This window comes from Salinispora pacifica DSM 45544, from assembly GCF_000378845.1.
GTDB classification, from domain to species: domain Bacteria; phylum Actinomycetota; class Actinomycetes; order Mycobacteriales; family Micromonosporaceae; genus Micromonospora; species Micromonospora pacifica.
Genome location: NZ_KB905359.1, coordinates 4479209 through 4535955, shown reverse-complemented (window position 1 = coordinate 4535955; position 56747 = coordinate 4479209). Strand labels below are relative to the sequence as shown.

Below are 56747 nucleotides of genomic sequence, written 5' to 3'. Positions count from 1 at the left end.
TGCCGGGTCAGCTCGGCGAGGGTCATCGGCTCGGGTAGCTCGCCGATGCGACCGATCCCCCGGCCGGCCCCGTGTGCGGGTGCGCCGACGGCGGGGGGCGCCAGCGGCCGGAGCCCGGTCAACCCGAATCGGGCGGCCAGTGCGTCGGAAACGCCCGGTTCGGCGATGTCCGCGTTGGTGTGCGCCACGTACAGCGCGACATCGGCCTTGATCAGCTGGTGAACGATCCGCCCCTTGTAGGTGGTCGGGGCGACCGACGACACCCCCCGTAGGAGCAGCGGATGATGCGCCACGATCAGGTCGGCCCGGGCGTCGATCGCCTCGGCGACCGTCTCCGGCACCACGTCCACCACACAGAGCACCCGGCGGACCGGCGCGTCCGGGTCGCCGAGGACCAAACCGACGCGGTCCCACTCCTGCGCCCACGCCGGTGGGTAGCGCCGCTCCAACTCGGTCACCACGTCGGCGACGGTCGGCGGGAATTCGGGTGTCCTCACGGCGGGCCAGCTTACCCGGCGAGCACGGGGACGGAATGCGTCGCCACCCGGGGCTGCCGGTCAGGCGACCGTGGTCGCCACGGTTGGTTCTGGCAATGCGGCCACCACCGCCTCCCAGGGGAAGGTGGGCAGGTGACGCTCACCGGACCCGGGCGGATGTAGCGGGACGACATGGTCGCCGAAGAGCACGGTGACGCCCCATTCGGAGAGCCGGCCGAGGGCCGCCTGGAAAGCTGGGTGGGCGGCCATCGCCGCATTGGTGAACGGGACCGCGACCAGCGGCACCCCGCGGCCCTGCGCCTCCACGAGCAGGCCGAGGGGAAGGGTGTCGGCTATCCCCGCCGCCCATTTGGTGATCGTGTTCACCGTGGCCGGGCAGACGACCATCGCGTCCGCCGGCGGCAGGACATCCGGATCGCCCGGGTCCTTGTAGTGGCTACGGACTGGGTAGCCGGTCTGCCGGACCAGCGCCGGCCGGTCAGTGAACTTGGCCCCGTCGGGGGTGGTGACGACACAAACCTCCCACCCGGCCTGCTGGGCCAGGTCGACGAGCCGGCCGACGCGGCGGGCGAGCGGCGAACCACAGGCGAGCACGTAGAGCACCCGGCGCGCAGCGCTTGGCGACCGCGACGTGGCCAGCGACGCATCCAGACTCATATTCCGACTCCCATGTGTTCAGCCAACTCCGCGATCGAGACGGACGGGGTGCCCCGGGTGCGACGCAGGATGTCGGACATCACCTCGTGGGCGATCGGTCGACAACGGATCTCGGACGGAGCGAGCCGGTCGCCCTGCAGCAGCATCTCGCCGGCGTTCACCACATCACCAACCTGTGCGTAGCCCCGGGCGATGTCGAGCAGGTGGTGGGCGCGGCGCTCGGGTAGCAGGGCATTGAACTCCGGCCCGATCCGCTGGTGGACCTCGACCGCCCGGCCGCCGTCGCCGAGTTCCACGGCGGCCGCGGCGCGGTGCAGCTTGACGTTGGTGGGCCCGAAAGAGGTCCAGTAGTGGTTCTGGTCGCCGCCGAGCAGGGTCGCCGCCTCGTCGGCGCCACCCAACAGGTCGTCCACTGTGGCGGTGTCACCGATCCGGGAGGCGGCCATCGCGCCCTGAAGCAACAGCATGCCGTAGACCGACAGCCGACCCGGGGTGGCGTCGTTGTTACCGCCCGGGGCCAACCGGTTCGCGATTGCGACGTTCACCTCCAGAGCTGGGAAGGGGCGCCCCATCGCCACCAGGGCGTTACCGACCCGGGTGGTGGCGATACCGGCCAACAGTGGATCGTCGGCCCGCTGGGCGACCGCCATCGCCCGATCGGCGGCGAGCCATGCCAGATCGCACTCCCCCAGCTTGCGCAGGACCGACGAGGCGATCTGGTAGACCTGCCCGAGCAGGTGTGCCGCCTCGCGGTTGTCGTCGCCACCGAAGCCGGCGTCGGCCGCCTGGGCGTCCCGCAGCAGTTTGGGGAGCGAGCGGGTCAGCATCCCGTATCGACCGTACTGATAGGTCAGCCAGGCGTGGCTGACGGCCTTGCGCATGTCGGGCAGGGGCGGCGGGTACGGCGCCGCGTCGAAGTAGGCGCTCATCGCGTCGTACCGCTCCAGCGCTGCCCGAATCTCCTGCACCTCGGTCTGGTCGATGCAGTTCAGCGCGTCAGAACGCCGTTCCGGGTCCTTGCCGAGCAGTAGCTGCACGTCAACCCGGAGGGTGTCGGCGATCTCATAGATGACGGAGAACTTGTCCAGCCGACGTACCCCGCGTTCGACCTTGTCCACCCAGCTCTTCGACTTACCCAGCCGGTCGGCGAAGACCTGCTGGGACATCTTGCGTCGCCCCCGCCAGTAGGCCACCCGACGCCCGATGGGTAGCTCGTCCATGTCCCATCCCTTTCCTACGCGTCCATTCCAGCCGATTAGCCAGGTTTGTCGCGGGCACGGCGCTTTGTTTAGGTTTTTCCGATCGCACAGCATGTACGTCAGCTGATCAGTTGACGCTCCTAGCGTTCATGCAAGTTGCATCAGCCGTTCGTCAACTCAACGATCGCGGGTCGAGGCAGTGACGGTGCTCGACAGATACCACCGGCACCACCAGATCCGGCGAGGGGAGATGGCACATATGTGGGGGAATATCGGACCACGGGTCGCTCAGCTGTCGCCCTTGGAGCGGGTACGGCTGCGCCGCGTCGCCGTACGCTACGCGCTGCACGGCTGGGAGGTGACCCCCGGCGCGTGCCTGGCCCGCAGCCGCTTCGTCTGCGGGCGGGCGGGCTGCCCCACCGTCGGCTGCCATCCCGCGCTGGTGGATTGGGAGTACTCCGCCAGTGCCGACCCGGCCCGGATCGCGACGTGGTGGCGCACCCGCCCGCACGGCGTGCTGCTACCCACCGGGCGGGCCTTCGATGTCCTGGAGGTGCCGGCCCACATCGGACGAGACGTGCTCCTCGCGGTCCAGAACCATCCGGCCGGCCCGGGAGTACGCGGGCCGGTGCTGTCCACCCCCACCGGCCGGTGGATGTTCCTGGTCCGACCCGGCGACCCGCTTCGACCCGAACTTGAACACTGCTTCCACGTGGTGCGGCACGGCCCGGGATCGTGGATCCCCGCCCCGCCGACGCGGCTACCCGAAGGGGCGGTGCGCTGGGTGGTCGCCCCGGAGCAGGCCCGCTGGCAGCTCCCCGACTCGTACCTGGTGCAGAACAGCCTGATCTCGGGGTTACGGGCGAGCGGAGTGCCACTGGCAGTGGAGCAGCTGGTCCCCGGCCACCTGCCGCTTCCTCGGCAGGGATTCTGACCGGCAGGGCCACCGACGGACCAGTCGCACTGCCATCTGGACCGGTCGCACTGCCCATCCCGCCTCCGCATATACGGTATCTAATAGGTTGAAATCTACCTTTAGTGGGTATACCAACCCTAGCGCTCTAAGCCGCCACTAAGGGCATTGCGCCGCCCCTGAGGACATCGAGCCGGGCCAAAAGCCCCAGCTAGCTGGCTGCCGGCCCCGAGCCACCCCCCGAGGCGCCAGCCCAGGGCATGCCGCCCGTACGTCGGAAAGTGTCAGCAGCAGGAGCGTGAGCTGCTACCGCAGCGGGTATGCCCCGCGAGCCGCTGAACACGTGAGGGGATGGCACATGCTCAGCAAAGAGGATCAGCGCAGGTTCGAGCAGATCACCCGCAACCTCCGGGAGAGCGACCCGGCATTCTTCGCCCGGCTGGACCATCGGGCGAAAGGCCACCGCGGCCGGTGGTTGATGCTGTTGACCATCGTGCTCTGGGCGGCGCTCCCGGCGACAACTGTGCTTGCCGGCCCGACGGCTGGTGCGGTCTGCGCGGTGGTCCTGGTAGCCAACGCCGTGGTCATGTGGCGCTTCCGGCGCCGCTGGCTATGAATCACCCGGCCTTCCGCCACGGACGGTCAGCCGCTGCCCTGCTCGCCGAGCCGCCGATAAGCCCGGCGTAGTCGCTCCACCAGCCCGGGGCCACCGATGGCTGGGGCGGGCGCACCGAGCTGCCGCAACAGCAGCTCAGTCCCCGTCGCCAAGGTCGGCGGTCGGTCGGGGAGCGGAACCGGCGCGGACCAGAACCGATCGACGGCGTCGGCTAGCGACGCCGCCGGCAGGCCCGCCACCGACCGCGCCGCACCACTCACCGGCACCGACCGCGCCGCACCGGTCACCGGCGCCGATGACAGTTCGTCCGAATCGGATCGTTCGGCTACGGCGGCGGCACCACCCCGGCGCACCCGCAGCCGGTCCAGCAACTCGTCTCGACCACGGCCGCGCCAGTGCAGCAGCGCGAACGGGTCGGCGTCGAACGCCTCGGCCAGAAGGTAGAAGGTCGCGGCGAGATGTTTGCACGGCACCGCGCCGTCGGGGCAGCTGCACCACTGGCCCAGCTCGCCCAGGCCGGCGGGGAACAGCGGAGCGCCCGCCACGACAAATAGCTCCTCCAGCTCAGCGGGAAGATCACCGGCGAGTAGCCGCGCGCTGAAGAAGGCCTGCGCGGCCAACTCCTCCTCCACCCGGGACCAGAGCGTCGCCGAGAAGGGCGCCAGTGTGATCCGCACCTCGTACGGCCGAGATCGCGAGCCCTGCACCGTGGCCGTCACCTCGCCCGGCGTCACCTCCAGCCGCAGCACCTGCCCCGCCCGGGCGTACGAGCGACCACGGGTGAGACGGGTGCCCAGCGCGAAGGACTCCAGCACCTCCAGGAACCGGCGGGACCACCAGGAGGCGCCGATCGCGCCACGGGTACTGCGGGCTCGCAACCCACCGGTGACCCGGCGCGGTGGACCGTAGTCGGCGAACCGGTCGGCCCGGCGGCCCGGCTTGTCGCTGCGAGCGGCCCGCGGGCTCATTCGGCCACCGCCCCGGCCTCCAACTGGAACAGCTCCCGCAGCTGCGCCGTGGACAGCTCGGTCACCCACTGCTCACCGGCGCCCACCACGGTCGAGGCGAGCCGGCGCTTGTCGGCGATGAGGGCGGCGACCTTCTCCTCCACGGTGCCGGCGCAGACGAACTTACGGACCTGAACGCGTCGCCGCTGCCCGATGCGGAACGCCCGGTCCGTGGCCTGGTCCTCCACCGCCGGATTCCACCAACGGTCAACGTGCACGACGTGGTTGGCCGCGGTCAGGGTGAGACCGGTGCCACCGGCCTTGAGCGAGAGCACGAAGAGCGCGGGGCCGTCCGGGGCCTGGAACCGGGTCACCATCGCGTCCCGGTCGGCCTTACCGACGCCGCCGTGCAGGAACAACGTCTCCTGTCCGAACCGCGCCGACAGGTGGCCGCGCAGCATCCCGCCGAACTCGGCGTACTGGGTGAACAGCAGGGCCTTCTCCCCGGCGGCGAGCACCTCGTCGAGGATCTCCTCCAGCCGGGCGAGCTTGCCGGAGCGGCCGGTCAGCACCGAACTGTCCCGCAGCAGGTGCGCCGGATGGTTACAGACCTGCTTGAGCCGGGTCATGGCGGCCAGCACCAGCCCTCGCCGCTCGATCCCCTCGCTGGACTCGATCCGGGCCAGCATGTCGTCCACCACCGCGCGGTAGAGGCCCGCCTGCTCTGCGGTCAGACTGCACACCACCTCCATCTCCAGCTTCTCCGGCAGGTCGGAGATGATCGAGGAGTCGGTCTTGAGTCGACGCAGCACGAACGGGCCGGTGATCCGGCGCAGCCGCTCGGCCGCCTCCGCGTCGCCGTGCCGCTCGATCGGTTCGGCGTACCGCTTCTTGAACTCGGCGGCCGGGCCGAGCAGGCCGGGATTGGCGAACTGCATGATCGACCAGAGGTCGGCGAGCCGATTCTCCACCGGGGTGCCGGTGACCGCGATCCGATGCCGGGCGGGCAACGCGCGAACCGCCTCGGCTTGCCGGGTGGAGGCGTTCTTGATGGCCTGCGCCTCGTCCACCACCACCCGATGCCAGTCGACCCCCGCCAACTCCCCCGCATCGCGGGCAGCCACCGTGTACGTGGTGAGGACCAAATCCGCCCCCGCCACCGCGGCGGTGAGCGCCGCCCCCCGGGCCCGCTCGGTGCCGTGGTGCACGTGGACCCGTACGCCCGGGGTGAAGGTCGCCGCCTCCCGCTGCCAGTTACCGACCAGCGACATCGGAGCGACCAACAGAGTCGGGCCGACGCCAGGGGGATCACCGGCGAGCAACGCGAGTAGCTGCACCGTCTTACCGAGACCCATGTCGTCGGCGAGCACCCCGCCCAGACCGAGGGACTGGAGGAAGACCAGCCAGGCCAGCCCCCGCCGCTGGTAGGGGCGGAGCACGCCGCGGAACGACGGGGCCGGGTCCACCGGGGTGAGCTGCCGCTCCACGGCTCCGGCGAGCAGGTCACCCAACGCGCCGTCGGCCGCCACCTCAAGCACCGGCAGCGCGTCGCCGGCGGGGTCGGCGAGGCCCTGCCGCAGCAGGTCGCCGACGGTCAGCTCGCCGGTGGAACGGAGCAGCCGCAGGCCGGCGGCGAGGCGCTTCGGGTCCAGCTCCACCCAGCGCCCGTGCAGCTGGACCAACGGGGATTTCAGCGCGGCCAGCGATTCCAACTCCTCGGCGGTCAGCGGCTGGTCACCGAGGGACACCTCCCAGCGGTAGTCAACCAGGGCATCCAGCCCCACCCCACCGCCCGCCCCGGCCACGGTGCCCGGAGCGGTGCGACTCTGGGCCTGTAGTCGGGCGCCGAGCCGGGACGAGGGACGCCGCCACCACGAGGGCAACAGCACCGCGAACCCGGCCGCGTGCAGCACCGGCGCGCCGTCGCGGAGAAAGCGGTGCGCGCCCTCGGCGTCCAGCTCCAGCGCCTCCGGGGTGGCGGTGCGCAGGGCCGAGTTCAGCTCCGGCCAGAGCCGGCTGGCCCGCCCCAACTCGGCCAGCAGGGCTTCCTGCGGAGCGGCCGGACCGGGCAGAGGCACCGACTCATGCCAGATCCGCGCGGCGTCAACGTGCAGGCCGGGCTGGTCAGCGGGCTGCAGGCCGAACTCGACCCGCCACGGCCCCTCGGCCGCGACCGGCCCACCGGCCGCCGCCTCGACGAACCCGTCCGTCGGCGGCTCCACCAGCCGGAAGCTGGCCCGGACCGAGCCTCCCACCGCATCGCGCTGCCAGGCGTCCAACTCACCGCGCAGGGTGTCGAGCTCCACCGCATCGGCGGCAAAGTCACGACGCGGGCCGGTGAGCGCCGCCAGCCACGCCGTGACCGCACCCCGCGGACGAGCTCCCCGGGTGAGGGAGGTCTCCGCGAGGGCGGCCCGCACGGCCGCGTCGGTGAGCGCGTCGAGCGCCTCGGCCACCAGTTCCCCGGGTTCCCCGACGGCCGCCGTCGGTCGCCTCGCCCCCCGAGCCCGCGACGGCACACCACCCTTGGCCGGCGCTTCCGCTCCGCCGGTCACCGGCGTCTGCGGTGCGCCGGTCACGGCGAGCGGATCCAGATCGACCTCGACGGCGGCGCGGGCCGCGGGCGGCAGGGCGAGGGCGAGGGCGCGAGCCCAGCCGGCGTCCGCGCCGGTGAGCAGCGGCCGCCACACCGCCCACGCGGTGGCGCTGGCGCGCTCCTGGGATGTCGGCGTCACCCGGGCCGGGGCGGCTCGACCGGCACGGGTGGCACCCGTACGCTGCCGCCGGGTCCGCGGCGCCGGTCGCGGGTCATGCCCGGGCTCCGGCTGGATGCCGGGCAGGACCCGACCGCGGGCGGCGAGGTCCACGGCGAAGGCCGCCAGCTCCGCGAGGTGACGCAGGCTGGCGCCGGGTACGGCGTCCGGTAGCGCGCTGGCCGCGGTGATCCGCGACAGCAGCGACAGGGCGGTGTCCGGGGTGTACACCAGGGCCGGCACCCGCCACCCGGCCAGCGTGACCGGCCCGCGGAGCGGCTCGACCGGCGCGGAGCGGACCAGCTCCGGCGAGTCCAGCGGCGAACCAGCTCGGGTGGGCAGGGTGAGCAGCGCCGCGCCGGGCGCGGTCGGCTCGGCGACCTCGGCCAGGGCTGCGGCGAGCACGGGGTGACCGGCGGCGAACGGGTGTGGTCGCTCGCGGGGCGCCCGCCCGGCCCGCCGAGGTGCCCGGGGCGGCGACGTGCTGTCCTCGGCCCAGATGGCGAGCCCGCTGCCGAGGCGCCACGACCCGTGGACAACCAGCACGCGATCCCCCCTCATTGGCACCCCGGCCCAGGATAGGCGGGGCGGCGGCGTGGCTCGGCACCGCTCTAGCAGACCCGATCCTGGCCCGTACCTGTTTTCCGGGGCCGACGCTTCCGCTCCGCCGGCACGCCGGTCGGGGCAGGATGGGCGCATGGCGCCAACCGTGGAGATTCCGCTGGCCGGTGGTTCGTCCGACGGGCAGACCGTCACCGTCGAACTGGACCCGAACGGTCGCCCACCGCTGACCCACCACCACCTCGGCGACGGCGGACTCGCCGACGCCGAGATCTACGAGCTGGAGACGGTGGGGGGAGACGCCAGGAGGTGGCGCTACTGCTGGCGGGGTCCGGCGGTCTGACCGGCTCACCCGTCCACGGAGACCATCGACTGGGTCCGGAGACTCTCCAACACCACACGGGTCACCTTCGAGGTGCCCCGGGCCTCCTCACACACCTCGGCGACCCGCCGGGCGGTGGCCTCGGCGCGCTGTTCCCGCTCGTCCCACAGTCGGTCAACCTCGGCCAGCAGCGGGCCCTCGACCTCCCGCTCCACCCCACGCAGGGCGGGGACGCCGAGGCGCTGGGCCAGGTCGAAGACCTTGCCGGCGTACGGCAGGGGAAGAAACGGGGTGTTCACCATCGCGGCGAAGATCAGAAAGTGCAGCCGCATGCCGACCGCCAGGTCGAAGTGGCGCATCAGGCCGAGCACCTGCTGGGGTGAGTAGCTGCCGTGCAGGATGCGCCCCCGTTCGGCGGCGACCATGTGTGACAGCACGCCGTGGGAGTGCCGGATGTCGTCCCGCTCCATCGGAACGAAGAGGACATCGGCATCGATCCGGTGCACCAAGAAGTCACCGATCTGGGCCAAGAGCCGGTGGTAGCCGTCGACATCGAGCCGCTCGGCGGCCCGCCCCGGTTCCCGCACACTCATCCCGACCAGGTGCCGACCCGCCGGCACTCCCTCCTCCCGAAGCAGGTGCACGGGAAAGTCCTCGGGCTCCAGGAGAAACGCCGGATCCGCGGTGACCGTGATCGGGTTGAGCAGCCCAGCCTCCTCCAGGAGCATCCGGGACTCCTGGTCCCGCACCGTGACCTGGGTCGCCCCGGCCAGCGTCTCGCGGACCATCCCGGTGTCCACCATCTCGCTGAGCGGGCCGACCCCCACCGCGTAGGTGAGCAGCGGCAGGCCGCGCTCCTGGGCGACCCGGACAACCCGCAGGTAGCGGCGGGCCTCCTGGTCGTAGAGGATGCCGCCGCCCCCGAGGATGAGCAGATCGAGCTGAGCGAGCAGCGGGGACGAGTCGGTGCGGCTCACCCCCTCCCACGGCACCGCCTCCACCGCCGGGTGAGCGGCCCGGGTGTGATCGGGGTTGCGGGAGAAGACAATGATCCGGGCGTTCGGCTCCTGCTTTCGCAGGTCAGCCAGGAGACCGGTGAGGATCGCCTCGTCACCGAGGTTACGACCGCCGTACGAGCCGAGCACACCGATGGTCAGGCCGGTGCCAGCTGTCATCCGTCGCTCCTCCCGGGGTGCGTCCACGCGGATTCCCGGTACGCCGGGGAACAGTCCTGCCCCGGGCGACGGGTGGAGCCCGACGGCGGTGGGGCCGGCGGGTGAACCGTCGCCGGGCCGGGACCGGCGTCAGCCGGGGGGACCGGTGGGGTGGGTGAGGAAGGGCAGCACCGCCGCCGGCAGGGCCGGGGACGAGAGGATGTCGTAGTGGGTGAGGCCGGGCAGCACCGCCAACCGGGCGGCCGACCGACCGGTGCCGTCCCAGCCGGCGTCCCGGTGCCCACCGCCGAGCAGCCCGAAGAACTCCACCATGTGCGCGGTGGTCACCGAGTCCGCGTCGGCGAAGACCAGCAGCGTGGGCAGGACGAGGGCGGCCACCTCCGCCGACCAGTCGTACTCGCGCCGCAGCAGCTCCCCCGACTTCGCCCACAGCCGGGGCCACTGGGCTGGCTGGGGCGCGATCCGGAGGTAGCGCTGGTGCGCTGGAGTGCCCCACATCCGCTCCCCAACCGCCTCGTCCTGCTGGGCCATCTCGGCGCGGGTCGCCCGATACCAGCCCTGCTGGCGGCAGGGCGCGGAGACCACCACCAGCCGGCCGACCAGGTCCGGATGCTGGATCGCGGTACGCAACCCCACCCCGCCGCCCAGCGAGTAGCCGAGCACGTCAACCTCAGCCAAACCGAGCTTCGTGATCAACGCGGCCACATCGTCGGCCAGTGACTCGTACCGGAGCGGACGATCCACGTCGGCGGTGCGGCCATGCCCCTGAAGATCCACCGCGAGCACGCTGCGCCGCTCCGTCAGGGCGGGCAGGAGCGGGGCGAACAGCTCAGTCGACCCGAAGCCGCCGTGCAGCAACACCAGCGGGCGCCCGGTGCCGTGCCACTCGTACCACATTCGAAGCCCGTTGACATCGGCGTAGCTCACGGCTCCCCACCCGGCCTCCGGTGGACCGCAGCACCGTGCATACCGGCGATCCTATTGCCCGGATGTCGCTGTCGGTGCTGACTGTTCCAGGTCTGTCGCGGAATCGGACAACGCGTTCCGGCTACCTGCCGACGTTCGGGTGGCTCTGGTGATGGAACCGCTGGTGGGCGCCGGCTCGCCCGGGGCTGCTCGGCGCACCGGCCGCGAGCGGGGGCGATGGAACGCGATGGCGGCAGCGGCGGAACAGACCCCTGCCGCAGCGAAGAGTGGGACTGTGCTGCCCAGCCGAACAGCACCGGCCCCGAGTGGGATCGCGAGCGCCACAGGCCCGAACATCGCCATGTTGACCAGCCCGGCAGCTCGCCCGAGCTGCCCCGCCGGAATGTGCCGCTGCGTCGCGGTCACCGCTGCGACCAGCGTCCAGGGCAAGCCGACTCCCACCGCCCCGGAGGCCCCGGACATCGCCGGCAACCAGGGCAGACAACGACCGAGGCAGCCAACGGCGAACAAGGCCGTACCGGCTGTGCCGACCGCGGTCGCCCCCCACCGGGTGATGAATCGCCCCACAATCAGTCCACCGAGGATGGATCCCAGTCCCTGAACACCGGCGAGGACCCCCAGAAACGTCGCCGGCAGATTCAGCTCGGTGGTGACCACCGCGTAGTAGCCGGCTGTCGTAAAGCCCGACATCGTGATCGAGACGGATGCGAGGCAAACCGGGACCCGAATCCCGGTTCGCCCGAGTAGGACGGCAAGTCCAGCGCGGGGGCTGCGCTGCCGATCGCGTGCTCGTTCGAGCGGCGCCGAAGCCAGCCGCAGGCCGGCATAGAGGCCGGCGACCAAAGCTGGTACGACCGCGAGCGCGCCCACGGCGCGACCGCCCTGCCAGGTGTAGAGACCGATGCCAGTTAACGGAGCCACGAGCTTCATGCCTTCCTTGGCGCTGGACCGCCAACCGTTTACGCTCCCGAGCTGCCCGGCGGAAAGAACAGCTGGCAGGAGCGCTGTCTCGCCCGCATCAACCAATATGCGGCTGATACCGAAAGCGAAAAGAACGGCGAACACGAGCCAGATTTGGCGCGGCCCCGGTACGGCGAACAGGCAGGAAAGGGCCAATGCCAAGGAGATATTCACTCCGATAAGCAGTGGCCGCCGGGGCGTTCGGTCAAGCAGGCCACCCAGCCAGGGAGCACCCAACACCGGGGCGTACAGACAGAGTTGCGTGAGCGCGGCGAGGCTACTGGAATCGGTGAGATCGAGGATCCAGATTCCGGGTATCAGGGACAGGATTCCACTGACCAGGCCCGCCAGCCCAGAAACAGCTACAAGAAGCCCAATGTTGCGCTGCGATGACCCCCCAAGGTTGAGGTTCGGTGCCGCACATCCTCAATCCTTGAGCGGAGTCCAAGCAGGACTGTCCGAGGACGTCAAGCTTTTGTTGACATTGCGATCTCGATTCTCCGGACGACCGCTTGGACCGGTAGCGGCAGCCGGCGAGCCTCCACCTCCGCCAGGTCAGCAACGAGATGCCGGGCCAGGGCGTACAACGCCCCCGGCGCTGAGTCCGACGCGTGCGCTGCCGTCCCGCGCACCAGCGACGCCGCCGGAAACCGGGCATCCCAGCCCCGATCCGCGTCGATCCACCGCTGAAGGTCAGCCACGGCCGCCCGCAGGGCGGCGATCCGAGCGGAGTAGCGACGATCGAGCGCTTGCCGCCGGGATCGTCGAGCCGCTGCGAGGCGTTGGCGGCGCTGCTCCGCGGCCTGCCGGCTACCCGAACCCAACGCTACGGCTATCTCGGCCCAGGTGGCACCCGCATGGCGGGCGCGGTCGATGAGCTCCAACTCCCGCTCATCGAGGTGGACTCGCGCGTTCCTGACGTCGGCCAACTGTGCGATCGCTGAGGTCACCTGTCAACACTACGTTGACATGGATGTCATCGCCCTTCCACGTTGGCACTCGTAGGTCTCAGCCGTCGGTCACCGACCCCCACCGAAGCACCGTCAAGCGATCCACGCTCTTCGACCAGACCGCCCTGAAGTCACCCGTTCGACCGCTGCCACCCGACATAACGCGCATCCACCAAAACCAGGCGAGGCGCCGTCCGGGCCGCGCAAGAGCCCTCGCGCCTCGGCAAAACTCGAACCTGCCTCATGTTGATGGGTATGATCCGTAAATGACAGGCAGGCCGGAGGCGACTGACGGTCGGAAACGACCAACACAATTAGTCAGTCGCAGAAAACTGATGACGCTGGCTGGCGTCGGAACGCTTGGCGGGCTAACCGCCCTCATTGGGACGAAAATTACCCCTCGGTGGACTGACCGTAGCGCCCACGGAATCGATCCCGCCTGGATAGAGCCCGCCGAGGTCAGCGCCACCCCCGCGCCACCGCCACCGCCACCGACGGCTACCGGCACCGGCACCGGCACCGGCACCGGCACCGGCACCGGCACCGGCACCGGCACGCTACCGTCCCGAGAAGAGATCATCAGCCAGTACGGTGCCCGGACACCACGCTACTGGGGATTACACCCGGACAGTTCCTGGTCGACATTTCCGACCGACACCTCACTGACCCGCAACTCCGTCTGCCTGACGTTCGATGCTTGCAGCGACAGCAGCGGTTACGACGAACGGCTGATCAATACGCTGCGGGCGCAGCGCATACCGGCGACGCTGTTTGTCAACCAGCGCTGGGCAACTACTCATCGACAGGAATTCGAAAGCCTGGTGGCTGACCCCCTGTTCGAGATCGGCAACCACGGCACCAAACATCGCCCATTGTCGGTCTCCGGTCGCTCCGCGTACGGAATCGCCGGCACGAAAAACGTTGGCGAGGTGTACGACGAAATCGCCGGCATGCACACGTGGATGGCCACCAACTACGACCTCCAGCCAAAGTTCTTCCGTCCTGGAACAGCCCACGCCGACAATGTGGCCACGCAGGTGTCCCGAGCGATGGGCGAATGGATCGTGATGTTCAGCGTCAACGGCGACTCCGGTGCCACCGCAAGCGCCAACCAGGTCTACCAGCAGTTCCTGCGGCTCCGCCCCGGTGGAATCCTGCTGGCGCACTTCAACCGTCCTGGGTCGGAGACAGCCGCCGGCGTCGAACGTGCACTTCCGGTTCTCAAAGCACGCGGCCTACGCTTCCGAAGGCTCGACGAAGTGATCCCTGCTGCTACTTCTCCGGAGCAACCTCCCCGTTGGTGAACCGTCCGCACCAGCCAAGTCGCCGCTGCCACGACGGCACTCGCCATCGCACGCGCGTGACACCATCGGCTGGCACCCCGCGCTCAGCCAATCCGCAAAACTCGTCCACTCCGGTCGACTGAGGGCGGTTTCGCCACGCACTCCGCCCCGGCCGGGTGACGATCAGTGTGCGGATCCAGCGGGGGGGTGACGTGACGCAGACGGGCGGAGGGCCGAGACACCGGTATCGGCGGGACAGCGAGATGTCCCGGGACACCGACCGGGTGGAGGCCTTCAGCGACGCCGTGATCGCCGTCGCGCTGACTCTGATGGCGGTGGAGCTGCTCCAGTTCAACCCGTCGGGCGCGGCCGACACCGACCTGGTGTCGCGGCTCCAACAGGAGTGGCGGGCCTTCCTCGCCTACGTCATCACCTTCGCCGTCGTCGGCCAGATCTGGCTGGCGCACCACAACAGTTGGCGATACGTAGTCCGGGTTGACCAGATGCTGTTGGTGCTGAACCTGCTGATGCTGATGTTCGTGGCGGCCATCCCGTTCACGGCCAACCAGCTCTCGGACCACCTTCGCGGCAGCGATGTGGACCAGCGGTTGTCGGCCGCGATCTACGTCGGCGCCGTGCTCGGCGAAGCGCTGTTCTTCAACCTGGCCTGGTGGTGGGCACGCTGGCGGGGACTGCTCAACCCGGATCTCGATCCCCACCTGGCGGCGTCGGTCTCCCGCCGATACCTCATCCGCCCGCTGCTCTACCTGATCGCCTTTGCCATCGTCTTCATCAATCCGATCCTCAGTCTGCTGGCCTACCTACTGCTGGTGGCGATCTACCTGATCCGCGGCCCGGGCGACCTCCCGCCCGCCGGACGGGCGGAAGACGAGTGTGGCTAGCCCGGGGCCGACCTGGCCATGCCGGACCTCGACTACGTGTGCTGCTCCGGAGACCCGACGCCGGCGCAGACCATGGATGGCCCGACGCGTTTGTCAACGCCGCCCCGTCCATGAAGGCAGCTCGACAGCACGCCCACACCACACCCAGATCGACCCGGACTCGTTCGTGGCGTTCGTAGCCACCCAGCGCACCACCGTCCGGTCAATCGCCCGCTTCAAGGTCCGCGACCCGAGAGCTCACGCACTGCGCGAGGACGGGCCGTGGAGCAACCCCGGGGAGGTGACCTCCGGGCCGTTGTCGGTGCTGGTGGTACGGGGTGGGCGCGGCAGGTTTCGAACCTGCGACCCCTCGCTTGTAAGGCGAGTGCTCTCCCACTGAGCTACGCGCCCCGGGCGCCGGTGAGACGGGCCGGAGGCTGGCAAGCTTACCCTGCCGCCACCAGCCCCGCCCCGACGGTCGACCAGGTGTCAGGCGGCCGCAATCTCAGCCAGCGCCTTACGCCAGCCCTGCTGGTCCCGGGCCTCACCCGGCGTGTTCATCTCGGCGAAGCGGACCACACCCGCCTTGTCGATGACGAAAGTGCCCCGGTTGGCGACGCCCCCAATGTCGTTGAAGACCCCGTAGGCCTGGGCGACCGCGCCGTGCGGCCAGAAGTCGGCGAGCAGCGGGAACTGGTAGCCCTCCTGGTCCGCCCAGATCTTGTGGGCGTACACCGAGTCAACGCTGACGGTGAGCACCTGAACGTCTTCGTTGACGTACTGGTTCAGGTTGTCCCGTACCTCGCACAGTTCACCCTGGCAGATACCGGTGAAGGCGAGTGGGTAGAAGACCAGGAGCACGTTGCGCTTGTCACGGAAGTCGGCGAGCCGAACCTCCTGGTTGTTCTGGTCCTTGAGCACGAAGTCCGGCGCCTGCGCGCCAACCTCGATGGGCATACGGAACTCCTTGCGGGTCGGGTCAACGTCACGAAAGCCTGCCATACGGCGGGCGCTGAGCGGTGCGGAGTCAGTTACTTCTTGCTCTTCGACCCACGGCGCAGCACCAACCGGGCGCCACTCCAGTCCCGGCCGGCGTTGATCGTGGAGGTCTGCTGCAGACCGGCGGTGGGCGCGGACTCGGCGATCTCGCTGGGCTCCACGTGCCCCTCACGTCCGGCCTTCGGCGTCAGTAGCCACACGATTCCGCTGTCCGCCAGCGGGCCGAGCGCATCGACGAGCAGCTCGAAAAGGTCACCGTCGCCGTCCCGGTACCACACCAGTACCGCGTCGACCACCTCGTCGGTGTCTTCGTCAACCAGTTCCCCACAGCGGTCGGTCAGTGCGTCTCGGAGATCCTGGTCGACGTCGTCGTCGTACCCCATCTCCATGACGACCATCCCCGGCTCGATTCCGAACCGGTCCGCCAGGCTGCGTACCCCGTCGGCGGCCTGACCAGCGGTCGCGCTCACTGTCGCGTGCCTCCTCTTTCATCCAGCTCACGGCGTCGGTTGACGCCGTGAGCCAAGTCCACACAGTTGCGGCTCGGCGCGCAAGTGGCACACCGGGTGGAACGGAATTTACCCTGCCAGGAGTGTGCGGGCACCCTGGGTGATGGCATCGTCGGTGACCAGAACCTGACGGGCTGCCGGGCGTTATGGTACGAACGAGTCAACTGCCGCGACACTCCGACGTACCTGGCATCGACCATGGCCACGATGCCTCTCCGCGACGACAGGGGCGCCCGGTCTACTCCGCCGCGCCAGCTTCCGGGCAGCCGTACTCGGATATTTTGGTCACCAGCAGGCGCAGGGCGCTGATCTCCTCATCGCTGAGACCGGCGAGGAGCCGGGACTCGGACATCGCTTGGTGGACCCGCACCCGCACCAACCGCCCGGCTGTGGTCACCACGAGTGCCTTCTGCCGCCGATCGGCGGGGTCGATCCGGCGCTCGACCAGGCCCGCCTGCTCCAACCGGTCTACCAGGGCGGTCACGTTGGACCGGTCGCAGCGCAGCTGCTCGGCGAGTTCGCGAGCCGGCAGCGGTCGGTCCGGGTCGAGTTCGTACAGGGCGCGGGCCACGGCGGGGGTGAGCCCCAGCCGGGTGATGTCGGTTTCCTGGTCCTGCCGGATGGTCGAGGCGATCTGCATGATCCGACGGATGGCGTCCCCGGCCAACTCGGACCGGTTGCCCGCGGGGGAGTCGGCCCGCTGGATGGTGCGATGCGCCATGTCCGGCACCCTACCCGCCGCACCAGCTGAGGTGGCCAGTTCCCGAAACGACGGGCACCGGTGTCGGAACCGCACCGCCCGAGGAGGGTGCTGTCCGTCGGGCCGGTCAGCCGGTTCGTCGGGGCCGGTCAGCCGGGCAGGAACGAGAAGCGGACGTGGCGGGTCGGGTTGTCCCCGTTCGGGTCCACCAGGCACAGCGACTGCCAGGTACCGAGCATGAGCCGCCCGGCACACACCGGCAGCGTCGCGTACGGCGACAGGAAGGCGGGCAGCAGATGGTCCCGCCCGTGACCGGGGGCCCCGTGCCGGTGTCGCCACCGGTCGTCGGCGGGCAGGAGGTCGTTGAGCACCCGACGTAGGTCGTCGTCGGACCCGGTGCCGAATTCGATGAGCGCGAGCCCGGCGGTGGTGTGGGGCACGAAGACGTGCAGCAGGCCGTCCCCCTGTCCGGCGACGAACCGGTCCGCCTCATCGGTGATGTTCCGGACGGTGAGGCGGGAGCCCGTCTGCACGGTGATCACTTCGGTACGCATGTCTGAATTCTGCCCCGCGGCCTGCCCTGGCCGACCCGTGACACCGAGACACCGTCCGGCTGCCCCAAATAAGTTACCAATGAGTACCTGTGTCGAGCATCGCGTCTCCTGCGGGTGAAGTGACGGGGAGCGCCTCGAGAAGGCAGGATGGCGCTATAACCTGACCAAAATCCAACCGAGGGAACGCCTGTGGCCACGGAACGCAAGCGCCCGGTGATCAGTGCCGGTCTGCCGAGCCAGCTTCCGGATATCGACCCCGACGAGACCGGCGAATGGGTCGAGTCGCTCGACGGTGTCATCGACGAGCGCGGGACGAAGCGCGCCCGCTACGTCATGCTGCGCCTGTTGGAACGAGCCCGCGAGCGTCAGGTCGGGGTGCCATCCCTGACGACCACGGATTACCTCAACACCATCGCTCCGGAGCAGGAGCCCTGGTTCCCCGGTGACGAACACGTCGAGCGGCGCATCCGGGCCTACATCCGATGGAATGCGGCGGTGTTGGTGCACCGGGCCCAGCGGCCGGAGATCGGGGTCGGGGGGCACATCTCGACGTTCGCCAGCTCGGCCTCGCTCTACGAGGTCGGCTTCAACCACTTCTTCCGGGGCAAGGACCACCCGGGGGGCGGCGACCACCTCTTCTACCAGGGGCACGCCTCCCCCGGCATGTACGCGCGGGCGTTCCTCGAGGGACGGCTCAGCGAGCACCAACTCGACGGGTTCCGCCAGGAGCTGTCGCACCCCGGCGGCGGGCTGCCGTCGTACCCGCACCCCCGGCTGATGCCGGACTTCTGGGAGTTCCCCACCGTCTCGATGGGCCTCGGCGGCGCCAACGCCATCTACCAGGCCCGGTTCAACCGCTACCTGCACCACCGCGGCATCAAGGACACCTCCGACCAGAACGTGTGGGCGTTCCTCGGCGACGGCGAGATGGACGAGCCGGAGACGCTGGGCGCGATTGGGACCGCCGCCCGGGAGGAGCTGGACAACCTCACCTTCGTCATCAACTGCAACCTGCAACGCCTGGACGGGCCGGTCCGCGGCAACGGCAAGGTCATGCAGGAGCTGGAGGCGTTCTTCCGGGGCGCCGGCTGGAACGTCATCAAGGTCGTCTGGGGCCGCGAGTGGGACCCACTGCTCGCCCGGGACACCGACGGCGCGCTGGTCAACCTGATGAACACCACGCCGGACGGTGACTACCAGACCTACAAGGCGGAGTCCGGGGCGTACATCCGGGAGCACTTCTTCGGCCGTGACCCGCGGACCCGCAAGATGGTCGAGCACCTCAGCGACGACGAGATCTGGAACCTGAAGCGGGGCGGCCACGACTACCGGAAGCTCTACGCGGCGTACAAGGCCGCGGTGGAGCACACCGGGCAGCCGACGGTGATTCTGGCCAAGACCATCAAGGGTTGGACGCTCGGCTCGCACTTCGAGGGGCGTAACGCCACCCACCAGATGAAGAAGCTGACGCTGGAGGACCTGAAGACCTTCCGCGACCGGCTCTACCTGGACATCCCGGACAAGGCGCTGGAGGAGAACCCCTACCTGCCGCCGTACTACCGGCCGGAGGCGAAGTCCGACGAGATCGAGTACCTGCACGAGCGGCGCCGGCAGCTCGGCGGCTACCTGCCCTCCCGACGGTCCGGCACGAAGCGGCTCGCCATCCCCGGCCCAAAGAGCTTCGCCGACGTGAAGCGTGGTTCCGGCAAGCAGAAGGTGGCCACCACGATGGCCTTCGTCCGGCTGCTCAAGGACCTGATGAAGGACAAGGAGTTCGGCCGACGCTGGGTACCGATCATCCCGGACGAGGCCCGCACCTTCGGGATGGACTCACTCTTCCCGACGCGGAAGATCTACTCGCCGCACGGCCAGCGCTACACCTCGGTTGACCGGGAGCTGTTCCTGTCGTACAAGGAGGCGACCAGCGGGCAGATCCTGCACGAGGGCATCAACGAGGTTGGCTCGGTCGCCTCCTTCACCGCGGCCGGCTCCGCGTACGCCACGCACAACGAGCCGATGATCCCGATGTACATCTTCTACTCGATGTTCGGGTTCCAGCGGACCGCGGACGGGCTCTGGGCGGCGGCCGACCAGATGTCCCGCGGCTTCCTGCTCGGCGCGACCGCCGGCCGGACCACGCTCAACGGCGAGGGCCTCCAGCACGAGGATGGTCACTCGCTGTTGATCGCCGCCACCAACCCGGCGGTGGTCGCCTACGACCCGGCGTTCGCCTTCGAGATCGCGCACATCGTGGAGAACGGCCTGCACCGCATGTACGGGGAGGCGCAGGAGAACGTCTTCTACTACCTGACGGTCTACAACGAACCGATCGTGCAACCGGTGGAGCCGGCGGAGGTCGACGCCGAGGGCATCCTGAAGGGCATCTACCGGTACGCGCCGGCGCCCCAGGTGGACGGCCCGTCGGCACAGCTGCTCGCCTCCGGCACCGGCATGCAGTGGGCGCTCAAGGCGCAGGACCTGCTCGCCCGGGACTGGGGGGTGGCCGCCAGCGTCTGGTCCGTGACCTCCTGGACCGAGCTACGCCGCGACGCGGTCCAGGCGGAGGAGCACAACCTACTCAACCCGACCGAGCAGCAGCAGGTCCCGTACGTGACGGCCAAGCTCGCCGATGCCGACGGACCGAAGGTCGCGGTCAGCGACTGGATGCGCGCGGTACCGGATCTGATTGCCCGCTGGATACCCGGCGACTACACCTCGCTCGGCACCTGCGGATTCGGGAAGTCCGACACCCGGCACGCGCTGCGTCGGTACTTCCACGTGGACGCCGAGTCGATCGTGGTCGCCACGCTGCGGCAGCTCGCGCTCCGCGGCGCGGTCCCGGCGGGGGTTCCCGCCGAGGCGGCCAAGAAGTACGCCATCGACGACATTGGCGCCGCCCCGGTCGGTGAGACCGGCGGCGACAGCTGACCGACGGTCACGGCCGGTCCGGTGTGGAGTGTTCCACGCCGGACCGGCGTCGTAGCTCGGGGTGTGCCGGCCGCATCCCCTGGTGCGGTTACTGGCCGCAGGTGGATTCTGAACGTATGCGAATCTGGCCGCCCCGCACCCGGGAGTGGGAGCCGCACAGTGGCGGTGGCCCGGATCCCTGGCTAGGACCCCAGGCCACCGCCGGAACGGGTGACGCCAGGACGAGACCCGGTCAGCCGACGGCGGCCAGGTCGGTCAGCCGGGCGAGCGAGTCCTCCAGGTCGGCGCCGACCCGACGCAGACCGAGCCGGAGCAGGGCGGCCTTGACCGGACCGGCCGGCCAGCGTACGACGATCAGCCGCACGACCGTCCCGCCCGCTGCCTCGTCCGCGGTGAGCTGGACGTAGATCTCGGTGCGCGCCTCCGCTCGGGCACCGGCGCCCTTGGCGCGTTCCCGCCAGCCGATCAGGGTCGGCTCCTGGTAGGCGATCACCTCGGCCTCATGGGCCGCGCCGCGCCCCGCCTGGACCCGCTGCCGCCGGCCGAAGCCCTCCCCGGAGAGCACCTCCGCCGCCCGGACCCCGGCCAGCCAGGCCGGTAGCTGTTCAGCCCGCTGCACGACGCCCCAGACCGCTTCGATCGGTGCGACTACGTGCGAGCTGCGTTCCACGAGGATCATTTTCCGTTTTCCTCCAGTGCGGACAACCCACGATATCGGCACTCTATGCGCTATTTCGGACTTAAACGGACAGGTAGGCAGAAGACACGCCGAAAACCCTTGCCTCTATCCGCGCGCTACGGGTATGGCCGCCACCGGCGACGAGGGGCCCTTCCGAACGCCGGTTGGGCCGGCCGTAGGCTTGAGGGCGTGACGGTACGTGTACGCTTCGCCCCCTCCCCGACCGGAATGTTCCACGTCGGCGGCGCCCGCTCGGCTCTGCAGAACTGGATCTTCGCCAAGCAGCAGGGCGGAGTGTTCGTGCTCCGGGTCGAGGACACGGACGCGGCCCGCAACAAGCCCGAGTGGACCGAGGGCATCCTGGCCGCACTGGAGTGGATCGGCATCGCACGCGGCAGCTACGAGGGCCCCTACTTCCAGTCCTCGTACGCGACCGAGCACCGCGCCGCCGCCAGCCGGCTACACGAGAGCGGGCGGGCGTACTACTGCGACTGCACGCGAGAGGCGGTGCAGGCCCGTACCGGCTCACCACACACCGGCTACGACGGCTTCTGCCGGGATCGGAAGCTGGGTCCGGGCGCCGGCCGCGCCCTCCGCTTCCGAACCCCGGACGAGGGTACGACCGTGGTGGTCGACCTGATCCGCGGTGAGCCCACCTTCGACAATCGGCTGATCGAGGACTTCGTGATCGCCCGGAGCGACGGTTCACCGGTCTTCCTGCTCGCCAACGTGGTTGACGACATGACGATGGGGATCACCCACGTCATTCGGGCCGAAGAGCACCTACCCAACACGCCGAAGCAGCAGCTGCTCTGGGACGCACTCGGCGTGAAGCCGCCGGTGTGGGCGCACGTCCCGGTCGTCGTCAACGAGAAGCGACAGAAGCTGTCCAAGCGCCGGGACAAGGTGGCCCTCGAGGCGTACCGCGACGAGGGCTATCTGGCCGACGCGATGCGCAACTACCTGATGCTGCTCGGCTGGGCCCCGGCCGGCGACCGGGAGATCGTGCCCTGGCCGGCCATCGAGGAGGAGTTCCGACTGGAGGACGTGAATCCCTCCTCGGCCTTCTTCGACGAGAAGAAGCTGCGCGCGTTCAACGGCGAGTACATCCGAGCGCTGCCGGTGGCCGATTTCATTGCGGCGTGCCAACCATGGTTGACCGGGACCGCGACGATCGCACCGCCACCGTGGCAGCCGGACGAGTTCGACGCCGAGGCGTTCGAGGCGGTGGCACCACTGGCGCAGACCCGGATCGCGGTGCTCAGCGAGATCGTGCCCAACGTGGACTTCCTCTTCCTCGACACGCCACTGATCGACGAGGGAGCGTGGGCCAAGGCGATGAAGGACGGCGCCGGCGACCTGCTCGACGCGGTGATCGCCGCCTTCACCGAGGTGCCTTCCTGGGACGCGGAATCGACCAGGTCGACACTGGAGTCGGTCGGCGCAGAGCACGGCCTGAAGCTGGGCAAAGCCCAGGCGCCCGTCCGGGTCGCGGTGACCGGCCGCCGGGTCGGCCTCCCCCTCTTCGAGTCGCTCGAGGTCCTGGGCCGCGAGCGCACCCTGACCCGGCTACGGGCCGCCCGGCTCCGCCTCCCCTGAGGGAGATACACCCGGCCGTCCGGTTGTCCGGCGCGGTAGGTAAAATGCGCGGGTCGACCGGCCGCGATCGGCGACTCCTGGGTTGAAGATCACAGATAGCTGAAATCTCTTCACCAGGAGGTGCAACCAGCTGTCGCGTGACGGAGTCTATTGAGGTGGAGGCGTCCGGCCTAGCATCCGGCGTCCACGGCGATCCGCGTGCACAAAGCCCGCAGCGATGCCATCCATCGAACGGGGGCGAGGAGGCAGCGATGGTCCGTAGGGTATGGCGGTTGGTCGCCATCATGGCTGGTGTTCTCACAGCGGGAGTGCTCTCACTCGGCCTCACCGCACCCGCGTCGGCGACGACGCAGTCGCCGCCAGCGGGGGTGGATATCACCGGCGCCGATATGGCTGAGCCGCTACACCTGCGCGCCGACACCCACCCGACCCAGGTGGCGGCCGTCATCGACCAGGTTAACTTTCTTGGCGACGCCGGCCAGAGCAGCAAACCGAAGAAGGCCGATCTCGGTCCTAAGTACACTGTCGTCGTGCTCGCCGGGGACAAACCCCAGCAGACCTACGACCTGTACCCGAAGGCCGCCGGCGGGCCCCGTATCTACCGGCCGGCCAAGCAGCCGGACTCCGAGCAGACCGCCGCCGGCTGGTTCTTCGGCCGATTCACCATGTCGGAGACGCTGCGGACAGCTGGTGTGCCGTTGGAGCGGCAGGTGGACACGGTTGGTGGTGGGGCCGGCGGCAGCGAACGGATGATTCCGGAGGACGCGCTCGACCCGGCTGGAAACATCGACGAGGCCTTCAGCGGGTTGCCCCGACTGCTCCTGGTCAACGTAGCCGTCGTGCTGACGATCACCTTCGGGCTGGCCGGGATCGCCCTGCTGATCCGGCGTCGGACCCGCTGAAACTCACGGTCGATCCACTGACGTCGCCGGCCGGCCCACCGCGCCGGTCGGCCGCGGCGCCATCCGGCAGCGACCGCTTCCCCGCTGCCGGATCAGCACCAGCGGCTGGGCGGTCGGCCGGGTCGCCCAGCCCGCGTTCGAGGTCGAACCGGGCCGTGCCGGTGCCCGCCCGCCCAGCCTGGCAGGCTGCTGAGGCAGTCTCGAAGTGGGCTTGACGGCGACCCGACCGACTCGGCGGACCGTTGGCGCGGCACCGCTGAATCCTCCGCAGCGCGCTCCGATGAGGGCCCGCTCGGTGTCTCGCCCGGAACGCCGCCGGCGAGCCACCGGTGCTGCTTGGTTGCCGGCAACTCGTGGTGGCCCGGCCGGCAGTGCCCATCCTGGGCGCAGCCGTGCTCGGCCTCCCCGTGCGCCATCCAGGTCTCCTCACCCTCGCCGTGACCCACCGGCGCTGCCCCGGCGTGCCCCTGTCACCGTACTGGCCGGGACCGACGGGCGGTGTGGCGCGCGTACCAGGTCACATCCGGAATCGACGCGAATCACCAACCTCGGACGAATCGACCAGGCGCCACGCGCCACCGGAGGTGGGACGCGACCGACGCCCAAGCCGTGGGAAGGCCGACCGTGACCGCCGAACAGCCCCGCTCACCCGGCACAACACTGCAGGTAAGGACGTGTCAGGCTAGGGCGGTGAACGAGCCGGGAACCGAACTGGCGGCCACGCTGCGCCGGATCGAGCGGGCGGCGGGAGCACTCGCCACCGCCAGCGTGGCGCGGATGGACGAGACACTGCCCTGGTTCCGCGAGCTCCCGGCGGACCAACGCTCCTGGGTCATGTTGGTGGCGCAGGCCGGTGCCCGCTCCCTGGTGCAATGGCTGCGCGCCGGCGGCGGCACCGCGGACAGCACTCAGGAGGTCTCCGACGAGGTCTTCGCGACCGCACCGCAGGCCCTGGCCCGTTCTATCAGCCTCCAGCAGACGGTAGCCCTGATCAAGGTGACCATCGACGTGGTGGAAGAACGGGTCCCGACCCTCGCCGCCCCCGGGGAGGAACAGCAGTTACGGGATGTGGTGCTGCGCTACTCCCGGGAGATCGCGTTCGCCGCCGCCCGGGTGTACGCGCGGGCCGCCGAGTCCCGTGGTTCCTGGGACGCCCGGCTCCAGGCCCTACTGGTTGACGCGCTACTACGTGGCGACTCTCCAGACGTGTTGGCCAGTCGGGCGGCGGCACTGGGCTGGGCGGACGCGCCCCCGGTGGCGGTGGCCGTGGGCCGCTCCCCCGGCGGGGAGGTCTCCGCCGTACTGCACACCGTCTACCGGCTGGCCCGGCGCATCGGCGCCGAGGTGATCGGCGGCGTGCACGGCGACCGCCTGGTCATCGTGCTCGGCGGGGTGGCCGATCCGGTGGCCGCCACCGGCAAGCTGCTCGACGCCTTCGGTACCGGCCCGGTCGTGGTGGGCCCGGCCGTGCCGAGCCTGGACGAGGCCACCGACTCCGCCCGGGCCGCCCTCGCCGGATTCCGGGCCGCCCCGGCCTGGCCGGCCGCGCCCCGACCGGTACCCGCCGCCGACCTGCTGCCGGAGCGGGCGCTCGCCGGAGATGCCGAGGCCCGGCGCCGGCTGCGGCACGACGTGTATGCCCCGCTGGCCCGGTCCGGTGGGGAACTGCTGGAGACGCTGGACGCCTTCTTCACCGCCAGCGGCACCCTGGAGAGCGCGGCCCGGGCGCTGTTCGTCCACCCGAACACCGTGCGGTACCGGCTGCGGCGGGTGGCGGAGGTGACCGGGTTGTCTCCCCTCGCGGCCCGGGACGCCTACGCGCTCCAGGTGGCGCTCACCGTCGGCCGACTCGACCCGGTGGTCGCCCGAACACCGAATCGGACGTCAGACCCGATTACCCCCAGAAAAGGGCAATAAACTGACCGCGCCAAGGGGTCTTTGTAGGATTCCTCCAAAGGTTCTAGTGCGGTTTGGTGCAAGACGGCACAGCGCTGCCCGCGCGGATCCGGGAGAGTCGTACCCGTGCTCGCCGTACTCTCCCCCGGCCAGGGTTCACAGAAACCCGGCTTCCTGACCCCTTGGCTCGACCTGCCCGGTGCCGAGGCGCGGTTGCGCTGGTGGTCCGCGCTCGCCGGGGTCGACCTGGTGCACCTCGGCACGGCCGCGGACGCTGACGAGATCAAGGACACCGCCCGTACCCAGCCGCTGCTCGTCGCGGCGGCGCTACTCGCCGCCGAGCAACTGCCGATGCACGATGTCACGCTCACTGCCGGCCACAGCGTCGGCGAGTTGGGCGCGACCTCGCTCGCCGGAGTACTCACCCCGGAGGCCGCGGTCACGCTGGCCGCCGTCCGGGGGCGCGAGATGGCAGCTGCCTGCGCGCTGGAACCGACCGGGATGGCCGCGCTACTCGGCGGCGACCCCGAGGAGGTGCTCGGCGCCATCGAGAAACACGGGCTACACCCGGCCAACCGCAACGGCGCCGGCCAGGTCGTGGCCGCCGGCTCCCTTGGTGGGCTGGAGAAACTCGCCGCTGAGCCCCCCGCCCGCGCCCGGGTCCGCCAGCTACAGGTGGCCGGCGCCTTCCACACGCCGTACATGGCCCCGGCCGAGGCCGCCCTCGCCGCCGTGGCTGCCGGCGTCACCCCCACCGATCCGACTCATATCCTGCTGTCAAACCTCGACGGCGCGGCGGTGAACCATGGCCGGGAGATGGTGCAGCGGCTGATCCGCCAGGTCACCGCCCCGGTCCGTTGGGACCTGTGCCTGCGCACCCTCGCCGACCTCGGCGTGACCGGGGTGATTGAGCTGCCCCCGGCCGGCACCCTCGCCGGCCTGGTCAAGCGGGAGCTCAAAGGCGAGGCGGCTCCGGAGATCGTCACCCTCAACACCCCGGACGACCTGCCCGCCGCGCGAGACCTGATCGCCCGGCACAGCGGCCCGGCTGGCCACGAGCCGATCATCCAGTTCCGGGTCGTGGTCTCCCCCGCCGCCGGCACCTTCGTCCCCGCTGACGAGCTGACCGAAGGCGTTGACCTGCGCGTCGGTCAGATCATTGGCCATATCGCCACCCGACAGGGCTCGGTCGAGGTCACCGCCCACGACAGTGGCCTGCTCACCGAATGGCTCGCCCACCACGACGATCCGGTGGCCCCGGGCCAGCCGCTGGCCCGCGTCGGTGGTCACACATGACATCGCGGTACCCATGGCCGCATAGGGAGGGACAGCCTTGATGACGGGCAGCCGGATCGTTGCGCTCGGCCACTACCAGCCGTCCCGGGTGGTGACCAACGACGAGATCGCCCAGCTGGTGGAGACCAGCGACGAGTGGATCCGCGACCGGGTCGGCATCGCCAGCCGCCGGATCGCCGACGGCGAGACGGTCACCGACATGGCCGCCGCCGCCGCTGGCAAGGCGCTGGCCGGCTCCGGCCTGACCGCCGCCGACATCGACCTCGTCGTGGTGGCCACCTGCACCGCGGTCGATCGCAGCCCGAACGTCGCCTCCCGGGTCGCGGCCCGGCTCGGGATCACCGCGCCCGGCGCGTTCGACCTCAACACCGCCTGCTCCGGCTTCGCGTACGCCCTCGGCACGGTCGACCACGCTGTCCGGGCCGGCGCAGCGCGGAACGCCATCGTCATCGGCGCGGAGAAGCTCTCCGACTTCACCGACTGGACGGACCGTTCGACCTGCATCATCTTTGGCGACGGGGCGGGAGCCGCGGTGGTCACCGCCACCGGGGCGGATGAGCCGGCCGGCATCGGCCCGGTGGTGTGGGGCTCGGTGCCCGAGCGCGGCGACGCGGTCCGGATCGAGGGATGGCGCCCGTACGTGCGGCAGGAGGGACAGGCCGTCTTCCGCTGGGCCACCACCGCACTGGCGCCGCTGGCACTGCAGGCGTGTGAGCGGGCCGGGGTCGCCCCGTCGGAGCTGGCGGCGTTCGTGCCGCACCAGGCCAACACCCGCATCATCGACGGTATCGTCAAGCGCCTCGGCATCCCCCAGGCGATCGTCGCCAAGGACCTGGTCGAATCCGGCAACACCTCGGCGGCGAGCATTCCCCTGGCCCTGTCGAAGCTGGTGGAACGGCGCGAGGTGCCCTCCGGCGCACCAGTGCTGCTGTTCGGCTTCGGCGGTGGCCTGACCTACGCCGGTCAGGTCATCCGCTGCCCCTGAGACCCGGTGTGCCTCGGCACGCCACCCTTCGCCAACACGGCGAAGCAACCCCGATGAGAGGAACCAACAGCAATGACCCGTGACGAGATCACCACCGGCCTCGCCGAGATCCTCGAAGAGGTTGCCGGGGTGACCCCGGACGACGTGGCCGAGGGGAAGTCCTTCACCGACGACCTGGATGTCGACTCCCTGTCGATGGTGGAGGTCGTGGTGGCCGCCGAAGAGAAGTTCGGCGTCAAGATCCCGGACAACGAGGTGCAGAACCTGAAGACGGTCGGGGACGCCGTCAGCTACATCGAGGCGCAGTCCTGACCATGACCCACCCTGACGTCGTCGTTACCGGTCTCGGCGCGACCACCCCGCTGGGCGGGGACGTCGCGTCAACCTGGGACGCCATGCTCAATGGCCAGTCCGGGGTGAGCGCGCTTACCCCGGACTGGGCCGAACAGCTACCGGTCCGGATCGCAGCCCAACTCGCGGTCGACCCGGCTGAGCTGCTGGACCGGGTCAAGTTGCGCCGGCTGGACCGCTCCGAGGCAATAGCGATCATCGCCGCGAAACAGGCCTGGGCGGATGCCGGTCTCGCCGACTCCGGGCTGGACCCGGAGCGGCTCGGCGTCAGCGTCGGCTCGGGCATCGGCGGCGCACTGACCCTGCTCAACCAGGACGACATCCTGGAGGCCTCCGGCCCACGGCGGGTCTCCCCGCACACCATTCCGATGCTGATGCCGAATGGCCCCGCCGCCTGGGTCGGCCTGGAGTTGCAGGCCCGCGCGGGCGTGCACTCGGTGGCCAGCGCCTGCGCCACCGGCGCGGAGGCGATCACCCTCGGCATGGACATGATCCGTGCCGGGCGCGCCGATGTGGTGGTGGCCGGCGGCACCGAGGCGGTCATCCACCAGCTGCCGATCGCGGGCTTCTCCTCAATGCGGGCGATGTCCACCCGCAACGACGAGCCGGAGAGGGCCTCTCGCCCCTGGGACAAGGCCCGCGACGGCTTCGTGCTCGGCGAAGGCGCCGGGGTGCTCGTGCTGGAACGCGCCGACCACGCCGCGGCCCGCGGCGCCCACGTGTACGCCCGACTCGCTGGCGCCGGAATAACCTCCGACGGCTACGACATCGTGCAGCCGCACCCGGAGGGCACCGGCGCGATCCGGGCCATCACGAAGGCGATCGCCGACGCGGACATCGACCGGGGCGACATCGTGCACGTCAATGCGCACGCCACGTCAACCCCGGTCGGGGATCTGGCCGAGATCAAGGCACTGCACCAGGCGCTGGGCGACCACCCCGTCCTGACGTCGACGAAGTCGATGTCCGGGCACCTGCTCGGCGCGGCCGGTGCGCTGGAGTCGATCGCCACGATCCTGGCGATCCGGGATGGTGTGGTGCCACCCACGATCAACCTGGATGACCCGGACGACGGTCTCGACCTGGATGTGGCCGCCAACAAGGCGCGCCACCTGGAGATCCCCGCTGCGCTGAACAACTCCTTCGGCTTCGGCGGGCACAACGTGGCTCTCGTCTTCACGCGGGCCTGAGGACCACAGCCTTGGAGGCTCACGTGACCACCACTGTTGCCGGCCCCGAAACCTCTACCGTGGACTATCGGGATCCGGAGCTGCGGCTCCGGTCCCTGTTCGACGCGGGCACGCTCCGCCTACTCGCCCCACGTGACAGCTCCGGGGTGCTCTGTGCCCGCGGCGAGATCGAGGGCACACCGGCCATCGCGTACGCCACCGACGCCACGAAGATGGGCGGCGCGATGGGCGTTGACGGCTGCCGCCACATCGTTGACGCGATTGACACCGCCGTCCGGGAGCGGGTGCCCGTACTCGGGCTCTGGCACTCCGGCGGAGCCCGACTCGCCGAGGGCGTGGTCGCGCTCGACGCGGTCGGTCAGGTCTTCGCCGCCATGGTCCGCGCCTCCGGCCGGGTACCACAGATCTCCGTCGTGCTCGGTCCCGCCGCGGGGGGCGCCGCCTACGGGCCGGCGCTCACCGACATCGTGGTGATGAGCGGCGCCGGCCGGATCTTCGTGACCGGCCCGGAGGTCGTCCGCAGCGTCACCGGCGAGCAGGTCGACATGGCCCGCCTCGGTGGCCCCGAACCGCACGGCCGACGCTCCGGCGTCGTACACGTGACGTGCCGGGACGACGAGGAGGCGCTGGCCCAGTCGCGCCGGCTCGCGGCCCTCCTCGGCCACCAGGGCCGACTCTGCCCAGACGACGTGCCGGCCACCGCCGAGGACGGGCACGACCTGGCCGCGAAGATGCCGGCCGAGACCAACCGGGCGTACGACGTCAAACCGGTGGTCAAGGCGCTGCTCGACGCGCCCGGTGTCGAGCTGCACGCCAAGTGGGCCCCGAACATCGTCACCACCCTGGGACGGTTCGCCGGCCGAACGGTCGGCGTGATCGCCAACAACCCGCTGCGGCTCGGCGGCTGCCTCGACGCGTCCAGCGCCGAGAAGGCGGCCCGTTTCGTGCGGATGTGCGACTCGCTCGGCGTACCGCTGATCGTGCTCGTTGACGTCCCCGGCTACCTGCCCGGGCTGGGTCAGGAGTGGGACGGGGTGGTCCGGCGCGGGGCGAAGCTGCTGCACGCCTTCGCCGAGGCGGTCGTACCGCGGGTGACGCTGGTGACCCGCAAGGCGTACGGCGGGGCGTACATCGCGATGAACTCCCGATCCCTCGGCGCGACCGCGGTCTTCGCCTGGCCGAACGCGGAGGTCGCGGTGATGGGCGCCAGCGCGGCGGTGAACATCCTGCACCGCAAGAAGCTGGCCGCCACGCCGCCGGAGAAGCGGGAGGCGCTACGCGCCGAGCTGATCGAGGAGCAGATCCGGGTCGCGGGTGGCGTGAACCGGGCGTTGGAGATCGGTGTGGTCGACAACGTCATCAAGCCAGCCGAGACCCGCCGACAGATCGCTGAGGCTCTCGCGGCGGCACCGGCCGGTCGCGGCGCCCACGGCAACATCCCGCTCTAGCGGATATCGGGCAGCCCCCGGGTACCGCCGACCGCGGTGTCCGGGGGCTCCGGTATACATCTATCCCGGTGGGTGGCCGGCACGCTGCACTGTGTCGGTTCAATTCGATCCTGGGGATGTGTACTGTGCTGCGTCATCGTCTACCGGCCACGCTGGCCGTTCTCGCCCTCCTGGTGTCGGCCGGCTGCGGCGTGGCCGACGAGCCGGCCGACGAGCCGGCGTCGGCCGAGAGCGCCGCCGTCGGCGAGCCCTGGTACGACGAGATCACCTCGGCCGACGCCGACGGTGCCGCCGGTGGCGCGGACGGGCCGTGCCCGCTGCCGGTCACCTTCCCGGTCGCCGAGGGATGGCAGGCCGAGACCATCGAGGTGGACCCGACGACCGCCGAGGATCCGGAGTTGGCCGCCGAGATGGCGGCGATAATGACGCTGCGCGGCGGCGCCACCGTACGGTGCGAGGTGGGCCGTGGCCCGGGTGGCGGTTTCCTCCGGGTCTGGACCACCGAGCAGGGTGTCACGCCCCGGGCGGCCCTGGACGCCTTCCTCGCCGACACGTCGCTCGAGCAGGCCACCGAGGCGCAGTTCCGTGACCTGACCGTCGATGACCTCACCGGCGTGGAGGCGACCTGGGTCAGCCAAAACTCGCTTGACGAGGTCAACCGCGGCTGGGGAGCGGCCGTTTCGGCGAACGGGCAAGCCCTGCTGTTCGTGACCAACGAGAGCGTGTTCACCGACCACTCCGACATGTTGCCGGTGTATCGGTTGGCGGTGCAGGGGGTGCGTACGGCGGGCTGACCGGTCCACCGACTGGGCCCCGGCCGACCGGGTAACTCAGCTGCCGCAGGTCGTGGCGGGCAGGCCGGATACCGGCACCGGTGCGCGGCCGGCCGGGATGGCCTTGCCGGCCAACACCTGGGCCAGCCCGGTCATCGACGCCGGGCTCGACGAGTAGGTCGCCAGCAACGCCGGGGAGTCCGCCTCGGCCAACAGGTACGGGGTGTTCATAGCGACGGTCACGGCGGCGTCGGCGCTCAGGTCGTCGGCGCTGTCGCCGTAGCCGACCAGGTGGACCACGGCACCCCCGCTGTCGGTGACCGGCACCCCGGCCGCGGTCAGCTTCTCGATCAGCGTCGCCCGGGTGCGCTCCCGGCCGTCGGCGGCGGTCACGGTGACCGGCCCGGAGACCGGGCTGCCACACGGGCCGCGCAGCGCGGTCACCGCGGCGGTGGCGAGTTCGGCAGCCGCCGCCTGGTGGGCCGGCGCGCCGAGGACATCCAGTTCCGGGGTGGCCGCACCAGCCAGGGTGAACTTCATGGTCAGCACCCGGGTCACCGCCTCCACCAGCCGGTTGCGGGGCAGCGAGCCGTCACGCAACGCGGTGAGCAGCCCGTCGTACGCCTGGCCGACGTTCGGCGGCATGAGGATCAGGTCGTTGCCGGCCTTCAGCGCCCGAACCGCAGCCTCGCCGGGCGACCAGCGCTTGGCGGGGGCCATGTTCATCCCGTCGGTGATCACCACCCCCGGAAAGCCGAGCTCGCCGCGGAGCACCTCGGTGAGCAGGGTGTGCGAGAACGTCGCCGGGGTGCCCGGGTCGACCGCGCTGACGTCGAGGTGCCCGGACATCACGGCGAGGGCGCCGGCCCCGATGCCGGCCGCGAAGGGAGGCCAGGCCTCCAGCTCAAGCACGGTGCGGGGCTGCGGCAGCACCGGCAGTTCCTCGTGGGAGTCGGTGGCGCTGTGCCCGTGGCCGGGAAAGTGCTTCAGCGTTGCCGCGACGCCGGTCGCCTGTAGACCGCTCACTGCCGCACTGACCTGCTCGGCCACCGTCGACGGGTCGGCGCCGTACGACCGGGACCCGATCACGGTGCTGGGGGTGACCAGCACGTCGGCGACGGGAGCGAAGTCCAGGTTGATGCCCATGGCGGCGAGTTCGGTGCCGGCGGCCCGCCAGGCGGCCTCGGTCAGTTCAGGTCTGCCGGCCGCCCCCATGGCCAACGCGCTGGGCAGCAGGGTGACCCCGTCGCTGATCCGGGTGACCACCCCGTACTCCTGGTCGGTGCCGATGAGGAACGGCGCCTCGCCGGCGGCCAGGCCGGCGGCGGCGGACCGCAGCCCGGTGGTCAGTGCCCGGACCTGTTCCGGGTTGTCGACGTTGGTGGTTACCTGGTTGCCGCTGGTCGGGTCGTCCGCGCTGAAGCCGACGAGGATGAGCCCGCCGAGGCGATACTTCGCGATCATTTCGGCGGGGGTGTCGACGCCGGCCAGTTCCTGGTTGCCGGCGGCCGAGCCGGCCGTGACCTGGTCGGCGGCGGCACCGTAGGCGAATGGCATCAACACCTGACCGACGAGGTCCTCATCCGCCAGCGTACTGGCCAGGGCGGCGGCACTGGCCGCCGGATCTTCGACCGGGCCGATGGGCGACGGGCCGGCCGGCGGGCCACTCGGGGCCGGGGTCGACTGCGCGCGCCCCGGGCCGCCGGTGCAGCCGGCAAGGAGCAGTGCGGTGAGTACGGCCAGCGCGATGACCGCGACACCATTACGTCGGGCAGGTATCGACACGCGAGCCATCCACTCTTTCGACGCTGGTTGGGGCAGGTCGACCCTACCCGCGCCGAATTGCCGCCACCGAAACACGTAGCGACCTCACCTGTGGGTGTAGACCTCAGCCGACGCGGGTGAGCAGCGTCACCGGGGCACCGTCGCCGGCATACCGGTAGGGCTCCAACTCGGCGTCCCAGGCCGCCCCGAGGGCCTTCTCCAGGGCGTGGGCGAGGGCCTCGGGCGCCCGGGCATCCGCCATGATGCTGCGCAACCGGTCCTCACCGAGCTGAATGTCGCCGGCCGCGCCGACGGTTGCCTGGAAGAGCCCGCGGCCGGGGACGTACATGAAGCGTTCTCCATCGGCGCCCGGGCTCGGCTCCTCCGTGACCTCGAAACGGATCATGGGCCACTGTCGAAGGGCAGCAGCCAGCTCGGCGCCCGTTCCGGGGCGGCCGGTCCACCCGCACTCCGCCCGGCGGGCGCCGGGGTCAACGGGCTGGGTTGTCCACTGCAGGTTGACCGGCGCCGCAAGGACGCGCGCGATCGCCCACTCGACGTGCGAGCACACGGCGAGCGGGGTCGAGTGGACGTATACGACGCCACGCGTTGGCACGGTGACCTCCCGGGGAGCGAGGTGCGTCTTCCCCTACGACCTCGTCGCGCCAGGTGGCTACCGGGGCACATCATGACTGGTGTGACAGATGGTGCGCTAGGGATTCGGAAAATCGGGTCCCGGAATAGCCGGTCGGGTGAACCCGTTGGACCAGCCCGAGGCGGTGGCCAACCCGGCCCCACGCTCGTGTACAGTTCCATTGGCGGCCTGTGCCGCGAATTCTCCGCGGGATCACCCACCGGGTGAGGTCCGCACCAGCCCCCGGACGTCTTACCCGCGTCCTCACCGTACGTCTGCAAGGAGTACCTCCGTGGCGAGTAACACCTCGAAGACCGCGCGCGCGTCTGTCCGGGCCGGCCAGGCTGGCCAGGGTGGTGCCCTCAGCGTGCTGGGCGAGTTCAAGTACGTGATCCCGCTCAACGGCGGCCGGAACGCGTACGTCCGTAACCTGACCAACGGCAAGACGGAACACCTGCGCACCGACTCCGACGCCTTCGTCGAGGAGATCCGGACGCTGGCCGCGGCGGGGCACGCCGCCAAGATCCGGGCAGAGCTGAGCGCCCTCAACGCCACCCACCCGGGTGACGGCTGGGACGCCACCGAGAAGCGCCTCGTCGAGGCCGGCGTCTTCGAGGGCTGACCCTCCCGCCAGCCAGCTACCCCGCTCGGGGAGCGACGAACGATGCGGCCCGTCGGGACATCCCGGCGGGCCGCATCGTTCTTTGCTGGTCAGCGGGGTGCACTCCCGCTGCTGAGCGCCCTGGCGCGGTGCACACAGCCGGGGCGTACCCTCGTGCGGTTGACCGCCGCGTGTCCCGCGCGGCGCTGGTCACCGACCCCAGGAGGAACGAGCGTTGACCGACCGGACCGAGCTGGAGCAGGAGATCGCCGTCGAGCAGCGGCACCTGGACCGGGTGTACGCGCGCCTCGCCGAGCTGCGCCAGGCGGCGGTCCGCGCCGAGTCCGACGGCTACCGCCTGGCCCGGGTCGGCAACTTCGGCGCGCTCGTCGAGCGGGACGCGATGGTCTTTCACGCGGCGCAGCGCCGACACCTGCTCGACGCCGAGCACGAGGGGCTCGTCTTCGGCCGACTCGACCTGCACAACGGGCAGGTGCTGCACGTCGGCCGCCTCGGCATTCGGGACGAGAGTGCCAGGACACTGGTGGTGGACTGGCGGGCCCCGGCCGCCGCCGCCTTCTACCGGGCGACCCCGGCACAGCCGCTGGGCGTGATTCGCCGCCGCATGATCTCCTCAAGCGGAGAGCGGGTCACCGGGATCGAGGACGACCTGCTCGACCCGGCTGCCACTCCGCCGGAGATGACGACGGTCGGCGACGGCGCCCTGCTGGCTGCCCTGTCCCAGGCGACCGGGCGGGGAATGCGGGACATTGTGGCGACCATCCAGCGGGAGCAGGACGAGGCGATCCGCTCGCCAGGCTCCGGTGTCACCGTGGTCTCCGGCGGCCCGGGGACCGGCAAGACGGCGGTGGCCCTGCACCGGGCGGCGTACCTGCTCTACACCGACCGCAGCCGGTACGCCGGCGGCGGCATTCTGGTGGTCGGGCCGTCGGCCGTGTTCGTCGAGTACATCGGGTCGGTGCTGCCGTCGCTGGGCGAGGAGACCGCCACCCTCGCCGCGCTCGGTGGGCTCTTCCCGGGGGTCCGTGCGACCCGTACCGACCCACCGGAGGTCGCCGCGGTGAAGGGCTCGCTGCGGATGCGGCGGGTCTTGGAGCGGGCCGCCCGGGACGCGGCGCCGGGCACCCCGAACGAGCTGCGGCTGCTCTACCGGGGCGAGCTACTGCGGGTGGATCGTCGCGAGCTGACCGCGATCCGGGATCGGGCGTTGCGGCGGGGCGCGCGGCGCAACGAGGTACGCCGGGCCGGCTTCGACGGCGTCTTCGCCGCGCTCTGGGCGCAGGCCCGGCAGCTGGGCGTTCCCGGCCTGCCGCAGCAGCGGGCGTTCGAGGACGAGCTGGCCGACCGGACGGACTTCCGCGAGTTCCTCAAGGCGTGGTGGCCGCGGCTCCACCCGCGGCACGTACTCGGCTGGCTGGCCGAGCCCGAGCGGCTGCGCCGCTACGCCGCGGGGGTGCTCTCCGCCGACGAGGTCCGCCTGCTCGGCGAGGCGTACCGGGCCGGGGCCGCCCTTGGGTTGACCGTGGCCGACGTCGCGCTGCTCGATGAGTTGGACGCCCTGCTGGGCAAGCCGATGAAGCCGGCCCGGCCGCGGCGGGACCCGTTCCAACTGGCCGGCGGAGTACGCGAGCTGAGCACGTTCGCCGATCGGCAGCGCGCCGCCCGAGCGGCGGCCCGGGAACGCCCCGAGGACTATCGCGAGTACACGCACGTGGTGGTGGACGAGTCCCAGGACGTGTCGCCGATGCAGTGGCGGATGATCGGCCGCCGGGGGCGGTTGGCCTCGTGGACCGTCGTCGGCGATCCCGCGCAGACGGCATGGACCGGTGACCCAACGGAGTTGGCTCGAGCCCGCGACCAGGCGCTCGGCCGGCGCGCGCGGCACCACTTCACCCTGACCACCAACTACCGCAACCCGGCGGAGATCTTCGCGGTGGCGGCGGCCGAGATCCGGCGGGTTGACCCGGACCTCCCGCTGCCGACCGCCGTCCGCTCCACCGGCGTCGCCCCGGTGCAGCTGAGCGTGCCGCCGGCGGAGTTGGAGACCACCGTGCGCACGGCGGTCAACACCTTGCTCGCCGAGGTCCCCGGCACGGTCGGCGTGGTCACGCCGGTGCCGCGTCGGGCCGAGGTAGCCGGGTGGCTGGACGGGATCGACGCGCCCCGGTTGCAGGTGGTGACGAGCCTGGAGGCCAAGGGCATGGAGTACGACGGCGTCGTCCTGGTCGCCCCGGGCGAGATCCGGGCGGAGCCGGGGTCGGGCGTACGGACGTTGTACGTCGCGCTGTCCCGCGCCACCCAACGGCTCACCACGGTTGACCTGTCCGGTTGAGCTGTGCTCGATCCGGTCGCGCCGCCGGGGGTGGGACCGCTGGGGTGTCCCCGCTGGTCGCGTTCCGCGGCACGACTCGGTCTAATTCCCGCAGCTAGCTATACACATGGCAATGTGAACATAGGTTGGGTGCAGGACCGGACAGCCGGCGGAAGGTGTCCGAGTGGGTGCAGCACATGACCACCACGGGGCGGTGACCAACGCGGGGCAGCGGCACCGGGGGCGCCTCTGGGCCGCCTTCGCCCTGCTCGCCGCCCTGATGGTGACGGAAGCGGTGACCGCCGTCCGCACCGGATCTCTGGCCCTGCTCAGCGACGCCGGGCACATGTTCACCGATGTCCTCGGCATCGGCATGGCCCTCGCCGCGCTGACCGCCACCCGGCGCCGCGACAGTGACCCGCAGCGGACCTTTGGGCTCTACCGGCTAGAGGTGCTGGCCGCCCTCGCCAACGCCCTGCTTCTCTCCGCCGTCTCGATCTATGTGCTGGTGGAGGCCGTCCGCCGGTTCGGTGATCCGCGCGAGGTAAGCACCGGGCCCATGTTGGTTGTGGCGATCCTGGGCCTGCTCGCCAACATCGTCGCCTTCGCGCTGCTACGCCCGGGCGCGCAGGAGAGCATCAACATCCAGGGCGCCTACCTCGAGGTGCTGGGCGACCTACTCGGCAGCCTCGGCGTGATCGCGGCGGCACTGGTCATCGCCGGCACCGGGTGGTGGTGGGCTGACCCGCTGGTCGCGGTGGCGATCGGGCTGTTCATCCTGCCGCGAACCTGGCGGCTCGGCCGGGCAGCCCTACGCATCCTGGTGCAGGCCGCGCCGGAACATCTGAAGGTCACCGCGGTACACGACCGGCTGGTCGCCGTATCCGGGGTGAGTGAGGTGCACGACCTGCACATCTGGACCCTCACCTCCGGGATGGAGGTAGCCTCCGCACATCTCACCATCGCCCCCGCCGCCGACCTCGGCGCGGTCCTCGGAGCCGCCCGGTCCGCGCTGCAGGAGGACTTCCGAATCGAGCACGCGACACTGCAGGTCGAGCCGGGGTCAACCAGTGGGGACTGCGGTTCCGTCGGGCGGTGTAGTTTCTGATCAACTGCCGAGTGCGCCCGGCTCAGGAGCACCGGTTAGGCTCTGAGCCGGCCTACGCCAGGCGGCACCCACCGGTGCCGGCCGGGCCGCCGCCTAATCACCCGCCAGGGTGAGCCGGGGAACCAGGTACCTGGGGTGCATCCGCGTCAGCGGTAGGGATCTTCCGTCCCGAACCCGTCAGCTAACCCGGTCGGTGGCCGACGGAAGGACATCTGCATATGCCAGCAGCGGCACCCGTACGACACCGCGCCGCCCGGGTGGCGGCACTGATCATCGTGGCGCTCACCCTCAGTGTCGGCCTTGCCCCCGCCGGCCCCACGGTAGCCGCTCCCCCCGCCCGGCAGGTCGCGGTGACCGACGATCCGGAGGGCGGCACCGCTGCCCTTCGCGCCGCGCTCGAGGAAGCCAGCAAGGGATTCCTGGACGCCAAACAGGCGCTGGCCGAGTCGGTGCAGCGGCAGCAGCAGCTCACCGCCCAACTCAAGACCGCCAAGGCCGAACAGGCCGAGCGCACCGAGCGGGTGGAGCAGATCGCCGGCCAGGCGTATCGGACCGGTCCACTGCGCACGGCGTCGGTGCTGCTCGACAACACCTCGCCGGCGGACTTCCTGGACCGCGTCGCGACGCTGGAGGCGACGGTCGCCAACGAGAACCGAGCCATAGACGAGTTGCAGCAGACCCAGAAAAAGATCGCCCAGGACACCCGCGCGGTCGAAGCGGAGATCATCGAACAGCGCAAGCAAGAGGCCCTGATGGCCAAGCGCAAACAGCAGGCGGAGAAGGCGCTGACGGTCGCCAATGAACAGGCCAGCGCCGCGGCCGCAGCCGCAGCCGCAGCTGCGGCTGCGGCCACCAACACCACCCAGAACTCGGCCCGGGCAGACCCGGCCCCGCGCAACCCGGACGGCTCCTGGCCGGCCGAATCCTGCAGCGTCAATGATCCCACGCCGGCGGATGGTTGCATTACCCCGCGAACGCTGCATGCGCTGAACGAGGCCAAGGCGGCCGGCTTCACCCGCTATGTGTCCTGCTATCGCCCCGGCAACTCCGGCGAGCACCCGAAGGGCCGGGCCTGCGACTTCGCCGCTCAGCAGGACGGATTCGGTGGAGATGCCACCGGCGACGACCGGACCTACGGCAACAACCTGGCGGCGTTTCTGGTGGACAACGCCGACCAACTCGCGGTGCTGTACGTGATCTGGTACCGGCAGATCTGGCTGCCCAGCAGTGGGTGGAAGTCGTACAGCGGGGCCGCCGGCGACCCATCCAGCGACCATACAAACCACGTGCACCTGTCGGTGTACTAACCGGTGGTCGGGCCGGGAGCCGTCCGCTGGCGAACAGCTCCCGGCCCGCGCACCCGCCTGGCACGAGCTGAATCAGCCCCCCGGCAGGGCCTCCGGGGCCGTCGCCCCCGCGAAGTAGGGCTCGGGGGCACCGAAGAGACCGAGCAGGCCAGCGACCCAGAGCTGCCGGTGTACGAATCGGCTGGGCTCGGTCACCACCAGCCTCACACCGCTCACCTCTGCGGTCTGGAAGCCGGCAACCATCGCGCTGATGCCGACAGAGTCGATAAAGGTCACCAGCCGCATATTCAACTCGATGCGGCGAGGATGGCTTTTGGCCAGGGCCTCAGCGACCGCCTCACGCACCTCGTATGCGGTATCGACATCGATCTCACCACGCGGTGAGATCTCCACGACGCTCCCGGGTAGGACCGACTTTACGATCGACAGGCTCACGCGAGCACCTCCACTCGCCAGTCAACAGGCGCCTCATCAGTACGCAGGCCGCGACCGAGAGTATTCCTCCAACACGCTCGGTCGCCACCCCCTGGGATGAGTAGTTCTTGTGGTTCGAATGCCAGGTCACCCTTATCCGAATATTTCACCCTTCGGTTACGGAGCTGCCTCAACGGGAACAGCCCTAACACGAACAGCTCTCATCCGGAACAGTTCTCCATCCCAACAGTTCTCCACCTGAACAGTTCCCCACCCAAACAGTCAAGGGCCGGAGTACCCGGGACCCGAAACAGTCACGGCCCAATGTAGCGGCCCGATGCGACGAAAGGCGGAGACCCGGGCCGCGCGGCGTGGTCGCCCAGCACGGGCACAGCCGGCACTCCCGACCCCACAACCGCCTCGTCGCGCCGACGCTGCGGGGTCGGGAACCATCCGGGCCGGGTGAGTCCTCCTCACCCGGCTGCCGGCGACAGTAGGAGGCATGACCGATCCGAACGTGCCGGCCCAGTCGGCACGTGGCAACCGTTTGGTGGTGCGGTGATGACGACCCCACACCAGGTCACCCCACTCCTCCGAACCCCGGTTGTGGAGAGCGACCACATCCGGGGACCGGTGGACGCGCCGGTGACGCTCGTCGAGTACGCGGACTTCCAGTGCCAGTTCTGCGGGGTGGCCTACGCCAACCTCGCCGAACTGCTCCGACAACGGGCCGACATGGTCCGGCTGGTCTACCGACACTTTCCGATCTCCAACGTGCATCCGTACGCGGAAAACGCGGCCCATGCCACCGAGGCGGCCGGCGTCCGAGGCCGATTCTGGGAGATGCACGACTGGTTGTACGAACACCAGGACCAACTCGATCCGGTGCACCTCTCGCTCGGCGTCGGACAACTCGGCCTCTCCGCCGCCGAAATCGACGCCGAGACCGATCAGCAGGCCCACGGCGACCGAGTCCGGCGAGACTTCGTCGGTGGCATCCGCAGCGGCGTGCAGGCCACTCCGACCCTGTTCGTCAACGGCGCCCGACACAACGGTGGATTCGACCTCGCCGACCTGCTGGCGGCGGTCGACGCCGCCGACCGGGAATGACCGGCACCGTGGCGGTGATGGTCGACGTCGCTGATCAGATCAGCCGCAGTTCCCGGGCCCGACGGACGGCCTCCCGACGGCGGGAGGCGTCGAGCTTGCGATAGATATTACGCACATGGGTCTTAACCGTGTTGATCGACAACGACAACTCGGCCGCGATCTCCACGTTGGAAAGGATGCTCTGCAGGTAGCGCAGGATGGTCACTTCACGTTCGGTCAGTGGCTCGGCCAGTGCGGCCCTGGCCGGCCCGGGCCGTTCGTCCGGCTCCTCCACTCCGCGGACCAGGTCGCTCACCGCCGACCAGTGCGCCGTACCGGCATCCAGATGCGCTGCCAGCAGGTCACGGATCTCCGGGTCCGCGCGGGTGAACGGCCGCCGGACCCCCTCCGCTCCGGCCAGGTCGAGGGCGGCCTCCAGGGTCCGGTGCGCCCGCCGGGCATCCCCCGCCTGCTCGGCCAGCGCCACGTGCAGCACCGCGGCCTCCACCCGCACCGGTAGCGGCCAGTCCGCCGCCTCGGGCGCCTGCCAGTCGGGCAGCACCGCCTCGGCCGTCCGGCTGTCCCCGGCCCGAAGCTCCACCCGAGCAAGGCCCACCGCGAGTTCGGGGCCCGCCCCGACAAGCAACTCGCGGGCGGCGTCCAGGTCGCCCCGCGCCGCATACAGGTCGGCCTCGGCAGCCCGCAGCCACCGCTCCAGCTCCCCCCGCCGACCGCCCAGCTCCCCCCGCGGACCGCCCAGCCGCTCCCGGGCCGCGACGAGCAGCCGGTGCCCACCCGTGCGGTCACCGGAGTCCCGCAACAGGTGGGACCGGCACAACGCCACCACCGCTCCGGCGGCGGGCTCCATGGTCGCCGGTTCCGCCAACGCCAGATTCGCCGCCGCCTCCTCGGGCTGGTCCCGCAGCAGCGCCACCACCGCCAGCGCCAGGTAGGCGTACCCGCAGTCGGTCCGGCAGGACCACCCCTGGCCGGGCGGAAGGGCGAGCGCGGAACGGGCCCCCGTCTCCGCCTGCCGCAGTTCACCGCGGATCGCACGCAGCAGCGCCACTCGGCTGGCACCGGCCAGCTCGGTCCGTACCCAACCGGCGGTCCGGGCGGCCCGGGACGCCGCCACCAGCTGCCGCTCCGCGCTGCCCAACTCGCCGACCGCGAATTCGACCAGGCCGAGCGCGGTGCCCGCCACCGCCCACCCATCCGCATCCTCGACGATGGTCTCGCGCGGTTCGGCGGTGGCCGGCATCCGGTCCTGCCTTCCGGACGCCCCGGTCGCCGAATGGGTGGCGAGCAACCGGGCAGCGGCGGCGCGTACCGCCGGAATGTCGTCGGACCAGCGGACCACCGCGAGCTCCACCGCGGCGACCAACCGGGCAAAACGCTCCCGGCGGGGCGCCGGCAGTTCACGCACCGCCCCGGCGGACCGCAGATACCCCTCGGCGGCCGACAGGTCCCCCGCGTACGCCCGTTCCGCCGCGCACGCCAGCGCCAGCTCCGGGTCCCGCGCCAGGGTCTCGGCAGGCGGTGGCGGTGGCGCGGGCGAACCCTCCCGGTCGTACGGCGCCAGCTCCGGCCAGGTCGTGCGGAGCAGTTCGGTGGCCCCGGACCAGTCGCCGCCCTGCAGCGAGTGCCGCAGACCGTCGGCGGGCCGCCCGTTGTCGGCGTGCCAGCCAGCAGCACGCCGGTGCAGTTCCCGCGCGTCAACGGCGGGCAGCCGGGCCAGCTCGTCACGGAGCAGATCGGCCAGGAGCGGATGACAGCGGTACCAGGGGGGCCGGCCGTCGTCGTGCCGCAGTACCCCGCCGACGCCGGCCAGCTCGGCCAGCCTCGCCGCAGTGTCCGAACGGCCGGTCACCGCGTCGGCGAGGCCAGCGCAGGCGGCGTCCGCCACCGCCGTGCTCCGCAGCAGCTCCCGGTCGTCCGGATCCAGCCCGCCAAGGACCTCCTCCCGCAGGTAGCCGGCGATGTCCGGCTGGTCACTGCCGAGCCGCCCCACCCACCGGGCCGGGTCCGGCTGCCCGGGCAAGGCGAGCGCGGCGAACCGGAGCATCGCCGGCCAGCCGCCGGTGCGCTCGCGCAGCCGCCAGACCCCCTCCGCCGGAAGGGCCGTCCCATGTGCGGTCAGTAGGTCGGCGACCTCGTCGCGGGTGAAGGCCAGGTCGTCTGGACCGAGCTCGGTCAGCTCGCCGGCCAGCCGCCACCGGTGGACCGCCAACGGCACCCCGGCACGAGCCCCGGCCACCAGACGCAGCCGCTGCTCACAGTGGCGGAGCAGGAACTCCAATCCGGCGACCGCCGCCGGGTCGGTGATCCGGTGCAGGTCGTCCAGGACCAGCAGCACCGGCCGTTCCCGGGCGGCAAGTGCCGCGGCCAGCACCTCCAACTGGTCCAGTCGCGGCGGACCGTCCGGCATCGCCGATCGCAGCGGACCGTCCAACGCCGCCGATCGCGGCGGGTCGGGCCGCAGCGCCGCCGCCAGGTACGACCAGAGGCGTTCGCCGTCGTCACCGACCTCCACCGAGACCCAGCCCAGGTCCGGCCGGTCCCGGCCGGACCCCGATTCCGACGGGTCCGGCGCCTCCGCCCCGACCTTCGTCGGCGACCCGACACGATCCCCGCCGGCGGCGCCGGTCACCGTGCCGCCCCGCACCGGGTCACCGCCGGTGGCGGCCTGATACCAGGAGGTGAGCAACGTCGTCTTACCCCAGCCCGCCGGCGCGGCGACAAGCGTCACCGGTACGGCGCTCCCCTCGTCAAGCTGCCGCAGCAGCCGGGGCCGCAGGACCACCGGTCCGGGCAGTGGACCCGGGGTCAGACGGGAGGCCAGTAGCGGCGCACCGGCCCCCGTGGTCTGCCGTCGCTCCTCCGGCATCGGCCCACCCCCATCGGACACGTTCTCCCCAGATCCGCGGTTACCCGGCCGGTGCCGATTCACCCCTTCCGGGGGAACCCGGTTCACCCAGGCCGAGCCGACGCTGGGAAGAGTGGCGTCCGGCGAGAAGGAAACCCCGGGCAACGAAGCGGGTGGTGGACCGACGGGGAAACGGGCCGGGTAATGGGCGGGATGGGCAACGGACGGACCGGTAACGGACGGACCGACGGGAGGCACGGGTGAGACACCGCACGAGACGGGCCGGGACCGCTGCCGGGATGCTGGCGAGGCTCGCCGGTGCCCGACGGCGGTTTCACCCGGCTGATCCGCGCCCCGATGCCCCGCCGGCCGGTGGTTGGGAGGTGGTGACGGTCAACCGACCGCCCAACGAGGTGCTGCCCGGCGGGCGACGGCCGGAGCCGCTGCGCCGACTCGGCCACGCCGTCCAGGTGGACGTCTGGCCCGCGCCAGCGGGCCGGGGCACCGAGCTGGCGGCGCGGATCCGTCCTGGCGCGGCCCTTCCGGGCCTCGCCGCGCACGTGGCCGGCGACGATCCCGACCGGGTGGTGCGGACCGCGTTGCGACAGGCCAAGCAGCTCGCCGAGACCGGGGAGGTGCTCTACGCCGACCGCTCGCCGATCGACCGGGGGCTGGCCGGATGAGGGCACTGTGCTGGACGGGCGCCGGCCGGGTCGCGGTCCGGCAGGTACCCGATCCGGAACTGCGCAACGGCCACGACGCGATCGTGCGAGTACGCCTGAGCGCCACCTGCGGCGGGGATCTGCCCCTCCTGGCCGGTCGGGCACCGTACCTGGCCGATGGGGATGTGCTCGGGCACGAGTTCCTGGGCGAGGTCGTCGCGGTGGGACCGCAGGTACACCGGCACCGGGTCGGCGACCGGGTGGTGGTCAGCTCTACTGTGGCCTGCGGCTCCTGCTGGCAGTGCCGCTCCGGCGCACCGTGGTGCTGCGACAACGGAAACCTGGTGCCGGAGGCGAGCGAGCTGGCGTACGGCCAAGCCGTGCCCGGCGCCTTCGGGCGACCCACCGCTGCGGGCGGGTTCGCCGGTGGGCACGCCGAGTACGTCCGCGTCCCGTACGCCGATGTCGGCGCGTTCGGCATCCCGGACGAGGTCAGCGACGAACGGGCGCTCTTCGCCGCGGACGCCGCCCCCGCCGGTTGGCTCGCCGCCGAGCTGGGCGGGGTCCACCCGGGAGCCGTGGTGGCGGTCTGGGGTGCCGGGGCGGTCGGTCAACTCACCGCCCGCGCGGCCAGCCTGCTCGGCGCCGACCGGGTGATCATCATGGATCCGCAGGAGGACCGGCTGCGGATGGCACGACGGCACACAGACGCGGAGACGGTCGACCCGCGGCACCCGGATATCCCCGCCGAGTTGCGCGAACGAACCGGCGGGCGGGGGCCGGACATCTGCGTGGAGGCGGTCGGACCGGCCCGGGACGGACGGCCGCGTTCCCTGGCCGAGCGGCTCACCGGCGCGGCGGAACGCCCCCCGGCGGTCCACGAGGCGATGCACTCCTGCCGTAAGGGCGGCACCGTGGTCGTGCTCGGCGAGTTCACCGGGCAGGTGGACGCCTTTCCGCTGGGCGCGGTCGGCGCCAAGGGGTTGCGGGTGCGGGGTGCGCGGCAGCACGGGGCGGGGCAGGTGCCGACGCTGCTGGAGCGGATGGCCCGCGACGAGTTGCGGACCGAACACCTGGCCACCCACCGACTGCCGCTGGAGGAGGGGGCGCGCGGGTACGCGCTGTTCCGGGACCGACGGGACGGCTGCGTCCGGGCCGTCTTCAGCCCGGATCTACCCCCTGCCGGATAGCCGCCTCAGGTGGCAGACTCGGCAGATGCCTCCGGAGCGGACGTACGACCTCGTCCTGTTCGGCGCCACCGGCTTCACCGGGAGCCTGACCGCCGAATACCTGGCCCAACACGCGCCGCCCGGGCTGCGCTGGGCGCTAGCCGGGCGGAACCCGGACAAGCTCACCGCCGTCCGGGATCGACTCGCCGTTATCGACGCAACGCTGGCTGAGCTGCCGTTGCTCACCGCCGACGTCACCGACCCCGCGTCACTGCGGACGGTGGCCGAGCGCGCCCGGGTGGTCGCCTCCACCGTGGGCCCGTACATCCACCACGGCGAGCCGCTGGTGGCCGCCTGCGCCGCGGCGGGCACCGACTACCTCGACATCACCGGCGAACCGGAGTTCGTCGACCTGATGTACGTACGACACCACGAGACGGCGGTACGCACCGGCGCCCGGCTGGTGCACACCTGCGGTTTCGACTCGATCCCGTACGACCTGGGTGTCTGGTTCACGCTCAAGCAGCTCCCGACGGGCGCGCCGATGCGCGTCGACGGCTTCCTCCGGGCCGGGGGGCGCTTCTCCGGCGGCACGTACCACTCTGCCCTGACCGCGTTTTCGCGGACCGGTGAGACGAGCCGGGCCGCGGCGGCCCGACGGGCGGTCGAGCCGCGACCGGAGGGCCGACGGGTCCGGGCGGCGGCCGGCCGGATCGCCCGCTCCCCCGACCTCGGCATGTGGGTGGCGCCGCTGCCGACGATCGACCCCCAGGTGGTCCGTCGCTCGGCAGCCGCCCGCCCGGAGTACGGGCCGGACTTCCGCTACCGGCACTTCGCGGCGATACGGCGGCTCCCCACCCTGCTCGCCGGGGCGGCCGGGATCGCCGCCGTGACGGTGCTGGTGAAGCTGCCGCCGACCCGGCGCTGGCTATTCGGGCGGCTCAGCCCCGGGCAGGGCCCGAGTCCCGAACGGCGGGCCCGGTCCTGGTTCCAGCTGCGGTTCCTCGCCGAGAGCGGCGGGCAGCAGGTACGCACCGAGGTGGCGGGCGGTGACCCCGGCTACGACGAGACGGCGAAGATGCTCGCCGAGTCGGCGCTCTGCCTCGCCCTGGACGACCTCCCCCCGACCACCGGCCAGGTCACCCCGGTCACCGCGATGGGCGATGCCCTGCTGGAGCGGCTCCAACGCGCCGGCATCACCTTCCGCGTGCGGTAGCCGGAGCCGACGCTGAGGGCAAGCCGGGGGCGGTGGGCCCGCGACGGTAGCATCTGGTGGTCCACCTGACATCCGGACGGAGGCGTACGGAGCAGCATGCTCGACATGGAGTTGATCCGGAAAGATCGCGACGCGGTGGCGTCCGCGCTGGCCAAGCGACTGGACCCGGCGGAGGTGAGCCAGGCGCTGGACGAGCTGTCGCAGCTTGACCAGCAGCGGCGCAGTCTGATCTCCGAGATCGACGGCGAGCGGCAGCGCCGCAAGGCGGAAGCCCGGGCGTACGCGGAGGCCAAGCGGGCCGGCCGCGAGCCGGAGCCGACGGTGGCCGAGGCCGGTCGTCGGCAACTCGCCGAGCTGGAGACCGAGCTGGGCGAGGTGCAGGAGCAGCTCCGGGCGCGGATGAGCGAGCTGCCGAACCTGCCCGCCGAGGATGTGGTGCCCGGCGGCAAGGAGGCCAACCGGGTGGTGAGGACCTTCGGCGAGCCACCGACGATCGAGAGGGTGCGCGACCACGTCGAGTTGAGCCGGCTGTTGGGCCTGGTCGACCACGAGCGGGGCGTGAAGCTCGGCGGCTCCGGTTTCTGGATGTACACCGGCCTGGGTGCCCGGCTGGAGTGGGCGCTGGTCAACTGGCTGATCGACCAGAACATCGCGGCCGGCTACGAGTTCCTGCTCCCGCCGCACCTGCTGCTGGAGACCGCCGGCTTCGCCGCCGGGCAGTTCCCCAAGTTCTACGACGACGTCTACCACCTGAGCCGGCAGTCCGCCCCCCGCGGTCAGTTCCTGCTGCCGACCGCCGAGACGGCGATCCTCGGGGCGTACCAGAACGAGATCCTGGACACCACGAAGCTGCCGCTGAAGGTGTTCGCGTACACCCCGTGCTACCGCCGGGAGGCGGCCGGCTCGCACTCGGACGAGCGCGGCACCGTGCGCGGCCACCAGTTCAACAAGGTGGAGGTCTTCCAGTTCGTCCTGCCGGAGCAGGCCGACGCGGCGCTGGAGGCGATGGTCACCCACGCCGAGGGCCTGGTGGAACGGTTGGGCCTGCACTACCAGCGCAGCCTGCTCGCGGCCGGCGACTCGAGCGCCGCGATGCGCAAGACCCTCGACATCGAGGTCTGGATGCCGAGCACCGGAAAATACAAGGAGGTCTCGTCGGTCTCCTGGGGCGGTGACTACCAGGCCCGACGGGCGGCGATCCGCTACCGCGAGCCGGGCGGCAAGCAGACCCGCTTCGTGCACACGCTGAACGGCTCGGCGCTGGCCACCAGCCGCCTCTTCCCGGCCATCCTGGAGCAGTTCCAGCAGTCCGACGGGAGTGTCCTGGTGCCGGAGGTGCTGCGGGACCGCCTCGGTACCGACCGCCTCACCCCGCGCTGAGACCGCCGGGATCACCACCGCCGACCATGCCGGGCACAGGCCCCGGCGTGGTCGGGCCAGAGCCGGCAGCGGTGGGCTTGACCTCAACCGAGGTTCAGGTTGAACCCTGGTCGGGATGCTGTCTGTCCCAAAGGGGTGCCACTTACACATGCGCGCAATACAGGTAACCGCGTTCGGCGGTCCAGAGGTGCTGTCGCCTGCGGAACTGCCCGACCCGGCGCCCGACCCCGGCCAGGTTGTCGTCGCCCTGGCCGCGGCGGATGTCATCTTCCTCGACACCCTGCTACGCAGCGGCTGGGGACAGGACTTCTTCCCCCGCACGTTGCCCTATGTGCCGGGTGGCGGCGGAGCAGGCGTGGTCGTGCAGACCGGCGACGGGGTGGACCGGGCATGGATTGGCCGGCGGGTGGTCGTACAGACCAGCACCGGCTACGCCGAACGAGTCGCCGCGCACGTCGAGGAGATCCTGCCGGTCCCCGACGGCCTGGCCATCGAGGCAGCCGCGGCGCTGGTGCACGACGGCGTGACCGCGCTCCGCCTGGACCAACTGGGCACACCACGAAAGAGAGAGTGGGTACTGGTCTCCGCTGCCGCTGGTGGGGCCGGATCACTGCTGGTACAGCTAGCCGTCAACGCCGGAGCGCGGGTGGTAGCCGCCGCGTCCTCCGACGCCAAGCTGGCGCTGGCCCGCCGACTGGGCGCGGAGATCGCCGTCGACTACACCCGACCGGACTGGATTGATCAGGTGCGGGAAGCAACAGGCGGCGGTGTCGCGCTGGTTTACGACGGGGCTGGTGGCCCAACCGGCACGGCCACCCTGGCTGCGGTCGCCGACGGCGGACGGCTCGTCACCTACGGCACCGCCGACGGTTTCGCGACCCCAGATCCCGATTCGGCCGCCGGTCGCGGCATTCGGATATTCACACCACTGTTGGACGGCCCGCCGGACCGACAGACCGTACGCGAGCTGTTGGGCCTGGCCCTGGAACGGAGCACGCGGGGACGCATGCACCCGGTGATCGGCGCCACCTACCCGCTGGAACGGGCCGCTGACGCTCACCGCGCCCTGGCTATGCGCGCCACGGTCGGCAAGTCACTGTTGCTGATCGGCGACCAGTCGGGGCGCGCCTCTTAGGAACTGGCGGGACCACGGGTGTCGAACCGCTTCCCAAGGGTGCCGCTTCCACGCCTGACGCCCCCGGCGACCGCCGGGGGCGTCAGCTGTGGTGGATCGGTCAGCCGAAGCAGGTGGGTACGGGGTTGGGGCTGCCGACGCAGTTGGTGGGTCGGTTGTTGATGATGATGACCTTGCCGAAGACGTTGATCACGCCGCCGTTGTAGACGCCGCCGGGTTCGTTCTGGGCGAGGTTGTCCGTGACGCGGACGTCGGTGAGGGTGAGGACGGTGGTCTCGTTGAATGGGCTGAAGTAGATCCCGCCCGCGGCTTCCCCGGCCTGGTTGCCGGCGATGATGGTGCGGCGCAGAGCCACCACGGGGTCACCGTCTTCCACGCCGACGATGGCGATGCCGCCGCCGTCGCCGGTGGTGGCGGTGTTGTACACGATCTTGCTGTCCTCAATGGTGGCGCCGATGTCCTCAACGAGGTAGAGCCCCCCGCCGGAGGTGGCGGTGTTCTCGGCGACCTTGACGTGCTGGAGCAGGAGGGCTTCGTCACCGTCGTCGTAGATGCCGCCGCCGAGGCCGCTGGCGGTGTTGCGGGCGATGGTGCTGTGAACGATCTCGGTGAGGTCGCCGTCGCCGTGCACGCCGCCGCCGTCGACCGCGGTGTTGTCGCTGATCACGACGTGGCTCAAGGCCGCGTTTCCGTCGTCGTTGACCAATCCGCCGCCTTCGTCACCAGCGGTGTTGTGGGTCACCTTCGACTTGCTGATCGAGACAACGGCGTTGTCGTTGTAGAAGCCGCCGCCATCGCCGCCAACGGTGTTGCGGGTGATGGTGCTCTTGGTGATCGTGACCTTGCTCCGGTCACTGTAGATTCCGCCACCTTCGCTACTCGCGCCGGTGGCGATGTTGTCGCGGACGGTTACCCGTTCGAGGGTCAGGCGGGTGCCTTCGCCAGCCGTGATGCCGCCGCCGTCAAGGTCCGCGACCTGCCCGCCGGCGACGGTGAGGTCTTTGAGGGTGAGGTCGCCGCCGGTGACGACTTCGAAGATGCGGAAGTTGTCGGCGGCGGCGGCCCGGATGATGGTGGCGCCCTGGCCGTGGATCGTGATGGGCTGGAAGACCTGGGGTAGTCCGTTGTCGTCCTGGTTGACGGTGAGGGTGTAGGTGCACTTCTCGGCCAGGCGTAGCGTGCCGCCGCCGGCCTGGTTCGCCGCGGTGATCGCGGCGATCAGCGCGTTGGGATCGCAGGGCACCGGGGTGCCCTTGCCCTTCCCGTCACCATGCGCATTCCGCTTCCAACCCGGGTTGCCGGCGGCGCTCTTGTCACCTCCCTGGTCACTGTTTGCGGAGCCGCTTCGGTGCTGCTCCGGGCCGCCTTTGCCGGGGGCGCTGCCGCCGTCGCTCCCGGGGAGGGAGGCCCGGGCAACCGCTCCTGGCGCCTGGGCGAGGCTCATGGATCCGGTGGCGGCCACGGTCGCGAAGCCAGCGAGAGTCGCCACCCCCAGCGTCGTCGCGGTCCGGGTGAGGCGCCGCCGACGGGGCCTTCCCGCTGGGCGTGCTTGGTCCAGCATGTGATCTACCTTCGTGTCGGTCGGTCCGCGCTCCTGGTGAAGCGGTGGGGCGGCTATCCAGCCGCATAAGCAGTTAAATCCCACCAAACCGAATAGTGAGCCGCTTTCACCACAAAGTTCCTCATATCGGTACAAGGTGCTCGTAAGTCAACCCTGAGACCGACCACCATCGAGCCAACGAACCCGTCTGTTTTGAGGGGTTTTTCAGGTTCATGTCCCTTTTGGCGGCCCGCGTAGCTAGCGTGCGAGTGGCTGCCACCGACAATTCGGTCGCCGAGGAGCCACCCGGTCCATCCGATGGTCGGCTCTCGTCGCTGACGGGAAGGACACGACACCGCGATGCACCATCAGGACACCCACGAACCCGAAGCCGACCGCCGCAACGGGGACCAGCCAAGGTCACGTCGGCGCTGGTGGGCGGCCGGGCTGGCCGGTGTGACCGGCCTCGCCCTCACCACCGTCGGCGTCGTCGCCGCCACCCCGGCCGCCGACGCCGCCGGGCGCACCCGGAGCACCGCCGACGACCACAGCAAGCGCGGCAGCGGCAAGACTGATGCTCGGCGCGACCACGGCAAGACCGACGACCGGCGCGACCGTGCCGGCAAGGGCAAGCCCGGAGGCGGCACGCCAGTCCCCTGCGACGCGGATGCGCTGATCGCCGCGATCACCCTCGCCAATGCCCGTGGCGGCGCCACCCTCGACCTCGCCAAGGACTGCACCTACCTGCTCACCGCCGACCTCGACGGCGCCGGCCTGCCCGCCATCACCACCCCGATCACCATCAACGGCGGCAAACACACCATCATCGAACGCGCCGCCGCCGCCGACCCGTTCCGCATTCTGACTGTCGAGGCCGGCGGCGACCTCACCCTCAACCATGTCACCATCGCCGGCGGCCAGACGGAAATGTTCGACGACGGTGGCGGAATCCTCACCAGCAGCGGAAGCACTCTCGCCATCAACCACAGCGTGATCAAAAGAAACATCGGCCACAACGGCGGCGGGGTGGCCAACCGTGGCACGACCACCGTCAAGCATTCCACGGTTAGCGGGAACACGGCACGGGCGAGCGCCGGCGGCCTCCAGAATATGGCGGGCCTGCTCACCGTCGGACACTCCACCATCACCGACAACACCGCCACCGGACTTGCGATCGGCGGGGGAATCGGCAGCATCAACGGTGCGACCACGCGCATCAGCCAGAGCGACATCACCCACAACTACTCAGCGCTAGCCGGCGGAGGGATCGGCGACTTCGATGCCACCAGCGTTGTTGCCGACTCCACCATCAGTCACAACACCGCCGCCAACACCGGGGGCGGGATATTCGAAGAAGGGCAGCTCACCCTGCGACGCGTTACGCTCACGGGCAACAGCGCCCCCGGCGATGGCGGCGGCGGCCTCGAAATTCAGAACGTTCTCGGCGGGAACACCGCAACCATCGAGGACAGCGAGATCACCAACAACAGCACAGGCCGGGGCGGCGGAATTCGCAACCTCGCCGCCACGGTCGTGCTCCGCAACACCCGGGTCGCCGGAAATCAGGCCGACACCGGCGCCGGCGTCTTCAACAACGACAACTCCACCCTCACCCTCTTCTCCACCAAAATCGTCAAGAACACCGCCGTCACCGACGGTGGGGGCATCCTCAACATCGCGGGCGGCACCGTGAACCTGAATACCGCCACCGGCACAATCGTGATCAAGAACCGGCCCAACAACTGCGTCAACGTCCCGGGCTGCTCGGGCTGACCGCCCACCGGCCCGCGCCACCGGGGGTTGGGCCCCGCCGCCGGGGCAGGCGGCGGGGCCCAACCCTGGCCGTACGATCTCGCAACGACCGGTGGCCTTCGCCTCTGGCATGGGTACAGAGTCCAGGGGTATGACCGGAAGATGAGGGCAAGCTTCCGGCTCGGCCGGATCGTGGGCGTACCAGTCGGGGTCAACTGGAGTGTCCTGGTCATCTTCCTGGTGATCGCCTGGGCACTCTCCGCCAACCAGTTCCCCCGCACCTACCCGGACCAGCCGGGGATCGCGTACCTGCTCGCCGGCCTCGCCGCCGCCGTGGTCTTCTTCCTCGGCCTACTCGCCCACGAGGTCTCACACGCGGTCGTCGCCAAGCGCAACGGGCTCGAGGTCGGCGGCATCACGTTGTGGCTCTTCGGCGGTGTCGCCGAGCTGAAGGGCGAGGCGCCGAACCCGGGCGCAGAGCTGCGCATCGCCGGGATCGGACCGCTGGTGAGCCTGCTGATCGGCGTCTTCTTCGGCGCCATCGCGGCGGGAGTGGCGATGACCGGGTACGACGGGCTGTGGCTCGGCGCGCTGGCCTGGCTCGCCGGCATCAACGTGCTGCTGGCCGTCTTCAACGTGCTGCCCGCCGCCCCGCTGGACGGCGGGCGACTGCTGCGGGCAGCGATCTGGAAGGCCACCGGGGACCGGACCAAGGCTTCGGTGGTGGCCGCCCGGGCCGGCTGGGTCCTCGGGGCGCTCCTGATCGGCCTGGGGTTCTGGCAGTTCTTCGCCGGCGGCGGGTTCGGCGGCCTGTGGCTGATCCTGATCGGTTGGTTCCTGATCGGCGCCGCGACGATGGAGGAGCGGCAGGCCCGGATGGGCAGCGCCCTGAGCGGGATCCGGATCGCCGATGTGATGACCCCAGAGCCACAGACCGCCGCCGGCGACATGAGCGTGGCCGACTTCATCGAGCACTACCTCTTCGCCTACCGATACTCGACGCTGCCGCTGGTCGCCGACGACCGACCGGTCGGGCTGATCACCCTCGACCGGATTCGCCGGGTACCGGCCGATCGCCGGTCCACCACCACCCTCGCCGAGGTCGCCTGCCGCACCGACGAGTTGGTGCTCGCCGCCCCGAATGAGTCACTCAACGAGCTCCTTCCCCGGCTCACCGACTGCGCCGACGGGCGGGCGCTCGTGGTGGAGGACGGGCGGCTGGTCGGGATCGTGTCGCCCAGCGACATCAGCCGGGCGGCGCAGCGCGGCAGCATGCGGGAGCAGTTGGCCGGGCAACCAGGTTCCTGACGGGTGCGGTTTCGCCGCCGACCGGGCCGGGAACTCCCCGACGATGAGCAGCCACCGTGTTCCGGCGCCACCGACCACGCCGGGCCCCCAGCCCACCCCGGCACCGCCGCCCGCGCCGACCCCGGTGCCGCACCCCGGGCCGCCGCCGCGCTCCGGGCCGGCGGCGCTGACCGGGCCACCCCGCACCAGGCCGGCTCACCCCGAGCCGACGCATCGGGCCCCTCAGACGTACGGCCGGGTGGTGTAGGCCCGCTTGAGTGCGGCCAGGCCAACGTCCTTCGGCACCAGTCGACCCCAGCCGGAGTTGAAGTAGTTCGTCCGCACGATCCGGGGCCCGCCCTCGGCGTTGAGCGCGGCGACGGCGGCCGGCACGGTCCCGATCCACGCCGCCTGGTCGGGAAGCTCCGCCGACCGGACCCCCCACTCCGCGATCAGGACCGGGCGGGAGAGGGCGATCGGGCCGAGGTCGGCGACCGCCCAGTCCTTGGTACGGCAAAACCGGGCCAGCGCGGTGTGCGTGGCGCTGGTGGCGTAGACGTTCCACTGCAGGAAGTCGAGCTTCGCCATCAGCGCCTCCGGGTGGGTCCGCTGATAGCAGGCCCGGTCGAAGCCGCCCGCCCCCACCGAGAAGGTGGTGTCGGCGGGCAGGCCCCGGGCCTTGAACCAGGTGACGATGTATGTCAACGCCGCCACCGCCCGGGCGTCGGACTCCGCCCAGGTGTACGCCCCGCCCGCCTCCGTGGTGCCGAACTCGTGGTCGGTGTCCAACTCCGAGGCGAGTTGGAGGTTCATCCCGACGTCCATCTCCTGATACTGCGCCAGGGCTCGCGCGAACAGTCCGTCGCACTGGCCGGAGAGCACCTGGTCGTACCCGTATGCCCGGGGCCAGGTCGTCCCCGGTCGCTGTTGGATGGTCATCGCCGGGGCCGGGACCGTGTACGTCCGGCCGTTGACCCGGAACGTCTGCTCCCTGGCGTACGGGGCACCGTAGTGCTTCAGCTCCAACACCATATTGATCTTCATCCCGGCCCTACCGAGCTCCGTCAACCAGGGCTTGTTCCACCCCGGGAAGAGGTAGCCGTCGGCGAAGCTGCGGTACTGGGTCAACGATCGAAAGTTTCCGCCCGCCAAGTCGGCCACCGGATTTCCGTTGCCGGAGAGGTAGTAGCCGCCCAGGACGGGCGAGCTGACCTGGTAGTCGGCGGTGGTGGTGGCGGTGCGCCCGCCGGAGTCGCGCGCCGTGACGGTGACCCGGGGCATCACGCCACCGCCTGGTAGCCGGCCACCGCGCCGTTGTCCGACAGCTTCGTCCAAGCCCGGCCGGAGTCATCGGTGACGGTGAGGGTGAGCGGGTCGATTACCGCGGTGACCTGCGCGGGGGCGCTGCTGCGGCCGCGCACGTCGGTGACCACCACGGTGACGGTCACCGGCCGGGTATCAGCGTCGCTGTAGGTGACCGTCATGATCATCTCATCACCAGGGGCGTAGACCGCCGCGTTCAGGGCGACGGTCACGGTGGGAGCAGCCATCGGTTGGCTCCTTCCAAGCGTGGGTGGGGCGGGCCGACGGCGCGGGTCGCGTCAGCGACGACGCTCGCGCCGGGCTCGGTGGCGGCGGCGCCAACCGATACGCTGCTGGCCCCGCCAGGCCCGAGGATCGGGATGTGGCCCGCCATCCACGCCTCTCACCTGCTACAACAGTGCGTCGACGCGGTGCCCGGCGTCCTGTCCGTTAGCCGATCAGCCGACTGTCGCGCACCTGCTTGCCCCTCTTCCCGGCTGCCCGGTGACGCCCCGTTCGCCGTTCACAGTCCGTGCCGGCCCTCGCCGGCCACCAACTCGGCGATCCGCGCCTCGGACCTGCCCGAGACCGGCTGCCGCAGGGCGGCGACCGCCCGGCGGGTCTCCGCAGCGATCAGGTCAGCGTTGATCGCGGCCCCGGCGACAGCGCCGCCAGCGGCGGCGGCCCCCACCTGGGCCGCCAGGTCGGTGACGTTGCCCGCCGCCCAGACCCCCTCCACCTCGGTACGCCCGGTCGGATCGGCCGGGATGTGCTCGCCGAGCCCGCTCGGGTGCTCGACCGCCAGTAGGCCGAGCCCGGCCAGGAACCCGGCTCGCGCCACCATCCGCGGCCCGACCCCCAGGGCGGTCCGGGGTACGACCGTGCCGTCCACCAGCCGCACCCCGACGAGCCGGTCGTCGGCGGTCTCCAGGGCCGCCACCGTGCCGGTGACCACCCGCACACCCCGGGCCGCAAGCTGCTCCGCCTGCTCCTCGTCGGGTCCGGCGGACATGTGGGTGAAGTAGCTGATGTCGGCGCTGAGCTGGCGGAAGAGCAGGGCCTGGTGCACTGACCGCGGACCGGTGGCGAGCACTCCGATGGCCTGGTCCCGCACCTCCCAACCGTGGCAGTACGGGCAGTGGAGAACGTCTCGGCCCCAGCGTTCGCGTAGCCCGGGAATGCTCGGTAGTAGGTCGACCAGTCCCGTGGTGACCAGCAGGCGGCGGGCCCGTACCGACCGGCCGTCGGCCAGGGTCACGACGAAGCCGGCACCGTCCCGAGCCGCGGTCGCGATCTCGGCGGTCACGACGTGGCCACCGTAGCCGCGTACCTCGGCCCGGCCGCGCCGGAGGAGCTCGGCCGGCGGCATGTCCTCGCGGCCCAACAGCCCGTGCACCCCCTCGGCCGGGGCGTTGCGTGGGGCGCCCGAGTCGAGAACCACCACCGATCGACGTGACCGGGTGAGCATCACCGCCCCGTTCAGGCCAGCGGCGCCGCCACCGGCCACCACCACGTCGTAGCTCTCCTTCAGCTGATCGGTCACTCTGACCACCTCCTGCGGCCACGGTGCCCCCAGCCTGCCCTCCCAGCAAACCCTGTTGCCAATATGGCAAGATATTGGCCATGGACGGTGATCTGAACCAGGCTCTCGGAGCGGTCGCCCCCCGGCTGCGCGCCCTGCGCCACCAGCGCGGCACCACCCTGACCGACCTCTCCATCGAGACCGGCATTTCGGTGAG

At 70.9% G+C, this 56747-nt stretch carries 51 protein-coding genes, 1 tRNA gene and 1 riboswitch (2 of these 53 running past the window's edge); of the genes, 28 read left to right on the top strand and 24 right to left on the bottom strand.

Annotated features, from left to right (window positions below):
* The 3 genes in view from SALPAC3_RS0120885 to SALPAC3_RS0120875 are tightly spaced (at most 60 nt apart) and all read right to left on the bottom strand, a layout consistent with a single transcriptional unit that may run on beyond the window.
* Window positions 1-497: the 5' portion of a Nif3-like dinuclear metal center hexameric protein gene (locus SALPAC3_RS0120885; protein WP_033660582.1), read on the bottom strand. The gene continues 376 nt to the left of window position 1, outside the view; 497 of the gene's 873 nt are visible here — the first part of the coding sequence; it begins with the start codon at window positions 495-497; its stop codon lies beyond the left edge, outside the window.
* Window positions 498-557: 60 nt separating this feature from the next.
* Window positions 558-1154, bottom strand: a complete 597-nt coding sequence (locus SALPAC3_RS0120880; protein WP_026185774.1) for a flavoprotein — start codon at window positions 1152-1154, stop codon at window positions 558-560.
* Window positions 1151-2374 carry a helix-turn-helix domain-containing protein gene (locus tag SALPAC3_RS0120875; protein WP_018223117.1) on the bottom strand — a complete coding sequence of 408 codons (1224 nt, stop codon included), beginning with the start codon at window positions 2372-2374 and terminating at the stop codon, window positions 1151-1153. The genes SALPAC3_RS0120880 and SALPAC3_RS0120875 overlap by 4 nt, the downstream gene beginning before the upstream one ends.
* A gap of 229 nt (window positions 2375-2603) precedes the next feature.
* Here SALPAC3_RS0120875 and SALPAC3_RS0120870 point away from each other — a divergent pair, with 229 nt between their 5' ends.
* Window positions 2604-3287: a bifunctional DNA primase/polymerase gene (locus tag SALPAC3_RS0120870; protein WP_026185773.1), complete on the top strand. Its 684-nt coding sequence runs from the start codon at window positions 2604-2606 to the stop codon at window positions 3285-3287.
* Window positions 3288-3624: 337 nt separating this feature from the next.
* Complete coding sequence (locus SALPAC3_RS0120865) at window positions 3625-3882, top strand: DUF3040 domain-containing protein (protein ID WP_018216509.1); 258 nt, start codon at window positions 3625-3627, stop codon at window positions 3880-3882.
* A gap of 26 nt (window positions 3883-3908) precedes the next feature.
* Here SALPAC3_RS0120865 and SALPAC3_RS0120860 read toward each other — a convergent pair whose 3' ends face one another.
* Window positions 3909-4850: an SWIM zinc finger family protein gene (locus SALPAC3_RS0120860; protein ID WP_018223115.1), complete on the bottom strand. Its 942-nt coding sequence runs from the start codon at window positions 4848-4850 to the stop codon at window positions 3909-3911.
* Window positions 4847-8128, bottom strand: a complete 3282-nt coding sequence (locus SALPAC3_RS0120855) for a DEAD/DEAH box helicase (RefSeq protein WP_018223114.1) — start codon at window positions 8126-8128, stop codon at window positions 4847-4849. The genes SALPAC3_RS0120860 and SALPAC3_RS0120855 overlap by 4 nt, the downstream gene beginning before the upstream one ends.
* A 151-nt stretch (window positions 8129-8279) precedes the next feature.
* Between SALPAC3_RS0120855 and SALPAC3_RS0120850 the strand changes: the two genes are divergently transcribed.
* On the top strand, window positions 8280-8486 hold the full coding sequence (locus tag SALPAC3_RS0120850) for a hypothetical protein (protein WP_018216512.1): 207 nt from the start codon (window positions 8280-8282) through the stop codon (window positions 8484-8486).
* A gap of 5 nt (window positions 8487-8491) precedes the next feature.
* On the opposite strand, the gene SALPAC3_RS0120845 is transcribed toward SALPAC3_RS0120850, so the two are convergent.
* From SALPAC3_RS0120845 to SALPAC3_RS0120830, 4 genes are all read right to left on the bottom strand, one after another.
* Window positions 8492-9640 carry a polysaccharide pyruvyl transferase family protein gene (locus SALPAC3_RS0120845; RefSeq protein ID WP_018223113.1) on the bottom strand — a complete coding sequence of 383 codons (1149 nt, stop codon included), beginning with the start codon at window positions 9638-9640 and terminating at the stop codon, window positions 8492-8494.
* Between the two features lie 129 nt (window positions 9641-9769).
* Window positions 9770-10567 (bottom strand): alpha/beta fold hydrolase, encoded by a 798-nt coding sequence (locus tag SALPAC3_RS0120840; protein ID WP_018223112.1) that lies wholly within the window; start codon window positions 10565-10567, stop codon window positions 9770-9772.
* A 51-nt stretch (window positions 10568-10618) separates the two neighbouring features.
* Entirely contained in the window at window positions 10619-11905 is a 1287-nt protein-coding gene (locus tag SALPAC3_RS0120835; RefSeq protein WP_026185772.1) for an MFS transporter, read from the bottom strand.
* An 89-nt stretch (window positions 11906-11994) separates the two neighbouring features.
* Complete coding sequence (locus tag SALPAC3_RS0120830) at window positions 11995-12477, bottom strand: hypothetical protein (protein WP_018223110.1); 483 nt, start codon at window positions 12475-12477, stop codon at window positions 11995-11997.
* Window positions 12478-12812: 335 nt separating this feature from the next.
* On the opposite strand from SALPAC3_RS0120830, the gene SALPAC3_RS0120825 reads away from it, so the two are divergent.
* A complete protein-coding gene (locus SALPAC3_RS0120825) occupies window positions 12813-13781 on the top strand; it encodes a polysaccharide deacetylase family protein (RefSeq protein WP_018223109.1) in 969 nt (322 codons plus the stop codon).
* A 242-nt stretch (window positions 13782-14023) separates the two neighbouring features.
* The gene (locus tag SALPAC3_RS0120820; RefSeq protein ID WP_018223108.1) at window positions 14024-14662 is read left to right on the top strand and encodes a TMEM175 family protein; all 639 of its coding nucleotides are present in this window, start codon (window positions 14024-14026) and stop codon (window positions 14660-14662) included.
* 318 nt (window positions 14663-14980) lie between these two features.
* Here SALPAC3_RS0120820 and SALPAC3_RS0120815 read toward each other — a convergent pair.
* From SALPAC3_RS0120815 to SALPAC3_RS0120795, 5 genes are all read right to left on the bottom strand, one after another.
* A tRNA-Val gene (locus SALPAC3_RS0120815) sits at window positions 14981-15052 on the bottom strand.
* A 78-nt stretch (window positions 15053-15130) separates the two neighbouring features.
* Complete coding sequence (locus SALPAC3_RS0120810) at window positions 15131-15598, bottom strand: peroxiredoxin (protein ID WP_018223107.1); 468 nt, start codon at window positions 15596-15598, stop codon at window positions 15131-15133.
* A gap of 74 nt (window positions 15599-15672) precedes the next feature.
* A complete protein-coding gene (locus SALPAC3_RS0120805; RefSeq protein WP_018216517.1) occupies window positions 15673-16110 on the bottom strand; it encodes a DUF3052 domain-containing protein in 438 nt (145 codons plus the stop codon).
* 277 nt (window positions 16111-16387) lie between these two features.
* Window positions 16388-16870, bottom strand: a complete 483-nt coding sequence (locus tag SALPAC3_RS0120800; RefSeq protein ID WP_018223106.1) for a MarR family winged helix-turn-helix transcriptional regulator — start codon at window positions 16868-16870, stop codon at window positions 16388-16390.
* 128 nt (window positions 16871-16998) lie between these two features.
* Entirely contained in the window at window positions 16999-17403 is a 405-nt protein-coding gene (locus SALPAC3_RS0120795; protein ID WP_018223105.1) for a YjbQ family protein, read from the bottom strand.
* A 189-nt stretch (window positions 17404-17592) separates the two neighbouring features.
* On the opposite strand from SALPAC3_RS0120795, the gene aceE reads away from it, so the two are divergent.
* Window positions 17593-20331 (top strand): pyruvate dehydrogenase (acetyl-transferring), homodimeric type, encoded by a 2739-nt coding sequence (aceE, locus tag SALPAC3_RS0120790; protein WP_018223104.1) that lies wholly within the window; start codon window positions 17593-17595, stop codon window positions 20329-20331.
* Window positions 20332-20563: 232 nt separating this feature from the next.
* Here the strand turns inward: aceE and SALPAC3_RS0120785 are convergent, their stop codons facing one another.
* Complete coding sequence (locus SALPAC3_RS0120785; protein ID WP_018223103.1) at window positions 20564-21010, bottom strand: SRPBCC family protein; 447 nt, start codon at window positions 21008-21010, stop codon at window positions 20564-20566.
* 189 nt (window positions 21011-21199) lie between these two features.
* Between SALPAC3_RS0120785 and gltX the strand changes: the two genes are divergently transcribed.
* Complete coding sequence (gene gltX, locus SALPAC3_RS0120780) at window positions 21200-22609, top strand: glutamate--tRNA ligase (RefSeq protein WP_026185771.1); 1410 nt, start codon at window positions 21200-21202, stop codon at window positions 22607-22609.
* A gap of 251 nt (window positions 22610-22860) precedes the next feature.
* Complete coding sequence (locus SALPAC3_RS0120775; RefSeq protein WP_026185770.1) at window positions 22861-23511, top strand: hypothetical protein; 651 nt, start codon at window positions 22861-22863, stop codon at window positions 23509-23511.
* Window positions 23512-23603: 92 nt separating this feature from the next.
* Here the strand turns inward: SALPAC3_RS0120775 and SALPAC3_RS29245 are convergent, their stop codons facing one another.
* Window positions 23604-23927 (bottom strand): hypothetical protein, encoded by a 324-nt coding sequence (locus SALPAC3_RS29245; protein WP_026185769.1) that lies wholly within the window; start codon window positions 23925-23927, stop codon window positions 23604-23606.
* Window positions 23928-24201: 274 nt separating this feature from the next.
* Here SALPAC3_RS29245 and SALPAC3_RS0120765 point away from each other — a divergent pair, with 274 nt between their 5' ends.
* The 7 genes from SALPAC3_RS0120765 to SALPAC3_RS0120735 all read left to right on the top strand — a co-directional run bounded on the left by SALPAC3_RS0120765 (window position 24202) and on the right by SALPAC3_RS0120735 (window position 31471).
* Entirely contained in the window at window positions 24202-25428 is a 1227-nt protein-coding gene (locus SALPAC3_RS0120765) for a PucR family transcriptional regulator (protein ID WP_018223100.1), read from the top strand.
* Window positions 25429-25533: 105 nt separating this feature from the next.
* The gene (locus SALPAC3_RS0120760) at window positions 25534-26703 is read left to right on the top strand and encodes an acyltransferase domain-containing protein (protein WP_018223099.1); all 1170 of its coding nucleotides are present in this window, start codon (window positions 25534-25536) and stop codon (window positions 26701-26703) included.
* Between the two features lie 40 nt (window positions 26704-26743).
* On the top strand, window positions 26744-27688 hold the full coding sequence (locus tag SALPAC3_RS0120755; RefSeq protein ID WP_018223098.1) for a beta-ketoacyl-ACP synthase III: 945 nt from the start codon (window positions 26744-26746) through the stop codon (window positions 27686-27688).
* Between the two features lie 72 nt (window positions 27689-27760).
* Window positions 27761-28000 (top strand): acyl carrier protein, encoded by a 240-nt coding sequence (locus SALPAC3_RS0120750; protein WP_012183711.1) that lies wholly within the window; start codon window positions 27761-27763, stop codon window positions 27998-28000.
* Window positions 28001-28002: 2 nt separating this feature from the next.
* The gene (gene fabF, locus SALPAC3_RS0120745; protein ID WP_018223097.1) at window positions 28003-29229 is read left to right on the top strand and encodes a beta-ketoacyl-ACP synthase II; all 1227 of its coding nucleotides are present in this window, start codon (window positions 28003-28005) and stop codon (window positions 29227-29229) included.
* A 23-nt stretch (window positions 29230-29252) separates the two neighbouring features.
* On the top strand, window positions 29253-30677 hold the full coding sequence (locus SALPAC3_RS0120740) for an acyl-CoA carboxylase subunit beta (RefSeq protein ID WP_018223096.1): 1425 nt from the start codon (window positions 29253-29255) through the stop codon (window positions 30675-30677).
* Window positions 30678-30793: 116 nt separating this feature from the next.
* Entirely contained in the window at window positions 30794-31471 is a 678-nt protein-coding gene (locus SALPAC3_RS0120735; RefSeq protein ID WP_196230350.1) for a lipoprotein, read from the top strand.
* A 36-nt stretch (window positions 31472-31507) separates the two neighbouring features.
* Here SALPAC3_RS0120735 and SALPAC3_RS0120730 read toward each other — a convergent pair whose 3' ends face one another.
* Window positions 31508-33244, bottom strand: coding sequence for a glycoside hydrolase family 3 protein (locus SALPAC3_RS0120730; RefSeq protein ID WP_026185768.1), 1737 nt, complete (start codon window positions 33242-33244; stop codon window positions 31508-31510).
* A 94-nt stretch (window positions 33245-33338) separates the two neighbouring features.
* Window positions 33339-33830, bottom strand: a complete 492-nt coding sequence (locus SALPAC3_RS0120725) for a DUF3145 domain-containing protein (RefSeq protein ID WP_026185767.1) — start codon at window positions 33828-33830, stop codon at window positions 33339-33341.
* A gap of 310 nt (window positions 33831-34140) precedes the next feature.
* Between SALPAC3_RS0120725 and SALPAC3_RS0120720 the strand changes: the two genes are divergently transcribed.
* The 4 genes from SALPAC3_RS0120720 (at window position 34141) to SALPAC3_RS0120705 (ending at window position 39196) form a co-directional block, all read left to right on the top strand.
* Entirely contained in the window at window positions 34141-34470 is a 330-nt protein-coding gene (locus tag SALPAC3_RS0120720; protein ID WP_018223092.1) for a hypothetical protein, read from the top strand.
* Window positions 34471-34684: 214 nt separating this feature from the next.
* On the top strand, window positions 34685-36802 hold the full coding sequence (locus SALPAC3_RS0120715; protein ID WP_018223091.1) for a HelD family protein: 2118 nt from the start codon (window positions 34685-34687) through the stop codon (window positions 36800-36802).
* Window positions 36803-36965: 163 nt separating this feature from the next.
* Entirely contained in the window at window positions 36966-37889 is a 924-nt protein-coding gene (locus SALPAC3_RS0120710) for a cation diffusion facilitator family transporter (protein ID WP_018223090.1), read from the top strand.
* A gap of 80 nt (window positions 37890-37969) precedes the next feature.
* Window positions 37970-38101: riboswitch (cyclic di-AMP (ydaO/yuaA leader) on the top strand.
* Between the two features lie 6 nt (window positions 38102-38107).
* Window positions 38108-39196, top strand: coding sequence for a coiled-coil domain-containing protein (locus SALPAC3_RS0120705; protein ID WP_018223089.1), 1089 nt, complete (start codon window positions 38108-38110; stop codon window positions 39194-39196).
* A 72-nt stretch (window positions 39197-39268) separates the two neighbouring features.
* On the opposite strand, the gene SALPAC3_RS0120700 is transcribed toward SALPAC3_RS0120705, so the two are convergent.
* Window positions 39269-39631, bottom strand: coding sequence for an STAS domain-containing protein (locus tag SALPAC3_RS0120700; RefSeq protein ID WP_018223088.1), 363 nt, complete (start codon window positions 39629-39631; stop codon window positions 39269-39271).
* 540 nt (window positions 39632-40171) lie between these two features.
* Between SALPAC3_RS0120700 and SALPAC3_RS0120695 the strand changes: the two genes are divergently transcribed.
* Window positions 40172-40720, top strand: coding sequence for a DsbA family protein (locus SALPAC3_RS0120695; protein WP_018223087.1), 549 nt, complete (start codon window positions 40172-40174; stop codon window positions 40718-40720).
* 34 nt (window positions 40721-40754) lie between these two features.
* On the opposite strand, the gene SALPAC3_RS0120690 is transcribed toward SALPAC3_RS0120695, so the two are convergent.
* Entirely contained in the window at window positions 40755-43586 is a 2832-nt protein-coding gene (locus SALPAC3_RS0120690; protein ID WP_018223086.1) for a winged helix-turn-helix domain-containing protein, read from the bottom strand.
* A 278-nt stretch (window positions 43587-43864) separates the two neighbouring features.
* Between SALPAC3_RS0120690 and SALPAC3_RS0120685 the strand changes: the two genes are divergently transcribed.
* From SALPAC3_RS0120685 to SALPAC3_RS0120665, 5 genes are all read left to right on the top strand, one after another.
* Window positions 43865-44248, top strand: a complete 384-nt coding sequence (locus tag SALPAC3_RS0120685; RefSeq protein ID WP_018223085.1) for an SRPBCC family protein — start codon at window positions 43865-43867, stop codon at window positions 44246-44248.
* Window positions 44245-45417, top strand: a complete 1173-nt coding sequence (locus tag SALPAC3_RS0120680) for an alcohol dehydrogenase catalytic domain-containing protein (RefSeq protein ID WP_018223084.1) — start codon at window positions 44245-44247, stop codon at window positions 45415-45417. The genes SALPAC3_RS0120685 and SALPAC3_RS0120680 overlap by 4 nt, the downstream gene beginning before the upstream one ends.
* A gap of 25 nt (window positions 45418-45442) precedes the next feature.
* Entirely contained in the window at window positions 45443-46612 is a 1170-nt protein-coding gene (locus SALPAC3_RS0120675; protein ID WP_018223083.1) for a saccharopine dehydrogenase family protein, read from the top strand.
* Window positions 46613-46708: 96 nt separating this feature from the next.
* Window positions 46709-47992, top strand: coding sequence for a serine--tRNA ligase (gene serS / locus SALPAC3_RS0120670; RefSeq protein WP_018223082.1), 1284 nt, complete (start codon window positions 46709-46711; stop codon window positions 47990-47992).
* A gap of 148 nt (window positions 47993-48140) precedes the next feature.
* Entirely contained in the window at window positions 48141-49127 is a 987-nt protein-coding gene (locus tag SALPAC3_RS0120665; RefSeq protein WP_018223081.1) for a zinc-binding dehydrogenase, read from the top strand.
* A 100-nt stretch (window positions 49128-49227) separates the two neighbouring features.
* On the opposite strand, the gene SALPAC3_RS0120660 is transcribed toward SALPAC3_RS0120665, so the two are convergent.
* Window positions 49228-50616 (bottom strand): right-handed parallel beta-helix repeat-containing protein, encoded by a 1389-nt coding sequence (locus SALPAC3_RS0120660; RefSeq protein WP_018223080.1) that lies wholly within the window; start codon window positions 50614-50616, stop codon window positions 49228-49230.
* A gap of 411 nt (window positions 50617-51027) precedes the next feature.
* On the opposite strand from SALPAC3_RS0120660, the gene SALPAC3_RS0120655 reads away from it, so the two are divergent.
* Window positions 51028-52440 (top strand): hypothetical protein, encoded by a 1413-nt coding sequence (locus SALPAC3_RS0120655; RefSeq protein WP_018223079.1) that lies wholly within the window; start codon window positions 51028-51030, stop codon window positions 52438-52440.
* A gap of 141 nt (window positions 52441-52581) precedes the next feature.
* Window positions 52582-53727, top strand: coding sequence for a site-2 protease family protein (locus tag SALPAC3_RS0120650; RefSeq protein WP_018223078.1), 1146 nt, complete (start codon window positions 52582-52584; stop codon window positions 53725-53727).
* Window positions 53728-53949: 222 nt separating this feature from the next.
* Here SALPAC3_RS0120650 and SALPAC3_RS0120645 read toward each other — a convergent pair whose 3' ends face one another.
* From SALPAC3_RS0120645 to SALPAC3_RS0120635, 3 genes are all read right to left on the bottom strand, one after another.
* On the bottom strand, window positions 53950-54987 hold the full coding sequence (locus tag SALPAC3_RS0120645) for a hypothetical protein (RefSeq protein WP_018223077.1): 1038 nt from the start codon (window positions 54985-54987) through the stop codon (window positions 53950-53952).
* Window positions 54987-55256 (bottom strand): hypothetical protein, encoded by a 270-nt coding sequence (locus tag SALPAC3_RS0120640; RefSeq protein ID WP_018223076.1) that lies wholly within the window; start codon window positions 55254-55256, stop codon window positions 54987-54989. Before SALPAC3_RS0120640 ends, SALPAC3_RS0120645 begins: the two co-directional genes overlap by 1 nt.
* A 275-nt stretch (window positions 55257-55531) precedes the next feature.
* Entirely contained in the window at window positions 55532-56551 is a 1020-nt protein-coding gene (locus SALPAC3_RS0120635; RefSeq protein ID WP_018223075.1) for an NAD(P)/FAD-dependent oxidoreductase, read from the bottom strand.
* Between the two features lie 80 nt (window positions 56552-56631).
* On the opposite strand from SALPAC3_RS0120635, the gene SALPAC3_RS0120630 reads away from it, so the two are divergent.
* Window positions 56632-56747 carry the beginning of a helix-turn-helix domain-containing protein gene (locus tag SALPAC3_RS0120630; RefSeq protein WP_018223074.1) on the top strand. 475 nt of this gene lie beyond the right edge of the window, so only the first 116 of its 591 coding nucleotides appear in the window; it begins with the start codon at window positions 56632-56634; the stop codon falls past the right edge of the window.

Bases quoted from the DNA above. Each gene is read 5' to 3' on its own strand.
- SALPAC3_RS0120880 (WP_026185774.1), bottom strand. From the start codon at position 1,154: ATGAGTCTGGATGCGTCGCTGGCCACGTCGCGGTCGCCAAGCGCTGCG.
- SALPAC3_RS0120875 (WP_018223117.1), bottom strand. From the start codon at position 2,374: ATGGACGAGCTACCCATCGGGCGTCGGGTGGCCTACTGGCGGGGGCGA.
- SALPAC3_RS0120870 (WP_026185773.1), top strand. From the start codon at position 2,604: ATGGCACATATGTGGGGGAATATCGGACCACGGGTCGCTCAGCTGTCG.
- SALPAC3_RS0120865 (WP_018216509.1), top strand. From the start codon at position 3,625: ATGCTCAGCAAAGAGGATCAGCGCAGGTTCGAGCAGATCACCCGCAAC.
- SALPAC3_RS0120860 (WP_018223115.1), bottom strand. From the start codon at position 4,850: ATGAGCCCGCGGGCCGCTCGCAGCGACAAGCCGGGCCGCCGGGCCGAC.
- SALPAC3_RS0120850 (WP_018216512.1), top strand. From the start codon at position 8,280: ATGGCGCCAACCGTGGAGATTCCGCTGGCCGGTGGTTCGTCCGACGGG.
- SALPAC3_RS0120845 (WP_018223113.1), bottom strand. From the start codon at position 9,640: ATGACAGCTGGCACCGGCCTGACCATCGGTGTGCTCGGCTCGTACGGC.
- SALPAC3_RS0120825 (WP_018223109.1), top strand. From the start codon at position 12,813: ATGACGCTGGCTGGCGTCGGAACGCTTGGCGGGCTAACCGCCCTCATT.
- SALPAC3_RS0120820 (WP_018223108.1), top strand. From the start codon at position 14,024: ATGTCCCGGGACACCGACCGGGTGGAGGCCTTCAGCGACGCCGTGATC.
- SALPAC3_RS0120810 (WP_018223107.1), bottom strand. From the start codon at position 15,598: ATGCCCATCGAGGTTGGCGCGCAGGCGCCGGACTTCGTGCTCAAGGAC.
- SALPAC3_RS0120800 (WP_018223106.1), bottom strand. From the start codon at position 16,870: ATGGCGCATCGCACCATCCAGCGGGCCGACTCCCCCGCGGGCAACCGG.
- SALPAC3_RS0120795 (WP_018223105.1), bottom strand. From the start codon at position 17,403: ATGCGTACCGAAGTGATCACCGTGCAGACGGGCTCCCGCCTCACCGTC.
- SALPAC3_RS0120785 (WP_018223103.1), bottom strand. From the start codon at position 21,010: ATGATCCTCGTGGAACGCAGCTCGCACGTAGTCGCACCGATCGAAGCG.
- SALPAC3_RS0120775 (WP_026185770.1), top strand. From the start codon at position 22,861: ATGGTCCGTAGGGTATGGCGGTTGGTCGCCATCATGGCTGGTGTTCTC.
- SALPAC3_RS29245 (WP_026185769.1), bottom strand. From the start codon at position 23,927: ATGGCGCACGGGGAGGCCGAGCACGGCTGCGCCCAGGATGGGCACTGC.
- SALPAC3_RS0120755 (WP_018223098.1), top strand. From the start codon at position 26,744: ATGACGGGCAGCCGGATCGTTGCGCTCGGCCACTACCAGCCGTCCCGG.
- SALPAC3_RS0120750 (WP_012183711.1), top strand. From the start codon at position 27,761: ATGACCCGTGACGAGATCACCACCGGCCTCGCCGAGATCCTCGAAGAG.
- fabF (WP_018223097.1), top strand. From the start codon at position 28,003: ATGACCCACCCTGACGTCGTCGTTACCGGTCTCGGCGCGACCACCCCG.
- SALPAC3_RS0120735 (WP_196230350.1), top strand. From the start codon at position 30,794: ATGTGTACTGTGCTGCGTCATCGTCTACCGGCCACGCTGGCCGTTCTC.
- SALPAC3_RS0120730 (WP_026185768.1), bottom strand. From the start codon at position 33,244: ATGGCTCGCGTGTCGATACCTGCCCGACGTAATGGTGTCGCGGTCATC.
- SALPAC3_RS0120705 (WP_018223089.1), top strand. From the start codon at position 38,108: ATGCCAGCAGCGGCACCCGTACGACACCGCGCCGCCCGGGTGGCGGCA.
- SALPAC3_RS0120695 (WP_018223087.1), top strand. From the start codon at position 40,172: ATGACGACCCCACACCAGGTCACCCCACTCCTCCGAACCCCGGTTGTG.
- SALPAC3_RS0120690 (WP_018223086.1), bottom strand. From the start codon at position 43,586: ATGCCGGAGGAGCGACGGCAGACCACGGGGGCCGGTGCGCCGCTACTG.
- SALPAC3_RS0120685 (WP_018223085.1), top strand. From the start codon at position 43,865: ATGCTGGCGAGGCTCGCCGGTGCCCGACGGCGGTTTCACCCGGCTGAT.
- SALPAC3_RS0120680 (WP_018223084.1), top strand. From the start codon at position 44,245: ATGAGGGCACTGTGCTGGACGGGCGCCGGCCGGGTCGCGGTCCGGCAG.
- SALPAC3_RS0120675 (WP_018223083.1), top strand. From the start codon at position 45,443: ATGCCTCCGGAGCGGACGTACGACCTCGTCCTGTTCGGCGCCACCGGC.
- serS (WP_018223082.1), top strand. From the start codon at position 46,709: ATGCTCGACATGGAGTTGATCCGGAAAGATCGCGACGCGGTGGCGTCC.
- SALPAC3_RS0120665 (WP_018223081.1), top strand. From the start codon at position 48,141: ATGCGCGCAATACAGGTAACCGCGTTCGGCGGTCCAGAGGTGCTGTCG.
- SALPAC3_RS0120655 (WP_018223079.1), top strand. From the start codon at position 51,028: ATGCACCATCAGGACACCCACGAACCCGAAGCCGACCGCCGCAACGGG.
- SALPAC3_RS0120650 (WP_018223078.1), top strand. From the start codon at position 52,582: ATGAGGGCAAGCTTCCGGCTCGGCCGGATCGTGGGCGTACCAGTCGGG.
- SALPAC3_RS0120645 (WP_018223077.1), bottom strand. From the start codon at position 54,987: ATGCCCCGGGTCACCGTCACGGCGCGCGACTCCGGCGGGCGCACCGCC.
- SALPAC3_RS0120640 (WP_018223076.1), bottom strand. From the start codon at position 55,256: ATGGCTGCTCCCACCGTGACCGTCGCCCTGAACGCGGCGGTCTACGCC.